Raw genomic sequence first — 57353 nt, forward strand, 5'->3', positions numbered from 1 at the left:
AGCTCCCATCTGTCCGCTCGACTTGCATGTATTAGGCACGCCGCCAGCGTTCGTCCTGAGCCAGGATCAAACTCTCCATGAAGTAATGGAGCGCAGATTAAGTTCGTCACTTCCTGTGACAACATCTGCATGACCTGCATCGTGCAGGCCCCTGACTACGCACATCGCTGTGCGATTTATAAAAAAATGAATTAACAGGTACGTTTTGTCTTGTTTAGTTTTCAAAGATCATTCGTTGCCTCTCAATGAAGCAGCTTTACTAATATAACATTCAGCTTCTTTGTTGTCAACAACTTTTTTTCAAATTGTTTTGAAGCTTCTTGTTTTGTCCGCTGTTCATCAGCGACATTTAATAATATAACATCTGTATTTATTTATTGCAATAGTTTTCACGAAAAAAATTCTATAAAATAAATAAACTATAATCCTCGTCATGTCATCTATCGTGTATTTATCAAATAACTATTTTAAAAGAACATCTACATCAGTAGAATGATCTTGTTGTTTTTTTCTTTTTCTTGTATAGTAGAAACAAATTAAATATTGATGACCACAAGGGGAGCATTAAAGCTGAGAGTGAGCGGTTTCGTTCTGACCCTTTGAACCTGTTAGTTAACGCTGGCGTAGGGATGTGGCAAAGTCAAATGAATTGCAGATCGTAAAGCAGTGCGTGGAACTTTTCTCATCCTTCCGCGTGCTGCTTTTTTGTTGTCCTTTTGGGTTGTCTATCGATGGAAGGGGATTTTTATGAATCAATCTAAGCAACTGGTTCGCCTTATTGAAATTGCAATTATGACTGCGGCTGCTGTTATTTTAGACATCGTCTCAGGAATGTTTCTTAGAATGCCTCAAGGTGGCTCGGTCTCCATCATGATGATTCCGATCTTTTTGATTTCGTTTCGGTGGGGTGTTAAAGCAGGGCTTACTACCGGTCTGCTGACAGGACTAGTTCAGATAGCGATCGGAAACTTATTCGCACAACATCCTATACAGCTTTTCCTAGATTATATTATCGCGTTCACAGCAATTGGAATAAGCGGCTGTTTTGCTTATACTGTCCGCAAAGCAGTTGCAGCAAAAACAAAAGGGAAATTGATTGTTTCAGTTGTCAGCGCAGTTTTTATCGGCAGTTTCCTGCGCTATGCTGCGCATGTCGTTTCAGGGGCTGTGTTTTTCGGCAGCTATGCTCCAAAAGGAACGCCGGTATGGATTTATTCTTTAACTTATAATGCAACTTATATGGTTCCTTCATTCATCATCTGTGCAATTGTCCTTTGTTTGTTATTTATGACAGCACCGCGTTTGCTCAAAACTGACAAAGCTTAACGTGACACCCCCCAGCGGAATCCGCCGGGGGGTGTTTTTTTTACCTGTTAAGAATCGTTTTCAAAGCAGAAAGATCCGGCCAGCCAAAACCAATTTCTTTCAGTCTTTCTCCGACAATTTCAAAGCTGTCCTCCGCTTCTCTTTCAGGCGAATAGGATTGATAAAATGTAATCGAGGGGTTTTGCTCAATTACCCAAACAAACATGCTCGAAAAGCCCTGATGAAGCAAAAACTCTGCTCCTTTTGCTAAGAGTGCCCTGCCTGCACCTTGCCGCTGATACTTTTCTAAAAGGTAAATAGCATATAGCTCGCTGTCATAGCCTTCTTGTTCAGAGCGAATAGGACCAAATGAAGCAAAGCCGAATATAGAATCTTTTTCATCCTGAGCCACAAATAACCCCTTTAACGAACGGCTTTTCCATTTGTCTTCAAATTCCTTGTAGTTCAGACTGTTTAAGTATTCAGCCGGGACAATTCCGCGATATGTTGTCCTCCAACTGTCGACATGCACTTTTGCAATGTCCCTTATATCTTCTAACTTTGCTTCTCGTACAGTTACCATCTGGTTCTATCCTTTCCTTAGTCATTCTTCTCGTGTTTGGACTTCTTTTGCTTCTTTTGCTTCTTTTATTTCATTTGTTAATTCGTTTATGCTTTGTTTTACGTTTCCTTTTCCTGAAAAGTTCTCAATCATTTCTTTCACGTCAATTCCCGATGATGCTTTTAAGCTTTCTTGAAGGCTTGACATTAAGTTTGTCGCATAGCTGGTTACTTTGTTGGCGCCGCTTGATTCACCGCTTCCCCCTGTATCAACAACAGTGATTTTATCAATATTTGAAAGAGGTGCTGCTGCTTGTTTCGCGTATTCCGGAAGCATTTTTACAATCATATCGAAAATCGCAGCCTGGCCGTACTGTTCAAAGGCAGCGGCAATTTTCTCTTTTGCTTCCGCTTCTGCAAGACCTTTTAGACGGATAACTTCAGCTTCTGTTTCCCCTTTCGCTTTTTCAGCTTCTGCTTTTGCAAGTCCGTCAATTCTGACTTTTTCCGCCTCTGCCTTCGCCATTGCTTCTATACTATACTTTTTGGCATCGGCTTCCGCGAGCTGCTTGGCTTTCTCAGCTGCTGCGGACTGCTCGACAGAATAACGGTCTGCATCGGCTTTTTTCTTTACCTCTGAGTCGTATTGGCGTTCACGGCGAAGAATTTCTTTTTCTTCTAGTTCTATTTGTTTTTGGCGTTCGATAATTTTAACCTGCATTTCCTGCTCTGTGACTTGCTTGCGCGCTCTGGCAGTCTCTAAATCATATGCCTGATCGGCATTCGCTTTTGCCGTATCTTGTTCTCTGCGGTATTCAGCCATTTTGAGCTGATTCGTTTTTTCAGCTTCAGCGATTTCCGTCGCCCGTTCAAGTTCTGATTTTTTCGCATCTTTATCTGCTTCTGCCCGCTTAATCCGGGTTTCTTTATCAGCCTCTGCTGTTGCGATATCAGCATCACGTTTTACTTGAGCAATTCTCGGTTTCCCTAATGATTCAAGGTAACCGTTTTTATCACGGACATCTTTAATGGTAAAGGAGACAATCACAAGCCCCATTTTTGCGAGATCCTGTGAAGCGACACGCTGCACCTCTTGAGAGAATTTTTCTCTGTTTTTATAAATTTCTTCGACTGTCATTGAGCCGAGAATGGAACGAAGATGGCCTTCTAAAACCTCACGCGCTTCCTGCTCCCGGTCATCTTTTGATTTCCCTAAAAATTGTTCGGCCGCTGTAGCGATTTCCCCTATAGAACCGCCTATTTTAATAATAGCAGTTCCATCAGCCATTACAGGTACTCCTTGTTCTGTATAGACTTCAGGTGTAGAAACATCAAGTTTGCTTGATAATAGGCTTAGCGGCTCTGCCTGCTGGAAGACGGGAAGGACAAAGGTTCCTCCGCCGCGGACGATTTTAAGACGGTTGCCCCCTTCATCGACATGAACATTTTTATTACCAAGATAGCTCCCCGTTACGATTAACGCTTCGTCAGGCCCTGCCGTACGATACTTTGTGATAAAAACGGCTAACAGTGCAATTAATAAAAAGAATACAACTCCGATGACAATAATGATCGGCATAGTCATTTCACATTCCTCCTTGTTTTAAATACATTCATGCGGAGTAACCGAAAGAACTCCGTTGTTGATATCTACGACCAAAACCGTTGTTCCGTAACTGATCTGCTGATTCTCAAAGCTGACCGCTGACTTCGAGATGGTGCCGCCTATCCCTTCAATGACCACTTCACCAAACCCGTCAACAGGAACAGCTGTAATCACTTTACCGATTCTCCCTCTTAGATCATCTTCTTTATAAGCCAATGATTCCTCTGCGGATGATAATGGTACCAAAATAAAAATGTGAAGCAATATCACCAGGATGAGCGAAAGGATGCAAGAGAAAAGAGCGGTCAACAGGCTGGACAGGGGCAATATGAGCTCGCCTATATACCCGCCTGCTGAAAAACATGTGAAAAACGCGAGCACCAATGTTGGATTAAGAAACGGAATGCCTTCTGACAGTCCTGCAAATACATCTCCGAAAAATAAAAATAATAGCGTAAGACTGCCCGCAATAATAAGCGTATAAAGATAAATCGTTTGTATAGGTACGCCAAACAACTCCAAATTCCTCATCCTTTCTTCATCAATGCATTGGTGAACGGCTGCCGTTACCATTTATACGAGACATAACGAAAAAAGGTTTCGAAATTTTTAGATAAAACACCCTTTTCGAAGTGCTTTATAAATGATAATTGCTTATATATATGGTAATGTCATTTTAGGAGGAGATATGATGAGTATCTTTAATGAAGCAAGATTAGAGACGTGGAACGAAGTAAAAGGACTTTCTGACGAAAAGCTGAATCAAAAGCCTTCTGCTGAAGAATGGAGTATAAGGGAAGTTCTTGATCATTTGAAAAAAATCGATATGGCCGCACAACAAATGCTGAAGGAGCGTGTAAAGGAAGCTCCTGTTAAAGAAGTTGAAGAAAAAACGCTTGAGGTTGCACAGGACAGAAACAATAAGCGGAAAGCTCCGAGTCACCTAGAGCCTGAGCATGAATTTATTTCAGGCAGCCAAATGAAACGCGAGCTTGACGTGGTGAGAGAACAGCTGACAGCGGCAATTGCCTCGCTAAAAGAAGAAGATTTTGAGAGAGTGCTTCCGCATCCTGTGTTTCAGGAGCTGACTGTCAGACAGTGGATCGATTTTATCGGTCACCACGAAAAACGGCATCTCAGCCAGATTAAAGAAATTAAAGAAAAGGTGGGAAGGGCCTGATTATTCAGACCCTTTCTGCTTTTCGTTTGACTTTTCTATGATAGGAATTAACTTCGATTTCATCGCCTGCGTAAACAGCGCCCGGTCTCTCAACAATACAGACAATCCCTCTTATGCCCAATGCGTGGCGGACGAAAGCCGGCGCCAGCTTCGGCTTTTCCGGATAATAAGACTGAATGACTTCACCCGGCTGGATACAAGGATCATTTTCTCCCTCACATAGCAAAGCGGCACCGCTTGGAAAAATGAGCCGGCTCCCCTCTTTTAATGAAGTGAAATCGTGTATTCCGCTGACTGCGATATTTGCCCCGAGCCATTCCGGCAAAATACTCGACACTCCCATTTTTAAAGCCAACTCATCACATTCCTCTATTGAAACAATTGAAATTTGTCTGCGGTTGAAAATTTCGGTCCCCCTTGAAAACATTGGTTCTCTGGCTCCCGCTTTTTTGGTCAGTCCAAAATGCAAGTCACCGGGGATGCCGCCATAATCAATATCGAGCTTGTCCATTCGCTTTGTTACGAAACTTTCTGTATCTGCGATATACAAGCCTTCTGTTTTTGCAGTCATACGCTTCCACATCATTCGGCACCTTCCTTCTTCTTTAACATGTCCATTTATGTTTCATTATCCAAAAAAATCCCGCTCTGTAAAGGAGCGGGACATATGATTATACAGTTTTAGGTGTAAGATTAAAACAGCGCTTGTAGATCCAATTGTATGCTTTTTCATTTAAGTCTCTAGGGTTTCCGAAGGTTTGCGGATCTTTCATCGCTTCTTTTGACAAGCGTTCGATCATATCAGGCGATACTCCCTGCTCTTCTAAAGTCGGTACTTCTAAGTCTCCGACTAGGTCATACATCCAATTGACAGATGCTTTCGCAGCTTCTTCTGTTGTCATATTGCTAGTATCAATACCGAACGCTTTTGCAATACGTGCAAACTTCTCAGGATAGCCCTTCCAGTTGTATTCCATGACAGGACCCATCATCGCAGCCACACATTGACCGTGAGCGACTGGAATAATGCCGCCAAGCGTTTGGCTCATCGCATGAGCCGCGCCCGCTGATTCACTGCCGTAAGAAAGACCTGCAAGCATCGCAGCCTGCGCCATTCCGTATCTTGCTTCCAGATCCTCTCCGTCAGCAAATGCTCTTTTAATGTAATGAGCGGCATATTCAATCGCCATTAAGGCAACTGCATCCGTGATTGGCTGAGCAAATTTCATTGTATAGCACTCAATGGCATGAGCAAGCGCATCAATTCCCGTCATGGCTGTTACATGCGGAGGCATTGAAATATGAAGCTCAGGATCAATGATGGTCAGGTGCGCTGCGATCAGCGGACCGCCCGTGTTGAACTTGAATTCTCTTTCTTCATCCGTAATAACAGCCCATTGGGTTACTTCTGAACCTGTTCCGGCTGTTGTCGGAATTGTTGTCAGCGGAGGGATCCGGTTTTCCAGCGTTTTTTTTCCATCTGCCGCTTCATAATCAAGTACGCTTCCTTCGTGTGTTGCTTCTACTCCAATTGCTTTCGCTGTGTCCATGGAGCTTCCGCCTCCGACTGCCACTAAACCATTACAGTTCTCTTTTTTGTATAGCTCAGACCCTTCATTCACAAGACGGACAGGCGGGTTTGGCTCTACTTTATTAAAGAGCACAACTTCAATGCCCGCTCCTTTTAGTGATTCGATTACAGGGTCAACGACGCCGGCTTTATAAATCCCAGGGTCTGTGACAAGGAGTGCTTTCGAAACGCCCAGCGCAGCTATTTCTTCTCCCGTATGCTTGACGGCTCCGATTCCGTGCTTAATCACAGTCGGAATTTCAAATGTGTGGAATTTGTGCATGCTTTCTACTTTCATATTTAATGTCATTATAATCTCTCCCTTTTATGAATTGAACCAATTAACCGCTGCCGGTTTTGTATTGCGATACACATGTTTGACTTCTGTATATTCTTCAAGGCCTATTTTTCCAAGCTCGCGTCCGAATCCGGACTGCTTATAGCCGCCCCATGGCGCCTGCGCAAAATACGGATGGAAATCGTTAATCCAAACCGTTCCCATTCTCAAGCGGGCTGCTACGCGTTCACACTTTTCAATATCTTTAGACCATACCGCTCCGGCCAAGCCATAGATGGTATCATTCGCAAGCGCGATTACCTCATCTTCCGAGCTGAAGGTTTCGACTGTCAATATAGGACCGAATACCTCTTCCTGAACAATTCTCATATTCGATTTACAGTTTGAGAAAATAGTAGGTTCATAGAAAAAGCCGTTTTGTAGCGCAGGGTCTTCCGGACGTTTGCCGCCTGTCTCGAGCTTCGCGCCTTCTTCTATTCCGATCTCTACATATTTTTCTACCTTTGCCCTGTGCTCTGCAGAAATAAGCGGACCGCTTTCTGTCTCTGCGTCAAAACCATTTCCGAGTTTTATGCGTTTTGCCCGTTTGACAAGCTCTGCTAAAAATTGATCGTAAATAGCATCTTCAACAAGCAAGCGGGAACCGGCGGAGCATACTTGGCCAGCGTGGAAAAATACAGCGTTTAATGCCTGATCGACCGCAACTTCTAAATCTGCGTCCTTGAAAACGATATTTGGATTTTTCCCGCCCAATTCAAGCGCGATTTTTTTGACGTTTCCGCTTGCCGCCCGCATGATTTTTTTGCCTGTTTCGATTCCCCCTGTAAATGAAACCAAATCGACGTCTTCGTTTGCGGCAAGCTCGTCGCCCACTGTTGCTCCCGGTCCAAGGACGAGATTTGCGACACCTTTTGGAACACCCGCTTCTTCCATCAGCTTGAACACTTTGATTGTCGTTAGCGGCGTGATCTCACTCGGCTTCATGACGATCGTATTTCCTGCAGCCAGTGCAGGCGCGATTTTCCAGCTCGCTTGCAGGAGCGGATAATTCCATGGCGTAATCTGGCCGCAAACCCCGATTGGCTCTCTGATGATTTTGCTTTCTGAATCAGGGATCGGAGAAGAAATGATCTCTCCACCATCTTTGTCTGCCAATCCGGCGTAATATTGAAATACATTGGCGATATCGTCCATATCGGCCTTACTTTCTTCGAGTGTTTTTCCCGTATCAAGAGATTCAAGTTCAGCCAGCTCATCAAGATCACGTCTAATTAATTCCGCAATTTTCAGAACAATTTTCCCGCGTTCAAGCCCGGATAGAGATGACCATTCTCCTTTGTCAAAGGCTCTTCGCGCGGCTTCGATCGCCTTGATGGCGTCCTCTCGCCCTCCCTCGCTTACGGTTGCAATTTCTTCTTGATTAAATGGGTTGATAATGTTGCGGATCTGCTCTTTTTCGGCGCTGATCCATTCACCGTCAATGTATAATGTTTGACTCATATAAGCCTCCTTGACGTAAATAAAGTTTGTTAAATAAAAATTTAATGTTTTTAACAACCTTAATCTAACATATGGTTTTTAAACTGTCAAAGCCCCATTTTGATTTTTCTTTTTGACTTTTCTTTATGTTTCGTTAAGATAAAGAACATAAAGAAATAACTTAACGAATTTAATTCTCTAAAGGAAAAGAGGGTCAGTATGGATGAAAATCCAGAATTTGCAGTTATAGAACAGGCTCGGGATCTTGTTATCGACTCCATTGCTGAAACGATGGATCTTTACGGAATTACCCGCAGTGTCGGGATTTTATATGGGACGATGTATATGCGGGATGAGATGACGCTTGACGAAATGCGTGAGGAATTGCAAATGAGCAAGCCAAGCATGAGCACAGGTGTCAAAAAACTTCAGGACTTAAATGTGGTGAAAAAAACTTTTCACCGGGGCATCCGCAAGCATACATTTGTAGCTGAAAAAGATTTTTTCAAATTTTTCACGAATTTCTTTCCGCCTAAATGGGAGCGGGAAGTTCAAGTAAATGTAGCAGCGATTGAGGAAGCCCAGGCTGATTTACAAGAGGTTTTAAACAAGGAAGGCCTCAATGAAGACCTCAAAAATGAAGCGCTGCAGCTTTACGAGCAGCTGGAAAACTCTAGAGCCTACTATGATTGGCTGAAACGGCTTGCTGAATCGGTGCAGAGCGGGGAAATTTTTAAGTTTATACCAATCGAAAGAAAGTAAAGAAGAAAACGCCTGGGAAACCGGGCGTTTTTCTGTTCGTTTGTATGTAATTACTACAAATTTGAAAAATACGGGAAAAACACCCCATTTACTTCCAAAATATTTGATGTTAATTTTATGTAGGTAAAATTTGTATTTGGCCACTCAGTGGAGGTGAAAAGCGGGCAGGCCTATATATTTTATAACTTTTAAGGGGGAATTTTATTATGAAACGTAAATTATTATCTTCTTTGGCAATTGGTGCATTAAGTCTCGGTTTACTCGTTTCTGCACCTACAGCTTCTTTCGCGGCTGAATCTAAATCAACTTCCGCTCATACTGAGTCTACTATGAGAACACAGTCAACAGCTTCATTGTTTGCAACAATCACAGGGACCAGCAAAACGGAATGGTCTTTCTCCGATATCGAATTGACATACCGTCCAAATACGCTTCTCAGCCTTGGCGTTATGGAATTTACATTGCCAAGCGGATTTACTGCAAATACAAAAGACACAATGAACGGGCGTGCGTTGCGTGAAACACAGATCCTTAATAACGGGAAAACAGTAAGGGTTCCTCTGGCACTTGATTTGTTAGGAGCTGGCGAATTCAAATTAAAACTAAATAACAAAACACTTCCTGCCGCTGGTACATATACTTTCCGTGCGGAGAATAAATCATTGAGCATCGGAAATAAATTTTACGCCGAAGCCAGCATTGACGTGGCTAAGCGCAGTACTCCTCCGACTCAGCCATGCGGCTGCAACTAAACATGAAGACCGGTTAACGCCGGTCTTTTTTTGTGTTTTAACCTCCCCTTTTCCCTCTATTTCTAATTATCTTTTTTCTGGTTTAAAATTTAAATTGACAAACTCTAGAAACAGGAGTAAATTCTTGAGTGTTCAATTTCATAAGAGTCTCTTTTACCGCTTAATCAAACACGAACGGGGGAACCAACGATTGGCTGTTTTATTCACAGCCTAGGGGTGAATCTTACTTAGTAAGAGGGGGTACTCTGAATCCCTAATCCGACAGCTAACCTCGTAGGCGTATCCAGAGAGGAGGTCTATTAGCGGCCATTCTTCGAGATGGTCTTTTTTGCTTCAAAAACGTTAATTTTACTAAGGGAGTTATGAACATTGGGAAAAATAAAAAATAAGCAATTTGCCGTGATTGGGCTGGGCCGGTTTGGCGGAAGCATTTGCAAAGAGCTGCACAGAATGGGGCATGAGGTCCTTGCAATTGATATCAACGAAGAAAAGGTAAATGCATACGCTTCTTACGCAACTCATGCGGTGATTGCCAACGCCACCGAAGAAAACGAATTGCTATCGTTAGGAATACGCAATTTTGAATATGTGGTTGTTGCGATCGGAGCGAATATTCAAGCAAGTACCCTGACCACCTTATTATTAAAGGAATTTGACATCCCGAATATTTGGGTCAAAGCTCAAAACCATTATCACCATAAAGTGCTTGAAAAAATAGGCGCTGACCGTATCATTCACCCTGAAAAGGACATGGGCGTCAAGATCGCACAAAGCCTTTCTGATGAGAACGTTTTAAATTACATTGATTTATCTGATGAGTACAGTATTGTCGAGCTGCTGGCAACACGCAAGCTTAATTCAAAATCAATTACTGATCTGAATGTAAGAGTAAAGTACGGCTGTACAATCCTTGCCATTAAACACCATGGAGATATCCGGCTTTCTCCAGCACCCGGAGACATCATTCACGAACAAGATTGCCTGGTGATCATGGGGCACAAAAAGGATATTAGACGTTTTGAAAACGAAGGGATGTAGACAAAGGTGACACTTCAAAAGGATAAAGTGATCAAATGGGTTCGTTTCACACCGCCTCAAGTGCTTGCAATTGGTTTTTTTCTAACCATTATCATCGGGAGTGTGCTGTTAATGCTCCCGATTTCTGCAGCGAAGCCATTATCATGGATCGATGCCCTTTTTACTGCCGCTTCCGCTACAACTGTAACAGGGCTTGCAGTTGTTGATACCGGTACAGAATTTACAATTTTCGGGCAAACTGTCATCATGGGGCTGATTCAGATCGGCGGTCTTGGGTTTATGACTTTTGCTGTTTTGATCGTCATGATATTAGGAAAGAAAATCGGATTAAAAGAACGAATGCTGGTTCAGGAAGCCTTAAACCAGCCGACAATCGGCGGTGTCGTAGGTCTTGTCAAGGTTCTGTTCCTGTTTTCGATCAGTATTGAGCTGATAGCAGCTCTTATCTTATCCATCCGGTTTGTGCCCCAGTATGGCTGGGCATTCGGCTTGTTTGCCAGTCTGTTTCATGCAATATCTGCTTTTAACAATGCCGGATTTTCGTTGTGGCCGGATAACTTGATGAGCTTCGTTGGAGATCCTACAATTAACATCGTGATTACTTTTTTATTTATTACAGGAGGGATCGGATTTACAGTTCTGTTTGACATCATGAAAAACCGGCGATTCAAAGCCTTTTCCTTACATACGAAGCTCATGCTTACAGGTACATTGATTCTGAATGCAGTTGCTATGCTGGTGATTTTCACTTTAGAGTATAGCAACCCCGGCACGCTCGGCCACCTGCATATAGGAGATAAACTGTGGGCTTCCTATTTTCAGGCTGTAACGCCGAGAACCGCGGGCTTCAATTCCCTCGATATTGGGAGTATGAGAGAAGGAACGATTGTATTTACGTTATTATTGATGTTTATCGGAGCAGGCAGCGCTTCAACAGCGAGCGGTATTAAACTGACCACGTTCATCGTGATTTTAATGTCTGTTATCGCTTATTTGCGAGGAAAAAAAGAAACGGTTATTTTCCGCCGCTCCATCAAATACCCGATTATCATAAAAGCTCTAGCTGTCAGCGTCACCAGCTTGTTCATTGTGTTTTTAGGAATTTTCGCCCTGACGATCACAGAACAAGCACCGTTTATCCAAATTGTGTTTGAAACCTTTTCAGCATTCGGAACTGTCGGTCTATCAATGGGATTGACTCCCGAACTCACAGAAGCGGGAAAATGTATCATTATTGTCATCATGTTCATCGGAAGAATTGGTCCTCTGACGTTCGTGTTTTCATTCGCGAAAACAGAGAAATCAAATATTCGTTATCCTGATGGTGAGGTGTTTACGGGGTGATAGCAAAAAATCCGGCGTGCAGGCGCCGGATTTTTTTTATGATTCGATATGAGATTGATTGTGTCTTTTTTCCTGCTCCGCGATGATTTCGTTATCTTCTGCGTTATCACGGGTCACTTTTTGTGTAAGAATCGCACCGACCGCTACAAGTATCATAACGGCAATATAATAGCCTTTTTCATTGAGTTCCAGATTATCAGCATTATAGAGTCCGACACTAAACAAAAATACTCCCGCAAAAAAAGTGAAATAAGCTAATACTGTAAAAGCAACCGTGTTTCTCCGTCTATATTTCTGCATCGTTGTTCCTCCTGAAAACATAGTCAATAAGTGATAACTTCCGTGGAATATTATACCTCAAATTCCCCTGAATGGAACATAGAAATAAAAATACCAGTAAAAACAGCTTAGGTTGATTCCTTTATTTCAACAGCTGAATCGTCAATCCAGCCGATGAGCTTATCATTGATTTGAAATTGGTACCATACGGACTGGCCCTTCTGCTTTTTAGATACTACCTTTATGTCCTTTCCGATGTAAGATTGGGCAGAGGTAAGTCTTATGGACTGCTCATCAGTAGAAGGCTTGGACCATACGTCTTGAACGGCACTGTCTTTAATGGAGCCGATGAAATCCACAGATTTCAAGGATGGATTGACCTCATCGTACGCATCTAAATCATATTTTTCCACAATAGCGCTGAGTTTGTCAGCGTAATCAGGATCTGTAGCATATCCTGCTGTTTGCAAGGCGGTTGCCGCTTCCTTATAATCCCCAGCATCAAGCACCGGTTTATACTTCTTTTTATTCCATGATGTGCCGCGAACAAACAATTGGGCATGGTCATCCATAGATTCAAAAAACGTGCTGTATTTGCGAAACTTTGCGCGAATGGTTTTTCTTTCCCCTTTTTCAAATTCATCCGTTTCCATCGTGACGTGATGGCCTTTATAATTTCCTTTTACACCAAAAAGGTTATTGGCCTGAGCAGCAAGTTCGCTGTTCCCCCAGTCAGATTCGAGAATGGCCTGAGCGATCGTGATGCTGGGGAGGACATGATATTTCTCATACAGAATTTGTGCATGCCCGGACAGGCTGTCAATAAATACTTGCTGTTCATCAATTTCTTCGGGTTCTTTGGATGTTTCAATCGGCTTTGATAAAGTTGTGGCTAAAACAAAAAAGGCTAACGGAATCGATACAATGAAAAATAGTGTAATCAAGAGTCTGCGTTTTTTCAGTTTTTTACGGGCCATGAATACCTTCCTTCGAGTTAAGAGATTACGAATGTAAAAGAATCTACCTTTTAGAATTTTACTTTGACTTCTAATATTTTTCAATTCTTTAGGCAGAAAGTTGGGAAAAGATTGCAAACAAAAAACCTTTTCACTAGAAATGGTTCAGATTGTTGACAAAATCCTTGAAGTCTAGGAAGGACGACATTGGAGCCGACTTCCGCAGAATGTGGTGACAGCGGCGTTTGAACAGAACACTCAGGATAAAAGAAATCATGATAAGGAGGCATCATAGAATCTTGCAGAGCTAGATAGATCGGATGGGCGCCAAATTTTTTCCTCAGCAGCGGACCTGCCGGCAAAAATAATGCAAAGGCCATATTGCCGATTACTATTGGATTCACTGATATGAAGTCCCTCCGACCGTCTTCTGAACAAGGCCTTGAACTGACGACAATGCCATGTTAAACATTAATCTCGGCCCGACAGCTAAAACAGCGAGCAAAGAAATCATCCAACAGTGTTTTGTCTTCATGTTGTCATTCCTTCCTATAAATGCATACGAAACACATCATTTTAAAAAACAAAAGAAGCTAATAGATTTTGCATGCCATTAGCTTTCATTCTAATACTCTCCCTATCATGGGAAATGATATTAATTTAAATATGTGAAAAAGTGATCATATGTTCAAATATTGTTCCTAATCGATTAGGTTTTTCCAATGACAGAAATTTCAAGTATAAAACAAAAGCCTGAACAGCTTTTGCCCGATATCGTAATTTTGAGCCAAAGCGGGCTAAAACTTCACTTATGAGTCCCTGCTTACTCCCTCAGGCGACCATTTTAAAGTTCACCGGAAAATCCTGTCGTGACATGTTCAAAAAAAACAGCGAACGAACCTTTTCCTCAAAAACAAACAAAAAAACCCTTATAGAATAAGGGTTTAAAGGTATGGAGCCAAGGGGGCTCGAACCCCTGACCTCTACACTGCCAGTGTAGCGCTCTCCCAGCTGAGCTATGGCCCCGTATGTAACGTCATATTTATTATAGATGATTTTTTTTTGAAAAACAAGCTGTTCCCTCTTGAAATGACAGAAAAAATAAGGCTCCGGAAGAGCCTTATTTTTAGATTTACATCATGATTAAAAGTAAAATCACACCGAGGATGATTCGGTAGATTGCAAAGGGGACGAGTTTGATTTTGTTAATCAGTTTTAAGAAGAAACGGACGACAAACAGCGCGACAACAAAGGCGCAGATAAAGCCGACGATGAAAAACGGCAACAGATCCGAGCTTAAACTGTCCCAGTGCTTCACAAGGCTCAAAAAGCTTGCTCCCATCATGATCGGCATCGCCATAATAAACGTAAAGTCGGCTGCCGCGCGATGGTTCAATCCAAGAATAACGCCTCCGGAAATGGTTGAACCGGAACGCGAGAAACCCGGCCACAGGGCAAGACATTGGAATAAGCCGACTCCTATCGCCTGCTTATAGGAAATGCGGTCGAGGGTGTCTGTTGCAACTTTCCGTTTATTCACCCAATCAGCAAAAAGCATCAGGACTGCCCCGGCAATTAAACCCACGGCTACAGTTTGAACAGAAAATAAATATTCATCAATGTAATCCTCAAACAAAAAGCCGAGAACAGCTGCAGGCACAAGTCCGACTGCAATTTGTGCAATGCTTAATTTATGTCCCTGCTTCTGGTCGCTGGTAATATTCTTTTTCAGGCCGAGCAAATTCAAAATCCGGTCTTTAAACACGATGGCCACTGCTAAAATAGAACCAAGCTGAATCACCACTTTGAATGAGTTGGCAGCTTCTTCTGACATCAGATTGCTTGATTTAAGCCAGATATCGTCTACTATGATCATATGTCCTGTCGAAGAAACCGGCGCATACTCTGTTAACCCTTCTACGATCCCTAAAATGGCAGCTACAAACAATTCCCATAGAGTCATGATTTGATTCTCCCCATTAGACATTTATTTTTTACATAACGGGAGCTTTCCATAATTGGAAAGCCCGTCTTATATAACTATAAACGAAAATCACACTTTATGCCCTGACGTATTTTCATTTTTTTCTTCGTCGTATAAATGTGACCGCATTTTAAACCAGTCAAATAAATGTGTCGTAATGACTTTAGTAACTGCATAGCCCGGAATGGCAAGAATGATTCCAACCACACCAAACAGCTTACCGGCTGTTAACAGCAGAAAAATAATCGTAATAGGGTGGATGTGAAGGTTTTTCCCCATAATTTGCGGAGAGATCAGCTTCCCTTCGATCAGCTGAACAATTGTCCATACGATCACCAGCTTAAGCAGCATGAGCGGCGATGTCACTATGGCGATGATAATCGCTGGCGTAATGGCAATCGTCGGCCCTAAATACGGAACGATGCTTGTACAAGCCGCAATGATGGCAAGCAATGAAGCATAATCCAGCCCGATAATCAAATAACCGATAAACAGCAAAAACCCGATACAGAAGCTGACAATGATCTGGCCTCTGATATAAGAGCTTAACCGATGATTCATTTCGCTTAAGACTGTGTATGTCTGTTCTTTTAATCGTGTCGGCACAAACTTCAGTATATAGACCGGCAACTTCTTTCCATCTTTTAATAAATAGAAAAGAATAAACGGAACCGTGACAATCGAAATAATAACCTCAGTCAGAGCACCGATAAAATTCCCAACACCGGTGAAAGTACTGTTCACAATCGTAGCCGCCTGATCTGAAATCTTTGTTGCAAGATCAGATATATTGATGTTCATCGTTTGCTGGGCCTGATTGACGAAGTTGCTGCCGATCAGCTGTTTCGTCTGATTTTCAACGACATCCACATATCTCGGGATATTGTCAATCAAACTCATAATTTGTTCTTTTAAAAAGGGGATGATGGACACGATCGTGATCGTGATCAGTCCGATAATCAGTAGATATAACAGGAAAATAGTATAGATTCTTCTTACTCTTCTTCTCTCAAGGAAATCAACGATTGGGTTTAACAGATAAAAAACAATCCCTGTTAAAATAATCGGCAGTGAAATTGTTTTGAGAAGAACTATAATCGGGGTGAAAATAAATGATGTTTTTGTAAAAACGAGAATATTTAAACCAATCAGCAGCAGCACAAGCAAAAATAAAACAAACTTATTGTCCAAGAAGAATTGTTTAAATCTGCCGCTCCATGTTTGCAACATCTCCACTATCGTTCCTCCGTCATACATAGTTTAATTAAATTGTACACTATCGTCCCTATAATGAAAAATAAAAACCGTTAATCGCTGGAAAAACTTCCTTGTTTTCAGCATGTGGTTTGTTCTATCATGTGCTTTTCTCTTTTTTGAGCTATAATTTAGCTATATCATGCAAAAGGAGCGATAAGAATGATACGTTTTGCCATAATAGGAACCAACTGGATTACAGACCGCTTTCTTGAGTCAGCAGTGGAAATAAAAGATGTTCAGCTGACAGCTGTTTACTCGAGATCAGCTGAACGCGCTGCCGAGTTTGCCGCTAAACACGGTGCTGAGCACATTTTCTCAAACCTTCAGGAAATGGCGGCAAGCGATTGCTTTGATGCTGTATACATAGCCAGTCCCAATGCTCTTCACAAGGAGCAGGCCGTTCTCTTTATGAACCATGGCAAGCATGTGCTTTGCGAGAAGCCGTTTGCTTCAAATACGAAAGAAACGGAACAGATGATTTCAGCGGCTCAGGAAAACGGCGTTGTCCTCATGGAAGCGCTGAAGACCACTTTCCTGCCAAACTTCAAAGAGCTGAAGAAACACTTACATAAAATCGGAACCGTCCGCAGATTTACCGCAAGCTACTGCCAGTACTCCTCACGGTATGACGCGTTCAGAAACGGAACCGTCTTGAACGCATTTCAGCCTGAGCTTTCCAACGGGTCATTAATGGATATCGGCGTTTATTGTATTTATCCTGCTGTCGTGCTATTTGGCGAGCCGCAGGACGTGAAGGCGAACGGATATGCTTTATCTTCCGGAGTAGATGGAGAGGGGACCGTCATTCTGTCTTACGACGGGTTCGAAGCCGTTCTGATGCATTCTAAAATCTCTACTTCCTATGCTCCGGCGGAAATTCAGGGTGAAGACGGGACCATTGTAATCGATACAATTCAGCAGCCTGAACGAGTGGAAATCCGCTATCGAGACGGCCGTCTGGAAAACATTTCGATTCATGATCCTAAACCGGCGATGTTCTACGAAATAGAAGAATTTGTCACGCTCATAAAAGAGAACAAACCGGAATCTGAAGACAATACATTTGAACGGTCTTTGATCACCGCCAAAATCATGGAAGAAGCAAGAAAGCAGATGGGGATTGTATACCCTGCTGATCAAGCGTAAAAAAATCCGCCCGCGTGCCAATGCCGCGGCGGATTTTTTATTAGACAATCGAAGAAGACGCCTTCCTTTTTAAAAGCACCTGTTGTTCATAATTTTTTATGTCATGGAGCCATTCCTCTTTTACCGGCACGCCCATTTGCTCACAGTAGGAATCCCAGACGGCCCCGAAAGGATATGTTTTAAATTCCTCCATCAGCGCCAGCCTTTCTGTAAATCGGCCCTCTTCCTGTAATTGTTTTAAATAGTCGTTCGGGAGAAGCAATGCATACAATAAAGCTTTGATCATATTTCTCGTTCCGATGGTCCAGGCGGCAACACGGTTAATGCTGGCATCGAAAAAGTCCAGGCCGATAGCGACCTTCTCGAGAGCCTGATTGCGTACAATTTCAAGCGCGATTTCCCTCAATTCATCATCTAAAATCACAACATGGTCGCTATCCCAGCGAACGGGCCGGGATACGTGCAAGGCGAGTTTGTCTGTGTAAAGCAGCATGGACGAAATCTTGTTTGACACCGTTTCAGTCGGGTGATAATGGCCTGTATCCAGCAAACAAAGCTTTTGATTCGTCAAAGCGTAAGACAAATAAAATTCATGAGAGCCGACAACATATGATTCGGAACCAAGTCCGAACAGCTTGCTTTCGACTGAATCAAGATTGTGTTGTTCACTGATCTCCACTGCGAAGATCCGATCCAGTGATTCTTTTAATCTTATACGCGGTGTCAGCCTGTCACTCGGGATATCCTTATAGCCGTCGGGAATCCAAATATTCGTCAAGCAAGGTGTTCCTAGTTCTTTCCCGAAGTATTCCCCAATACGGCGGCACGCGATGCAATGCCTGATCCAAAATTCTCTGACGTTCGGGTCGGGGTGTGAAAGGGTGAGTCCGTCAGCCGCTTTCTCATGCGAAAACAAGGTCGGATTAAAATCTAAACCGAGACCGAGATCTTTCGCCCATTTCACCCAGTTTTCAAAATGATGCGGCTTCAATTCATCCCGTTCTGCCGCTTCCCCGTTTGTTTCTGCGTATATCGCATGCAGGTTCACGCGGTGCTTTCCCGGAATGAGAGAAAGAGCCTTCTCCAAATCTTTTCTTAATTCTTCAGGGGTTTGCGCTTTTCCGGGATAATTGCCGGTCACGTCAATTCCGCCTGAAAGCTCGCCTTTATTTACTTCAAAGCCTTCAATATCGTCACCCTGCCAGCAGTGGATTGAAATGGGCACTTGCTTTAATTGCCGAAGCGCCTCTTCAACATCAATTCCCCATTTTTCGTATGCCTGTTTTGCATTGTTATAATTGGCTTTTATGGTCATGCGGCTCTCTCCCTTTTTCAGTTATTAATCCAAATAAAAAATTTCCTTAAGGTCTATCGAAACAGGACTGAAATCTGGATTTGTTTTCATGAATGGCGACATCGATTTCCACCATCTCCGGCAAACTTCTGTATCCGCCATCTTTCTCCACTTTTCTTCATCTTCTATTTCTAAATAAGCAAATAACCGGCCTGTTTCCTCGTCTAAAAAAATGGAATAATGGTGCGCTCCGTGAGCTTTGAGTGCTTCTGCCATTTCTGGCCAAATGTCATCATGCCGCTGTTTGTATTCCTCGTACTTGTCTTGGCGGACAAACATGATACTGGCTTTTCTTTTCAAACCTGATCACCTCTTCACCTTTTAGATAGCGCTTTCAAAACAGTTTGCTGAAATGACTGAATGATCGCACTTCTGTCAATGTCTTTAGGTGTAAACACTTTGATCGGTAAGGAATTTCTGACAGCTTGCCGAGCTGCTGTTATGTCTTTGACTTCTTTGGCAGCAATCATTTGCATCAGCAGATTTCCGATGGCGGTTGCCTCTATGGGACCTGCGTATACCGCTTTTCCGCTCATGTTTGCCGTTAATTGATTTAAGAAATCATTCCGGGCTCCGCCGCCGATGATATGGAGCTGCTGAATCGGTTTTTCCGTGATCGTTTCCAGCTCTTTGATGGCTATGGCATAGATGATGGCTAAATTGGTGTAGATGCAGCAGGCAAGTTCACCTGCAGTGCGGGGGATCTTTTGGCGGGTTTCTCTGCAATAATGTTGGATTTCCTCTATCATGCTGTCTGGATTCAGGAAACGTTCATCATTTAAGTTGATAAACTGCTGGAATGGTTCTGTTTTTAGGGCTTCCTCTGCAAGCTGCTGAAAAGAGTAATCCGTTTGTAACTGCTGTTTTACTTCTTGTATCACCCACATGCCGATAATGTTTTTGAGAAAGCGAATGGTGCTGTTTGCGCCGCGTTCATTTGTATAGTTGTTTTTCAAAGCCTGTTGAGTTAATATCGGCGTTTTGTTTTCAACCCCGATTAACGACCATGTTCCGCTGCTGATATACGCCCAGCTATCGCTTACGCCTGGCGCCGCGATGACGGCCGAGGCAGTGTCATGCGTTGTGACTGTTATCACCTTGCAAGCCGGCAGGTCATAATCCGGGAACCAATCATTTCTCAGCATCCCGAGCTCACACCCCGGTTCAGTCAGCGGCGCAAATTGATGCTCGTGAACAGACACGGCTTTGAGCAATTCAAGGTCAAGCTTTCCGGTTGAAACATTGAGAAGCTGTGTTGTCGACGCATTTGTGATTTCTGTCACCGCTTTTCCGGTTAGACAATAGCCTAAATAATCGGGAACCAGCATCATTTTGTCTGTCGTTTTCAGCAGCTCGCGGTCTTCTTCATACAATTGATAAATCGTGTTAAAAGGCTGAAATTGTATTCCTGTTTTTCGATAGATTGTGTCTTTTGACAGGATTTGTTCCATTTTGCCTATCGTGTGATCTGTCCTTCTATCCCGGTAGGACATCACTTCCCGCAAACGATTTCCTTTTTCGTCCAGTAAGACATAATCAACCGCCCATGTGTCAATTCCGACGGTGCATCGTTCATACCCTAGCTCTTTCACCTTTTGAAGCCCTTGCAGGATTTGTTTTAGCAAACGGTCAATATCCCAATAGCAATGTCCGTCTCTTTGAATGAAGCCGTTAGCGAATCTGTGAATCTCTTGTACTTCCAGCTTTCCTTCCTTCAGCTCACCTACCATGACCCTCCCGCTTGACGCGCCTATATCAATGGCAGTATAAATCATTCTTTCACCCTCTCTTCGGAAGGGGAACAGCTGTTACTTTCACCTCTTTGTCTTCAAGCGCTTTTACCGATACCGGATCAAGTCCAGAATCAGTAATAAGGCGGCTGATATCCTGCAGCGAGGCGATATGTGAAAACTCACGGTTCCCCCATTTGCTTGAATCGGCCATCAAAATGGTCTGACCAGACCTTTCGATCATCCGTTTTTTGAGCAGCGCCTGCCACTCGTTTGAGTCACTCATCCCGTTGTTGATATCAAAGCCTTTACAGGACAGAAAGGTTTTATTGACATGATAGGTCTCAAGCGAACGCTCAGCCAACGGCCCGGCAAACGATAATGATTTTTCCAGCAAAATCCCTCCTGTTGAAATGACTGAGATGTTTTCTTTATTGCTGAGTTCAATGGCTGCCTTCATTGAGTTTGTAATGACAGTGAGCTCAATATCCGGGAGTATTTTCGCCATGTACCAGGCGGTAGTGCTTGCATCAAGAATGATTCGGTCTCCGCTGTTTACATATTTGACCGCTTCGTGAGCAATGGCTTTTTTTTCTATGACATTTGTGATTTCCCGTTCAGAAAAATGAACTTCTGATTCCTGCTGCTCAATACTGACCGCTCCTCCGTGGCTCCGGCTCAGTTTATGTTCTTTCTCAAGCTTCTCAAGATCGCGCCGAATGGTTTCTTCTGTGACAGAAAATATGTCACTTAATTCGGATACGCGGATGCTTGAACGCATATTCACTATTTCCACTATTTTTTGCTGCCGTTCAGCTACTAGCATTGGTAACGCCCTTCCTTATATCGTAATCCGTCTTATTGTTTTTCTATCATAGCATACTTCTAACGCGTGAACGCAGCAGGGACGCCGCCGTCTACCGTGATCATGCAGCCCGTGGTTTTTCCGGCTTTAGAAGAAGCGAAGAATGCGATGGCTTCGGCAATGTCCTGCGGGTAAATATTGACGAGCAGAGCTGTGCGTTTCCGATAATGTTCCTCAAGCTGCTCTGGTTCAATCCCATACGCCGCGGCCCGTTCCTCCCGCCAGCTTGACCCCCAGATTGCGGATCCTTGAAGAACCGCATCAGGCAAAACGGAGTTGACCCGAATGCCATATTCTCCGCCTTCTGCTGCGATACACCTTGCCAAATGGGTTTCAAGCGCTTTTACCGAGCTATAGGCAGCGGCGTTTTTGCCCGCATAAACAGAATTTTTTGATCCGACAAACACCATACTTCCGTCTTTTTTTTGCTGTTTCATTTGTTTAAACGCTTCACGTGCCACAAGGAAGTAGCCTGTTCCTAATACATTCATATTAAGATTCCATTCTTTTAAACTTGTTTCGTCAAATGGGCTTGATGTGGCCAGCCCGGCATTATTCACGACGATATCAATTCCGCCGTAAGCAAGAGCCGCTTGTTCAAAGGCTGACCGTACTTCCTCTTCCTTTGTCACATCCATTTTGACAGCCATTGCCCGTCCTTCTCCGTATGCCTCGTTTATTTCCCCGGCAATTTTCTGCGCTCCCTCTATATTAAGGTCAGCGGCAATCACGTGCCCTCCTTCAGCTGCAAAGCGGCGGCATGCTGCACTTCCGATTCCGCCGGCTCCTCCTGTTATCAACGCTACTTTACGGGAAAATTCTGCTTCCGGCGGAGCCAGCGTGAGCTTATATAATTCGAGCGGCCAATATTCGACATGATAGGATTCATTTTCATTCAAAGAAACAAAGTGCCCCAGAGCTGTTGACCCTTTCATAACAGCGATAGCCCTTCGGTATAAAGCACCGCTCACTTTAGACATGGCATAACTTTTCCCCGTATTCACCATTCCGATGCCAGGAATCAATATCACCCGCGGGGCTGATTCGAAGATTTGATCTCCATCCTGCTGATGGCGTGTAAAGTAAGCCTGATAATCTGATGAAAAACGCTCGACTCCTGACTTGATCAGATCCGCCAGCTTATGCACATCTTGAGTTTCCGGATTCCACTCAATGTACAGCGGAACCCGCTTTGTATGAACAAGGTGATCCGGGCATGCCGCACCGATTTGCGAGAGCGCTGGCGCTTGAACACTGTTTACAAATTCTAAGACATCGTCATGATCATCATAGGAAAGGATCATTTTCTTCTCTTCACTTACAGCGCCTCTGATTACAGGCATGATGCCTGCCAAGATTTGTTTTCTTTGATCTTCCGGCAGCGGCTGATATCTTTTGCCTCCGAATATCTCATGTTGATTGACACAGCCATTAATGTACTGCTTGGCTTCTTGGATGATAGATATCGTTTTTTCATAACATTGTTCAGACGTCTCTCCCCAAGTGACTAAGCCGTGTTTCTCCATTAACACAAGCTCAGCGTTGGGATTGTTCGCTACGCCTTCAGCGATCATTTTAGATAAAATAAATCCGGGGCGTACGTATGGCACCCATACAAACCGGTTTCCGTATATGTCTTCAGCGATTTGTTTTCCATTATCAGCGCAGCATATGCTGATAATCGCATCGGGGTGGGTATGGTCAACATGAGTGTATGGCAGAAAAGCGTGTAACAGCGTTTCAATTGAAGGGCGGGGATGTTTGCTGTCTATCATACAATGAGACAAGTAGTCTACCATTTCTTCATCTGACATTTGGTCCCTTTCAATCAGCGGGCGGATGTCATCTAATTTCAAACCGGTAAAGTTATACGCTTTCATTGTGGCCAAATCCGAGCCGCTTCCTTTCACCCACATCACTTCTGTTTCACGGCCTCTGAAATCCTTTTCCGTTGTTTTCATAGACGTATTTCCGCCGCCCCAGTTGCAGACAGTGCGATCGGATCCGATTAGATTGGACCTGTACACCAATTCTTCTACACCTTTCGGCAGCTGTGCAGCATGTTCTGAATCCCATACATGTTTCACCATATTTGATATTCCTCCGTCCCCTTTTATTTGTATCCGTTTTCATTATATATGATCTTTGTTTGCTTTTGAATCATTTTTGTTTATTTTTGTTTTTTAATAAAAAAAGAAAGCAGCTGATGCCGCTTTCTCTTTCCATTATTATCATTCAATTTTAAATTTCTTCGTGATGTCCTGAAGTTCTTCCGCCATGTTTGCCAACGTCTCAGCTGATGAGCTGATTTCTTCCATGGACGCAAGCTGTTCTTCCGCCGAAGCTGCGATGTCTTGAATGCCTGCTGAGCTTTCTTTCGCCACTCCGGAAATGTCTTCAACCGCACTTGACACTTCCTGTGATCCTGCTGACAGCTGTTCAACCGTCGCGTTCAGGTTTTGCAATTCGCCGGAAATTTGGGTTGTCATTTCGTAAATTTGTTTAAAGCTTTCCGCTGTTTGATCAGTAATCTGCAAGCCTTCCTTCACTTCATGATTCACAGATTGGAACATCGACAGCGAAGTGCTGATTTCTCTGACAATCTCTTGAATTAACCCTTCAATTTCCTTGGCGGAGCCTGCTGATTGTACGGCAAGTTTTCTGACCTCTTCCGCAACTACTGAGAAGCCTCTTCCGTATTCACCTGCTCTTGCCGCTTCAATCGCAGCATTTAATGCCAGCAAATTGGTTTGATCAGCAATGCCGTTAATCACATTCAAGATGCTTGTGATGTCTTGCGATTTTGTTTCAAGACCCTTCACAACCGCTTCCGCTTTTTGAACGGATTGGTCGATTGTTTTCATTTGGCCGACTGTATGCTCGACCAGTTTTTCTCCGCTGCCCGCCGCCTCAGAGGACTGTATCGATGACTTCGTAATGGTCGAAGAGGCCTGAGCCACTTTTGAAATCCCGTGGTTCATTTGGGAAAGATGGTCTGAGCTTGTCTCCAGTTTCTCGCTTTGCGCCTCGTTGCCATCTGAGAACTGTTCAATGGCGAGTGTAATATGTTCAGTTGCCTTGCTCGTTTGGGCCGCGCTTGCCGTCAGCTCTTCAGAAGATGATGCCACGTTTTCTACAGACGTTTGAATGACACCAATGACAGAACGCAATGAGGCAGACATTTCGTTAAAGCTTTTGCCAAGCTGCCCAAACTCGTTTTTCGAGTGAATGTCAATGGCTTCTGTCAGATCTCCGCTGCTGATTTTCGCAGATGTTGAGACCAGTTTTCTTAACGGTTTGGTGATGGCACGGATAATAAAGAGAATAAGTATGCCGCCGATCACAATTGATACGCATAGAATAATAACGGCTGTGTTCAGTACCGGACTTGAAGCATCTTGCAATTCACTGACAAAATAGGTGCCCGCAATTTTCCAGCCTGTCAGCTTATTGGTCGTAAACGCCATTTTCTTTTCTTTGCCTTCAAAAGTATATTGAAATGACCCTTTTTCTTTGGAATACACTTCGTTTGTCCAATCGCCGGATCCATTGGTTCCAGGCTTAATCGTTGGGTGGGCGATATATTTTTTGTTTCCTGTTGTGATAAACGCGAAGCCTTCTTTACCGATTTTGATTCTCTGTGAAGCGGATAGCACTTCATCCAGATTTAAATCAAGCGCTATGACCCCTGAACCATCTTTTGTTTGCTTTGAGATGGTAATAACGGTATCCCCTGTCGCTTTGTCAGTATACGGCTCAGAGAAAACAGCCTGTCCTTTTTTTGCAACGGCTTGTTTGTACCAGTCACGCTCTGTCGGATCAAAGCCCTTTGGCACGCCCCCTTCAGGATATTTGTAAAGCTTTTTATTTTCTGAAGCCGCATAGATGGCACCTACATCGGTATTTAATGTTGTATACTGCTCAAATTTCTCATTCAGTGAGGCTTTATTTTTGCCTTGCAATAAATTTTTATCGATCGTCTCACTGTAATAATCAAGTGCTGTTACCTTATGATTCAATTTGTTTTGCAGCGTGCTGTTGAGTTCTTCAACGTTCCCTATTGCACTATTCGCCAGTTCACTGTCTAGTGCGTTCCATGCTGATTGATAACTGAAATATGCTAATACCCCAACCGGCAAGATAAGCACTGCCAGAAACGCAGCGATAAGCGGTTTGCTGATTGATGGCTGTTTGATCCACTGTGTAAATTTTCCCATTCTTGTTGACTCCTCCTTTAAGCTAAAACTAATATCGTCAAACTAGGATAAAAGGTTTAATAAAAAAACTAAAAAAAACACCCAAGCACAGAGACTTGGGTGTTTTGGCTTATTATTCAATTTTGAATCGACTTGTCATATCGCGAAGCTCTTCCGCCATAGACGAAAGGGTTTCTGCTGACGAGCTGATTTCTTCCATCGAAGCAAGCTGCTCTTCGGCTGACGCCGCGATATCTTGGATATGAGCTGAGCTTTCTTTTGAAATCGATGCAATGTGCTCGGACGCTCCCGAGACTTCCTCGGAGCTGGCAGAAAGCTGCTGCACTGTCGCACTCATGTTTTGCAGTTCGCCGGCGATTTGGTTCGTCATTTCAGAAATACGAGTAAAGCTCATTTCTGTTTTATCTGTAATATCCAGACCTGTCTGCACCTCTTGATTGACAGATTGGAACATGCCGAGAGATGTATTGATTTCCTTCACAATTTCGATGATTAATCCTTCAATCTCTTTTGCTGAATCTGCTGACTGAACTGCCAGTTTTCTCACTTCTTCCGCTACAACGGAGAAGCCGCGGCCGTATTCCCCTGCGCGCGCCGCTTCAATCGCTGCGTTTAATGCCAGCAGGTTCGTCTGGTCAGCGATGCCGTTAATCACGCGCAAAATATTGGTGATATCTTTCGATTTCGTTTCCAATCCGCGTACGACTTGTTCGGCTTCTTTAACGGACTTATCAATGACGTTCATTTGGCCGACAGTTTGATGAACAAGTTTGCCGCCTTCGCTTGCGATTTCTGTCGATTGAACAGATGAATCTGTGATGACTTCAGAAGCTTGGGCCATATTTATCAAACCGTCATTCATTTGATAAATGTGCTCTGCTGCCGTTTCAATGTTTTCGTTTTGTTTTTCATTGCCATTAGAAAATTGTTCAATTGCCAATGTAATATGCTCTGTTGCTTTGCTCGTTTGTCCGGCTGAGGCAGTCAGCTCCTCAGAGGAAGCGGCAACGTTATCTACTGAATCCTGGATGGCGTGTATGAGAGAACGAAGTGACGACGCCATATTATTAAAGCTTTTGCCGAGTTCGCCCAATTCATCTTTTGAACGGATATCAATGGTTTCCGTCAAATCTCCCTCGCTGATCCGCTTAGAGGAACCCACAAGCTGTTTCAGAGGCGTTGTAATTGATCGAATGACAAATGTCATGACGATAATCCCTATGATAATAGCTGCAGCCAAGACAATTAAAGCAAGGTGAAGGACGGGCTGGGCTGCCTCATGAATTTCATCCAAATACAAGGTACCCGCGATTTTCCATCCCGTTAACTTGTTTGTGTCAAAGGCCATTTTTTTCTTATCGCCGTCCATGGTGTATTGAAAATCACCTTTATCCGCATTTAGCACTTGATCAAGCCAGTCGCCTTTCAATTCTGTCCCTGAGGTTTCATTAGGATGGGCGACAACCTTTTTGTCCTCTGTCATGATAAATGCGTAGCCTTGTTTGCCAATGTTGACTTTTTTGGTTGTTTTCAGCAGATTTTCAATCGTCATGTTGATTGCGATAACGCCTGAACCATCTTTTGTCTGCTGTGCGATTGTCACAACCATTGTGTTCGTAGAGGCTGTTTTATAAGGATCCGTCACAACAACTTTTCCTTTAGTCGCAACCGCTTTTTTGTACCAGTCACGTTCAACCGGATTATAATCGCTCGGCATCTGCAGATCCGGATAACGGGTAAAGTGACCGTCTTTGTCACTCGTATAAATAGATTCTACATCTTTATTGATTTTGATATACTGTGAGAATTTCTCTTTAATGTTTGCATTGCTTTTTGCATCGTATTTCTTTTTTGTCAGCCATTCGCTGAAGTAAGCGGCGCTGTCTTCTTTTTCTCCGATACTGGTATTGATAATTTCGTTTAACTGCTGTACATTTTCTAATGCGCTCCCCATCATCTGTCTGTCGAGTGAGCTGCTTGCCGTTTGATACGCAATCGCCGCCAATATGACAACCGGTATAATGAGGATCGACAGAAAGGAAACGAGAAGCTTCCGTGTAATTGATCTTTGTTTTATGAGTTGGAGTATTTTTTTCATCATTCATTTCTCCTTTTTTATGCTACCCTTCATATCGGCAGGAATGGGTAAATATATACAGTAAAAAAGAAGAAATTTAACAAAAGTAACTAATCACCCATCATCATATAGTTATTTAGACCTGTTTTCCATCCACCTTAAATCGTTTTGTCAGGTCACGGAGTTCTTCAGACATTCTTTCAAGCGTCTGTGCTGATGAACTGATCTCCTCCATGGATGCCAGCTGTTCCTCGGCTGAAGCGGCGATATCCTGAATGCCGTCTGAGCTTTCTTTAGAAATTGCTGTGATATCATTTGAAGCAGCGGAAATTTCTTGAGCTCCCGCTGACAGCTCCTCAACCGTCGCATTCATGTTTTGCAGTTCGGAAGCCATTTGATTGGTCATGTGCGATATCTGATTGAAGCTTTGTTTTGTTTCCCCCGTCATGACAAGCCCTGTTTCAACTTCTTTGTTTACGGACTGAAGCACGTTCAATGATGTGTGAATTTCTTTTACAATGTCGCTGATCAGCGATTCAATTTCTTTTGCCGAGTCAGCCGACTGTACCGCGAGCTTTCTCACTTCCTCAGCGACGACGGAGAAGCCCAGTCCGTATTCTCCCGCTCTGGCGGCTTCAATGGCGGCATTTAAAGCCAGAAGATTGGTTTGATCCGCAATGCCGTTGATGACACGCAAAATATTCGTGATATCCTTTGATTTGATTTCCAGCCCCTTCACCACTTGTTCCGCTTCTTTTACGGAATGGTCAATCGTATTCATTTGTCCGACTGTTTGCTGTACGAGCGTCTCACCCTTGCTTGATACTTCCGTTGAATCTGCGGATGTTTCTGTCATCACTGCGGCAGCCCGCGCCAGTTCAGCTAATCCGTCGTTCATTTCATTAATTTGTTCGGTTGTCGTCTCGATTCTGTCGCTTTGGCTTTCGCTTCCGTTTGAAAATTGCTCGATGGCCATCGTAATATTTTCAGTTGCCCTGCTAGTCTGGTCGGCGGATGCAGTCAGTTCCTCTGATGATGAAGCAACGTGATCTACCGAGTCTTTGATGCCTTGAATGAGTGAGCGGAGCGAGTAGGCCATATGATTGAAGCTCTGGCTCAGAACGCCAAGTTCATCTTTTGACTTGATTTCAATTGTCTCGGTTAGATCGCCTTTACTTATTTTTTCAGCTGATGCGACAATGTGTCTCAATGGCTTTGTAATGGACCGAATCACAAAATAAATCGCCGTCATTCCAGCTGCGATGGCAATCGCCAGTACGATTGAAGCCATAATCAGAACTCTGCTTGCAGCATCGTGGATCTCGTCCGCATACATCGTGCCGCTGATTTTCCAGCCTGTTGTTTCGCTTGTGGCAAACACCATTTTCTTCTCTTTGCCTTTGTACGTATACTCAAAGTCGCCGCTTTTATTCGTGTAGAGTTTATCAACCCAGTCCCCTTTTAACGCTGTTCCCGCTTTTTCTCCGGAGTAGGCGATGACTTTTTTGTTTTGGCTTAAGATAAAAGCATAGCCTTCTTTTCCAATATTGATTTCTTTCGCTGTTGTGACCAGGTCATCAATTTTCATATCAATGGCAACAACGCCTGATCCATCCTCCGTCTGGCGGGCGATGGTGACGACCATTTTTCCTGATGAAATTGATTCATAAGGTTCAGTGACGATTGTTTTGCCTTTATTGGCTATTGCTTCTTTGTACCAATCTCGTTCCAAAGCATTAAAGTCACTCGGCATGTCTGCGTACGGATAACGAGTGAATTCCCCGTCTTTGCTGCTAGAAAATACCGCAGCGACATTGTCATTCATTTGGATAAATTGTTTAAATTCCTGTTTCAGCTCTGTTTTCTTTTTATCCTTGAACTTATCTGCTGTGGCCCAATCGCTGAAAAACGCAAGGCTTTTTTCAGTCGTGCTGATTTTATCATCAATGATATGATCTAATATTTGAACGTTTTCCTTTGCGCTTTGCGTCATCTGGATATCAAGAGAGGCAACTGCTGATTGATAAGCGCTTACCGAAAGGGCGGTAATAGGAACAATTAAGATCAGCAGGAAAGAAATAATAAGTCTCCTGGCAATTGATGACCTGCGAATCGTAGTGAGTGTTTTTTTCATTTCCTTTTGAACCTTCTTTCAATAATTTACAAATTATATCGGATTAAATTCCTTTATATTACATTGAAAATGAAGGAAAAAGTGAAAAATAGTTCTAAATTCACCGTGTTCACTAGTACTTTTTTATTATTTACCACACAAAAAAACAGCGCCTGAATAAGCGCTGTTTTTCTTCTTTTATTCGATTTTGAATTGCTTTGTCAGATCACGAAGCTCTTCTGCCATCTGCGCTAGAGTGGTCGCTGATGAACTGATTTCTTCCATAGAAGCAAGCTGCTCCTCAGCTGAGGCGGCAATGTCTTGGATGCTTGCCGAGCTTTCTTTCGACACATCGGCAATGCCGCTGACGGCAGTTGAAACATGCTGTGAACGGTCCGACAGCTGTTCGACGGTGGAATTCATCGTCTGCAATTTACCCGCGATTTCGTTTGTCATGCTGAAAATGCTCTGAAAGCTTTCTTTTGTATTGTCTGTGACAACAAGTCCGGACTGCACTTCCTGATTGACCTCTTTAAACATGTGAAGGGAGGTTTCGATTTCTGCTACGATTTCTTGGATCAGCTTTTCGATTTCTTTTGCTGAATCGGCTGATTGAACAGCCAGTTTGCGCACTTCCTCCGCTACGACAGAGAAGCCGCGTCCTGATTCCCCGGCACGCGCCGCTTCAATGGCTGCATTTAATGCCAGCAGGTTTGTTTGGTCAGCGATGCCGTTGATGACTCTCAAAATGCTTGTGATGTCTTTTGATTTTCCTTCTAAGCCTTTGACCACAGCTTCAGCCTGCTGAACCGATTGATTAATCGAGTTCATTTGTCCGACTGTCTGCTGTACAAACTTTTCACCCGTTCCGGCGATTTCTGTTGATTGGATAGACGCCTTTGTAATGTCTGATGATGTTTCTGAGACATGCTGAAGGTCGCCATTCATTAAGTTCAGCTGGTGAGAGCTGGATTCAACCTTTTCGCTTTGCTCCTCGTTTCCGTTTGAGAACTGCTCAATCGCCATTGTGATATGCTCGGTGGCTTTACTTGTCTGTCCGGCAGATGCGGTAAGCTGTTCGGACGATGCGGCCACATTGTTCACCGAGTCTTGAATAGCGCTGATCAGTGAGCGGAGAGATTGTCCCATTTCATTGAAACTTTCCCCAAGCTCTCCAAGCTCATCCTTCGAACGGATGTCGATCGTTTCTGTCAGATCTCCGCTGCTGATCGTTTTTGATGATTGGACGAGACGTTTTAACGGTTTTGTAATCGAACGAACGATAAACAGAATTAAAAACCCGCCTATGGCAATGGAAGCAATCAGCACGATCATGCCTGTGATCAGCACAGATTTTGAGGCATCCTTGATTTCATCCATATACATTGTGCCGGCTATTTTCCACCCAGTCAGTTCATTTGTTGTATAGGTCATCTTTTTATCTTCGTTATTCAGAGTGTACTTGAAATCACCGCTGTTATCGGCGTACATTTTGGCAACCCAATCGCCTGACAGCTTTTCCCCCGCCTTATGGTTCTGATGGGCGACATAGGTTTTGTTTTTCGTGGCAATGAAAACATAACCTTCTTTGCCGACCTTGATTTGTTTCATCTGTTCTAACAATTTGTCAATGGTGATATCCATGGCGACAACGCCAGATCCGTCCTGCAGCTCCTGGGCAATGGTAATAACCATGCTTCCGTCACTCGCTGCCACGTAAGGATCCGTCACGACAATTTCACCGCCGGCCTTCATCGCATCTTGGTACCAAGGGCGCTGTCTTGGATCGTATCCTTCCGGCAATTTTTCATTGGGCGCTTGGATGTAGGTGCCGTTTTCCGCGCCTCCATAAATTCTGGCTACCCCTTCATTGATAGAGATATATTGTGAAAACTTCGCTTTGAGCTCTTCTTGATTAGTCTTTCCTTTAAATACGGAGCTTTTAAGAGATTCACTAAAAAATGTAACTCCTTTCGCTTTTGCTCCCAGGTCATTTGTAACAGTGGTATTAAATGTATCGACACTGTTTTTCGCATTTCCCATAATTTCCTGATCCAGCTTGCCGCTGGCGCTTCGGTAAGAACTGAATTCCAATATAAGAATAGGGATAATAAGAATCGCAATAAATGACACGATTAATTTTCTTGAGATAGACGGTTTTTTCAGCCAATTGATAAAAGTCTTCATGTCCAGTTTCTCCTTCGGGTTTGATACAGTATATATCGGCTGCTTAAAAAAGTTTTAAAATAAAAATGGAAGAAGTTCTTTTTCAGCTGTCTTCTGTTTTTCGCTTTCATTACCCAAGCCCTTTGCATATCTTATAAAAAACAAGGGGGGGCTAAAGATGATTATTGTATCCGGACAATTGCTCCGTCCCCAAGATATTGAAAACTGGCAGATAGATGAGAAGTTGAATCCGCTGTTAAAAGAGATGCTTGAGACGCCCGTCCAGTTTGATTATCATTCAATTGCCGAACTGATGTTTGAGCTGAACCTGCGGATGAATATCGTTGCAGCGGCAAAAACGCTGCACAAAAGCGGAGCGAAGTTCGCCACTTTTTTAAAAACATACGGAAATACAGCGTATTGGAGGGTTTCACCGGAAGGCGCCTTGGAGCTGAAATATAGAATGCCGCCTTCAAAAGCGATTCGGGACATTGCTGAAAACGGTCCGTTTTACGCGTTTGAATGCGCAACCGCAATTGTTGTTATTTATTATTTGGCCTTGATCGATACAATCGGAGAGGAAAAATTTGATGCCAGCTTTGACAGAATTATTTTATATGACTGGCATTATGAGAAATTGCCGATATACACAGAAACAGGCCATCACTATTTCCTTGGAGATTGTCTGTATTTTAAAAACCCTGAATTTGATCCGCAAAAAGCGCAATGGAGAGGCGAAAATGTGATTTTACTGGAAGAAGATAAATTTTTTGCCCATGGCCTTGGAATCTTAAGCGGCCAGCAAATTATCGAGAAGCTGAATTCTTTTCGAAAAAAAGGAGCCGTACAGTCAGCTTATCTTCTGTCTCAGGCGACGAGACTGGATGTTCCGTCTCTTTACCGCATCGTCCGCTAAAAAGCCCCATCGCCTATTTCCAGGACGATGGGGTTTCAAACGCTTTTCGTTTTCGATAAAAAGGGGCTGTGCCTAAATACTGGTTCGCAGCCCACTCCATTTTTTCAAGGTCGTTTCTTGTCACGATTGGATCTAGACTGCTCCATTTGATAAAGCGGACAAAATAGTAGCCTTTGATAGGGGCCATTGTAACTTTTGAGTGAGGCCAGTCTTCAAATACAAACTCAATTTTCCCTCTTTTTTTATAAGAAGATTGAAGAATGTTCATCATCTGTCACCTCTGTTTATCGAGTTACGTTCGGCAAAGCTCGGCTAACAGTGACTTGACATCAGCGGGCCCGTTAAGCATGCCGACAGATTGCCCGGCCCACAGAGACATGTACCCGGAATCTTTTTCTCTGGCTGCTTGTTTTCTCATCGGCTTTGTTAACGTGTTTTGCAATGGATATGGAAGCGTGTTTGCCTCCTCAGCTTGCTGCTCTTTCATCCATTGATTGACTATCCCCCTTGCAGGCTTACCTGAAAACAATGAGGTGAGGCGCGTGTCTGTTCCCTGCGCTCTTTTTAACTCGCGTCTGTATGTTTCTGATGCTTCGCATTCCTCACACATGAGAAATGGCGTCCCAACCTGTACGCCTTGGGCTCCGAGACAATGAGCGGCTTGAACGCCGCGCCGGTCGGCAATTCCGCCTGCCGCGATAACCGGAACGGAAACGGCATCTGCCGCCTGGGGAATCAGCGACATAAGGCCAAGTGCGGCTTCCCCGCTAACCGGCAGAAAGGAACCGCGATGGCCGCCCGCTTCGCTTCCTTGCAGTACGATGATGTCCATTCCGCGTTCTTCAAGCATGATGGCTTCCTGCGGGACAGTAGCCGTACCAATGAGACAGCAGCCATTTTCCTTTAACGCTTGAATGGTTTCATCCGGCGGAATGCCGAACGTAAATGAACAGGCTCTTACATTGTGTTTGAGAATGATGCTTATTTTTTTATGGAAATCCTCCCATTCTTCTTCCTCTGAAGAAAATGGAGGGGCCTGTTCGGCAAACGGAATTCTGTTTTTCCAGGTTTCAACGCTGTCTTCGCCTGGTTCTTTTCTGCTTTCCGGAACAAACACATTCACCTGAAATGCTCCGTCAGTCAGCTGCTGCATGTCAACGATTTGCTTTTCGAGCATGTCGGAACTGAGATATCCGGATGCCAAGCTGCCAAGCGCGCCTTCATTCGACACAGCAGCTGCCAGGACAGGCGTGACAAGCCCGCCTGCCATCGGTGCCTGGACGACAGGTTTTGTCAGTGATAATGATTTCATCCATTCGGTCATGAAAACCCTCCTGTTACCCCATGATTTTGATATAGCATGTTCGATGGCGAGGGCCATCGAATTCGCAGAAATAGATGCCCTGCCACGTTCCAAGAATCAGCCGCCCATTTTCAATAATGACATGCTGTGAGGCTCCGACCGTACTCGATTTCATGTGCGCAGCTGTATTGCCCTCCATATGGCGGTCCAGCTCGTGTTCCCACGGATACACCTCATCAAACCTTCTGAGCATATCTTTTTTGACGTCTGGATCGGCGTTTTCGTTAATTGTAATGCCCGCTGTCGTATGCGGACAATAAACCAGCGCCGCGCCGCTGGTTACACCAGTTTCTTGCAGAAACGCTTCCGCCTCGCGTGTGATCTCAATCATTTCATCTCGTTTGGTCGTTTTGATTTGCAATGTTTTCAGCATTTGTTTCTCCTTTCATTTATCCGCTCTATTTGCTAATTCGTTCTGTGTTCTTTTTTTCCTGTTAAGCGCTCACATAAACGTGATAAAAACAAAAAACTCCAGTCTCTCGCTGGAGTTTAGCGCCATACATATATCCTTGCTTCATATGGCTTTAAAAGTACTGAAGTCATGTGCTTATGCGGCTCTGTTTCAACATTTGACAATACAAGTGCGTCTGATGACAACGGCAACCCGGCGTGCTTGAAAAAGGCCGGCGTTCCTGTCAGGTTGGCCGTAATCAAGGCAGTATCGCTCTCGTTTTTCCGCAGATACGCAAAGATTTGCTGATCTTCCGGTAAAATGAGCTCGTATATCCCGTTGATAAAAACATCGTATGTTCGGCGCAGCTTGATCAAGCTTTTGTAAAAGTGGTATACGGATGTTTGGTCGATTTTTTGCGCCTCGGCATTCAGCCATTTGTAATTTTTATTGATTCCGATCCACGGTTTGGCATCAGAGAATCCGGCGTGTCGATCAGCATTCCATTGCATCGGCGTTCGTGAATTGTCCCGTCCCTTTTTCCAGACCATCTTCATCACGTCCTCGTGTGAAGCGCCTTTCGCCCTTTCTATTTCATACAGGCGCTTCATTGTGACATCATCATAGTCAGCAATAGACGGAAACGCCACGTTCGTCATGCCGAGTTCCTGTCCCTGATAAATAAACGGTGTGCCCTTCATGAGAAAATAAACAGCAGCAAGCGCTTTTGCACTTTCTTTTAGGTACACGCCGTCGTCTCCCCACACAGAAACTGAACGGGGCTGATCGTGATTCTCCATAAACAAAGCATTCCAGCCGATCCCTTCAAGACTGTCCTGCCAGTCTGTTAAAATTCGTTTGAAGGAAACGATATCAATGCTCTCATTGACCTCTACATCCCACAGCCCGAGATGCTCAAATTGAAAAATCATGCTGAAGATGCCGTTTTTTTCTCCAGCCCAATCATCCGCTTCCTTTGCAGAGACACCGTTTGCCTCACCGACTGTCATAATCGGATAGCGGGAAAATGTGTTTTCTTTCAGCTCTGTTAACAAATCCATTATGCCGTCAGCATTCATGTGATAGGGGAAAGAAGGAACGACATCCAGTCCTTTTGGATTCGGCATATCGGGAAGCCCTTCTTTTTTCTTAATATGAGTAATGGCATCGACCCGAAATCCATCAATACCTTTGTCAAGCCACCAATTCACCATGTCATAAACGGCATTTCTCACCTTTTCATTCTCCCAGTTCAAATCAGGCTGTTTTTGATCAAAAAGATGAAGATAATACTGGCTTGTCTTTTGATCATACTCCCAAGCCGGCCCACCGAAAATACTTTCCCAATTATTTGGCGCTTTTCCGTTTTTGCCGTCCTTCCAAATATACCAGTCGCGTTTTTCCGAGTGTATGGATGAACGGGATTCAATGAACCACGGGTGTTCGTCGCTTGTATGGTTCACGACAAGATCCATTATCATCTTCATGCCCAGCTTATGAATGTCATGGAGCAGCTCGTCGAAATCAGCCATGGTGCCGAAATCGCTTAATATGTTTTTATAATCCCTGATATCATAGCCGTTATCCGCATTGGGCGAATCATACAAAGGGCAAATCCAGATGACATCGGCGCCCAGCTCTTTTATGTAGGGAAGTTTGGATCTGATACCTTGAATATCCCCGATTCCGTCGCCATTTGAATCTTTAAAACTGCGGGGATAAATTTGGTACACAACCGCTTCCTTCCACCAAGCCTTTTTCATACAGCCACTCCCTTCCTCAGTGTCCCGGTCTATATATCTTATGTAGACAAAAGGCTTTACAGCATTGCTTTTTCAGAAAACCGCCAGCCATTATAAAAAAAACAGCCGTTCAATCTTCGGCTGCTTTTTATAAAAAGTCAGTTTTTTTAATTTCTACAAAACGGATGTGATGATCTTCTGCATCGCGGATTTTAAATTCGCAGCCCTCCGCGTGTATCACATCCCCTGCTTTCAGCTCCATTTTTTGCGTCAGAAGCCAGCCTGCGATCGTATCAATTTCTTCATTTTCAATGGCAATGTCGAGCAGATCGTTCACTTCGTCTATTAGCGCTTTTCCATCCATCACATAATGGTGCTCGCCTTTTTTCAAAATGTGCGGCGTTTCATCCTGATCATATTCATCGCGGATGTCCCCGACGATTTCCTCGATAATATCCTCGACAGTGACAAGCCCCGCCGTTCCTCCGTATTCGTCTACGAGAATCGCCATGTGAATCCGCTCCTTCTGCATGCGGATCAAAAGCTGCTGAACAGGGATGCTTTCGATGACCCTGATGACGGGCCTCATGATCTGCTTTAACTTTATCGGCTTGCCGAGAAAATAGGCTTTAAACATATCTTTGCTGTTGATGATTCCTAAAATATGATCCTTGTCTTCTTTGATGACAGGGTAGCGTGTATACCGTTCATTAATAATGTGATGAATCGCTTCTTCAAGCGACTGCTCCAGCGAGATGACCGCAATTTCTGTCCGCGGGATCATGATCTCTCTCGCTACCCGGTTGTCGAATTCAAAAATCTTATTCACATAACGAAATTCAGACTGATTGATTTCTCCTTTTTCATAGCTTTCTGAAAGGATCAGCCTCAGTTCCTCCTCGCTGACGACAACCTCATGCTCCTTCACAGAATGAAAGCCAAATAATTTCACAAAAAAACTTGCAGAGCCGTTCAATGCTTTAATAAACGGAAACATGATTTTATAAAACCAGATCAAGGGCTTTGCAATCGATAAGCTGACAGCTTCAGCCTTTTGAATGGAAACCGTTTTCGGGGCAAGCTCCCCCAGCACCACATGCAAAAAAGTGACGATGATAAATGCAATTACAAATGTGACAATGTGGTTAATCGGTTCCGGCATGCCTGTCATCTCAAACAAAGGATGAAGAATGCGTTCAAATGTCGGTTCACCAAGCCAGCCAAGGCCGAGAGCTGTAATGGTAATCCCGAGCTGGCAGGCTGATAAATACTCGTCAAGATTGGAGATAATTTTGTGTGCGGCAAGCGCCCGGCTATCACCGCTTTCGATAAGCTGATTGATTTTTGAACCTCTGATTTTGACGATTGCAAATTCCGCAGCAACGAAAAAAGCCGTAATGCCAATCAAAACCAAAATGGCGACCAATTGTAAAATAAGCAAAAAAAGCCCTTACCATAAATGGTAAGGGGCCACCTCCTTAACGTTAGTTCTCATTACGACCGTTTAAGAAGATCATCACAAAGCGAAGAAGCTCAAACAGGGATACCAGGGCGGCGGCCACATACGTTAAGGCGGCGGCGCTCAGCACTTTATTTACCCCATTCTCTTCATTGTTTCGGATGAATCCTTCTGACACAATAATTTGCTTCGCGCGTGAACTCGCATTGAATTCGACAGGCAGTGTAATCAGCTGGAAAAAGACAGCGGCTGAAAACAGAATGATGCCAAGCCCGATCAGATTCAGGCTGCCGAGAAGCATGCCGCCTAAGAAAAGAAAAGGAGCTACACCTGATGCAAAATTCACGACTGGGAAGATTTTATGTCTCAGCACAAGCGCACCATATGATTCCTGATGCTGCAAGGCATGTCCGACTTCATGGGAAGCAACGGATATGGCGGAAATTGAGCGGCCGTAATAGACCGGCTCAGATAAACGCACCACCCGTCTTGTCGGGTCGTAATGGTCTGTTAAAGTGCCTCTTACCGGTTCGACCGGCACGTCGTAAAGACCGTTTATATCTAAAATCCGTCTTGCCGTTTCTGCCCCTGTACGTCCGCTTGAGGCTTCCACTTTTGAATATTTTTGAAAGTTGCTCTTCACTTTAAATTGTGCCCAAAACGACAATCCCAATGCGGCTATTGTTAAAAATATAAACAGCATTTTTCATCATCCTTTTTCTATGATCAAATCTTTCTTTGTTACGATTATTTTAATGAGTTTTCTTTCTCGTGTACAGAAATGCGCTTCTTCTTCCGGCTCGGGACACACATTCCGATCAGCAGAAAGAACAGTCCTGCTGAAAACAAATAAAAGGCAAAGCCGCCGACATTCTTCTTCAAAAAATGAAGCCAGGAGAAGCCGCCGGAAAAGTGATTATATGAATTCAAATCAAAAATAAACAAAATCACCGCGGATGCCGCCAACTGGGTTCCGATCAAAACCACGATCGTTCTTTGAATGATCGTCATCTTTTTCATCCTTTTTGCTTTAGTTTATGGAGAAACCCGTTTTTATATGTTTTGTTCATTTTTTGAAAAACATCACCTGAAGTGGGACATACTGTTAGAAAAAAGCACGGGTGTGATGGAAGCCATGAAAGTGACGAGTGAGGAAAAGGAACAGCTGAGCACAGCAATCGACCGAATGAATGAAGGGCTGGATGCATTTATCCAGCTTTATAATGACTCGGAAATCGATGAACCACTTATTCAGCTTGAAGATGATACAGCCGATTTGATGAAACAGGCCCGGGATATGTACGGCCAGGAAAAGCTAAATGAGAAATTAAATACGATTATTAAACAGATTTTATCCATCTCATTATCTGAAGAAGGAGAAAAAGAATGAAATCAAATCGGATATTTATTTCGTGGCTCAGGTGGCCGTTATTTATCCGAATCGGGGTTATTATTTTATTTCTGATTCTTTTGTTCGGCCAAATCATTTATATACTTGAGCCGAAACAGTTCACTTCGGTATTTGAAGGTATTTGGTGGGCTGTTGTTACCGTTTCGACAGTCGGCTATGGAGACTATGTGCCGCACACGCCGCTGGGACAGGCAGCCGGAATACTGCTGATTTTGACTGGAGCAAGCTTTGTCACCGCCTATTTCGCCACGTTATCAGCGGCCGCATTCAGCAGACAGCACCGCTACATTGAAGGAAAAGTTGCTTACAAAGGGCGGGGCCACATTATTCTGATTGGATGGAACGAAAAAACTAACCGGCTGCTGAAGGCGCTGCAGCTTGCGAATCCTTCCAAGACGGTAGTGCTGATTGATGAATCTTTGAAAGAAGGCCCGCTTATCGAAAACCTTCATTTCATACGGGGCCATGCTGCAGATGATGAGACACTGAAACGGGCCAATATTACTGAAGCTGAATCCGTCATGATTACAGCCGATCAGTATAAAAGTGAAACTGAAGCAGATATGCTGTCAGTGTTGATTCTTTTATCTGTTAAAGGGCTTAACCCCCTTGCTTACTGCATCGTCGAGATTTTGACTGACCGTTTTGTCACCAATGCGGAGCGGGCAGGCGCTAATCAAATCATCGGAACTTCAGAATTTATCAGCCGAGCGATACTGCAGCATTACCAAGTCAAATTACAGCCGTCTAAGCAGAATGGAATCAATCTGACACTCGATCAACATGTAAAGCTTCTTTCTGTTCCTGATCATCTAAAGGGAGCCGCTTACAAAACGTGTGTCATCTATTTCCTTGATCACAACACTACAATTATCGGCGTACAAAAAGAGGAAGGGCTGGTGATTTCCCCTCCTCTTACATATAAAGTGCTCGAAACAGACCAATTTCTTGCGATCTAATACAGCAGAACATCCTCCAATTCTTTTACAAGAGAGGCGCCGATATCTAAATACGCAGGGTCAATTTCCGCGTCGCGCCTTTCCGGCTCGGAAAATTGATTAAACAGTGATTGAAACGGACCTCCCTCGGCATTGTCGTCAAGACCCGACTGAAACACCTGCCTCAGCATAAATGGCGTGCCGATCCGAACGGCCGCCCCTCGTTCATCGAGACTGCCCTGTACCGCATTGACGGGTATCCTTAAAAACAAATAGCCGTCTTGATCATCAATTTTATAATCAAAGTAGCCGTGATCGTATTCCCAGCCGCCGTTTATTCCATAACCGAGCGGCTTCATGACTTGTTCCAGTTCTTGAAGCAGAAAAGACTGCCCATCTATCGCGGAAGGTATTGTAATCATCAAAATGCCCCTTTTTTCACTTATCTTGTCCTGCCGAACAAGACTTCATTCAAAGGCGAACTACATGGAAATCGTTGTTGTTTCTTTCTTACGGCCAACAGAAAAGAAAGCGCATTCAATTAAAAAGTAAACAGCCATTGCCGCTGCAAGTCCTGCAGCCGATTCCCATGAAAGATAAACAACCGCGGCGTAGAGTCCTAATTTAGTGAACAGGGTATGAGATCGTTTTAATTGCATCTTTCGGTGTACCGCATCGGTAAAAAGGGCAAGCGGCAAACCAATAAGAAGAAAGGCGTGGATGAAAAAGTGTAATAGCGTACCGCCATAGCTTGAAGAAAACGCTGTGTACACGGAATCGAAGGAGATAAGGAGACTTAGAACAGCTGCAGAAAAACCGGCAATGATGAGATGTTTGACCATTTGTTTCATGAACATCAGCACCTTTCTGATTTTATAAAAAGCCGACCGGCACATGCCAGTCAGCTTTCTCACATTACTCTTCCAGACGTTTTTCAAGCTCTGCTTTTTTCTCTTCAAAGCCAGGTTTACCAAGCAACGCAAACATATTGACTTTATACGCTTCTACTCCAGGCTGGTCAAATGGATTGACGCCAAGGAGATAACCGCTCATCGCGCAGGCTTTTTCGAAGAAATATACAAGGTATCCAAAAGTATATGCGTTCAGCTCAGGAATGTTAACGATTAAGTTCGGAACATTTCCGTCTGTATGGGCAAGCATTGTGCCCTGGAACGCTTTCTTGTTAACGAAATCGACCGTTTTTCCAGCTAAATAGTTTAAGCCGTCAAGATCGTTATCCGCTTCTTCGATTGTCAGCTCATGTTTAGGTTTCTCTACATTCAGCACCGTTTCAAATAAATCTCTGCGGCCTTCTTGTACATACTGGCCTAATGAATGAAGGTCTGTTGAATAGTTAGCTGAAGAAGGATAAATGCCCTTCTCATCTTTCCCTTCACTTTCTCCGAACAGCTGCTTCCACCATTCCGCAAAGTATTGAAGCGCCGGCTCGTAGTTGATGAGCATTTCGATTGTTTTGCCCTTATTATAAAGTACATTGCGAACAACCGCATATTGGTATGCAGGGTTTTCTTCCAATTCAGATGCTGCAAAATCTTTGCTCGCATCCAGTGCGCCTTTCATCATGTCGTCAATGTTGACGCCGCTGACAGCAATCGGCAAGAGGCCAACAGCTGTTAATACAGAATAACGGCCGCCGACATCATCAGGAATGACAAATGTTTCAAAGCCTTCTTCGTCAGAAAGCGTTTTTAATGCGCCGCGCTCTTTATCAGTTGTCGCGTAAATCCGCGCTTTCGCTTCTTCTTTGCCGTATTTCTCTTCAAGAAGCTTGCGGAAAATACGGAAAGCGATTGCAGGTTCAGTTGTCGTACCTGATTTAGAAATCACATTTATAGAGAAGTCCACATCTTTAAGAAGATCCATGACATCTCTCATATAAGATGAACTGATGTTATTTCCGATGAAAATAACTTGCGGATTGCCGCGTTTTGCTTTTGGCAAAGTGTTATAAAACGCGTGATTAAGCGCTTCAATCGCAGCCCGCGCCCCAAGGTAAGAACCGCCGATTCCGACAACAAGCAATACATCAGAGTCAGATTTGATTTTTTCCGCGCTTTTTTTGATGCGCGCGAATTCTTCTTTATCATAATGTTCAGGGAGGTCCACCCAGCCTAGAAAATCACTGCCAGCGCCTGTTTTTTCATGAATATTATGGTGTGCTGTTTTTACAAAGTCCCGCAGGTATGTAAGTTCATGTTCGTTGAAGAAAGTCAACGCTTTTGAGTAGTCAAAGCGTACATGCGTCATTGCTTGTCCCTCCATAACGGTATAATGTTTTCATCTTTCACTTTATATGAACTTATCTGTGAAATCAAGTCAAGAAGAAAGGGCGGAATGATTGGATTCCGCCCTCTGGGTTTATAGAGACGCGCGAAGGATGGCGAGCACGTCATCTTTGTTCAGTTTTTGGAAGTTGCCGAAGCCGCCGTGTTCCATTTCTTTGGCTGCGATATCAGCAATCAGCTCAAGTTTTTCTTCTCCGATATTGTAATCGGCAAGACGGGAAGGCGCGCCGAGGCTTATCCAGAATGCAGACAGCTTGTCGATGCCTTCAAGCGCAATTTCTTTATCTGTTTTGCCTTCAGTATCAATGGCAAACATGTTGAGCATAAGGTTTTTAAAGCGGCCGACATTTGTATCAAGCGTGTATCTCATCCAGTTTGGGAACAGAATCGCCAGTCCGCCCGCATGCGGAATATCATACACAGCTGAAACGGCGTGCTCCATTGTATGAGAAGCCCAGTCGCCGAAGTAGCCCATCTGGAGCGTGCCGTTTAAAGCGATTGTCCCTGCATACAAAATCGTTTCACGATGTTCGTAGTTCTCCAGATCTTCAAGAAGCTTAGGCGCTGTTTCGATAACCGTCTGCAGAACCGCAAAGCACATTCTGTCTTGAAGCGGCGTATTTTCAACATTATGGAAGTATTGTTCAAATACGTGGCTCATCATGTCAACCATGCCGTATACGGTTTGATTTTCTGGGACAGTGAACGTATTTTTAGGATCTAATATAGAGAAACGCGGATGAGTCACATTGCTGCCCCATACATATTTCTCGTTTGTTTCCCAGTTTGTAATGACGGAATCAGGGTTCATTTCAGAGCCAGTCGCAGCAAGAGTTAAAACAGTGCCGAATGGCAGCGCATCCTCTGCTGTTGCTTTTTTGCTGAAAATATCCCAAGCGTCGCCGTCGTATTTGACACCGGCAGCAATCGCTTTTGTGCAGTCAATGACACTTCCGCCGCCGACAGCAAGCAGAAAATCAATGTCATGCTCTCTGCATAGGTCTATGCCTTTCTCCACTGTCGCAAGACGCGGATTCGGCTCTACACCTGACAGCTCATGAACAAATGCGCCTTCTTCTGTTAAAATGCCTGTAACTTGATCATACAGGCCGTTGCGTTTAATGCTGCCGCCGCCGTAGACAAGCAGTACATTCTTGCCATATTGTTTTAATTCTTTTCTTAATTGTTCAATCTGACCTTTTCCGAAGATCAGCTTCGTCGGATTATAATAAGTGAAATTTTCCATTGTAAAACCTCCAAATGACGCTGGTAAAAAAAGATTTTCCATTTTAGCATAAATTGATAAAAAGAAAAAGAGAAGCAGACAAACAGCTGCTTCCCCCTTGTTTTATAGAGATGCTTTTAAAATTTCCAGCACATCTTCTTTGTTGAGTGATTTAAACTGGCCGAATGTTCCATTAGCCATAGCCTTGTCAGCGATTGTATCAAGCTGCTCATCATTAATATCGTAATCAGCAAGACGGTTCGGAGCGCCAAGGCTTGTCCAGAACGCAGACAGCTTATCAATACCTTCACGTGCGATTTCTTCATCTGTTTTACCAGCTTCTTCAACATCAAACACACGAACTGCAAGCTGTTTCATGCGGGCAGGGTTCTCAGACAATGTGTGTCTCATCCAGTTCGGGAACAGAATCGCCAGTCCGCCGGCATGCGGAATATCATAAACGGCTGATACCGCATGTTCAATATTATGAGTTGCCCAATCCCCTCTTGCACCCATAGAAAGCATGCCGTTTAACGCAATTGTTCCTGTGTACAGGATTGTCTCACGCAATTCGTAATTTTCGAGATCATTGATCAGTTTAGGCGCAGATTCAATGACTGTGCGCAGAAGTGATTCACACATACGGTCCTGATATGGCGTGTTTGATGCATGATGGAAGTATTGTTCGAATACGTGGCTCATCATGTCAACCATACCGTAGATCGTGTGATCTTTAGGGACTGTGAATGTATTCACCGGATCGAGAATCGAGAATTTAGGGAATACAAGCGGGCTGCCCCAGCCGTATTTTTCTTTTGTTTCCCAGTTTGTAATAACCGAGCCTGAGTTCATTTCAGAACCAGTCGCAGCGAGAGTCAATACGGTTCCGAATGGCAAAGCGTCCTTCGGCTGATATTTTTTCGTGACGATATCCCACGCATCACCATCATACTTCGCTCCTGCAGCAATCGCCTTTGTACAGTCGATGACACTTCCGCCGCCGACAGCCAGCAAGAAATCTATGTTGTGTTCTTTACAAAGGGCAACACCCTTATTAACAGTCGACACACGCGGATTCGGTTCTACGCCCGCTAATTCATGCACGGTCACTCCAGCTTTATTCAGCTGTTCAATCACTTGATCATACAGGCCGCTGCGTTTAATGCTTCCGCCTCCATAGACAAGCAATACGTTTTTCCCGTAAGGTTTGAGTTCCTCCGGCAGTCTTTCCACTTCCCCGCGCCCGAAAATTAATTTGGTCGGATTCCAGTATGTAAAGTTTTGCATGACATCTCCTCCTTAGATTATTAATTATGCAGAATGTCCTTACTGTATGTAAAGCAATCAGCTCTCACCGGGCGGCATATCGTATGGTTTGATATTGCAAGATGCTGGGAAAGAACTCATATAGGCGAGGGCAGAACAGTTTCCCTCAATATGGAGAATGCATGTATAGATTCTCCAATATGTCACAATCTATAACTGTTTTAATAATTCATGGAGGAGGTTGCAAAACATGAGTACGATCCAGAGAATTTGTCTTGTTTTAACCATCATTGGCGCCATTAACTGGGGACTGATCGGATTTTTCCAATTTGACTTAGTAGCGGCCATCTTCGGCGGTCAAGGGTCAGCCCTTTCCCGTATCATTTACGGACTTGTCGGGATCGCCGGATTAATCAACCTCGGTCTGCTGTTTAAGCCAAACGAGCAAACATCTCGTGAAGAGGCAGCAAATCCTGAGATGCGATAGGATAAAAAATCACCGGACATTTCTGCCCGGTGATTTTTTCATGCTTATTTTTTGATAAGGTCTTTGCGGTTGGACATTTCGATCCACTCTTCAAGCTTATCTTTTAAAGTGTTGAAACCTTGTGGTGCAGAAGCTTCTTCGCTTACGTGCGCAGCTTTAGGTTTTCTTGGTTTGCTTTCTTTTTTCTCAGGCGCAGCTTGTGTCGCACGAATTGAAAGGCTGATTTTTCCTTTTTCTTCGTCAACAGCAAGTACTTTTACTTGTACTTCGTCGCCAATTGAAAGGTGCTCATTGATATCTTTTACGAAACCATGAGTGACTTCAGAAATGTGTACTAAACCTTGAGTTTCTTCATCTAATGCAACAAACGCACCATACGCTTGTAATCCTGTAACTTTACCAGTGTAAACACTGCCCACTTCAAATTTTGCTGCCATTCATAACAACTCCTAAGTTAAATTAAATATCTGTTTATACGCAATTTAAAATTATATCACAGATGTTTTATTTCCGCAAAGAAAACTTTTATAAAAAATTAGGTTTAAGCATAGCGAAAAGGGGGTAAACTGCAAATACCAAAGGCTTTCTAGTATTCCCCCCTTTTATTGGATGCGAACAAAAGGTTCGTATCTTTTTTTTATGTCGTTTTGTTCAGGAAGCGCTTCATTCTGACTAACGCTTCTTGAAGCTGCTCGATCGAGGTTGCGTATGAACAGCGAATATAGCCTTCACCACTCGGACCAAACACACTTCCCGGAACAACAGCCACTTTTTCCTGTGTCAGAAGCTCTTCAGCAAACTGCTCCGAGCTCATCCCCGTGCTTTTGATGGATGGAAAAGCATAGAAAGCGCCGCCTGGATGATGACAGCTGAGGCCGATTTCATTGAGCGTTTCCACAAACAAATTCCGTCTTCTCCGATAACTTTTTTTCATTTTTTCTACATCTTCCATGCCGTTCTTCAGGCCTTCCAAGGCGGCAAACTGCGCCATTGCCGGCGCGCACATCATGGCATACTGGTGAATTTTAAGCATTGCATCCCGAATCACAGGTGGCGCTGCTGCAAAACCGAGCCTCCAGCCCGTCATCGCAAACGCTTTTGAAAAGCCCGAGATGACAACCGTCCGTTCCTTCATTTCCGGTAATGCCGCTATGCTTGTGAACTCCTTATCATATGTTAGCTCCGCGTAGATCTCATCGGCTAAGACGATTACGTCATGTTTTTTGGCAAACTCCGCAATTTCATTCAGCTCTTCCTTCGAATAAACAGAACCTGTCGGATTCGATGGCGAGCAGATAAGAATGGCTTTTGTTTTTTCAGTGACAGCCGCTTCAAAATCCGCAGCCGTCGCTTTAAATCCTTTGTCTGCCGTTGTATGGACATGAACCGGAATGCCGCCTGCCAAAGAAACGAGCGCATCGTACGCCACAAAACACGGCTCAGGAATGATGACTTCCTCACCTGGATTCACAATAGCGCGGATCGCAATATCCAAAGCCTGACTCGCCCCTACGGTCACAATGAGCTCATTGTCTGGCGAATAGCCAAGGTCAAACCTGTTGCTCAAATAACGGCTGATTTCCTCACGCAATGAGTATAAACCGGCATTGGCAGTGTATGACGTATATCCTTGTTCAAGAGAAAGAATGCTTGCTTCGCGTACATTCCATGCAGTAACAAAATCAGGTTCGCCGACGCCTAAAGAAATCACGCCTTCCATCGTTGCCGCCAAATCAAAGAATTTGCGGATGCCGGACGGTTTTATTTGTTGTACATAGTCAGATAAATACGAAGTCATTTACGGTGACACCACGATTCTTTTGTCGTCGTCTCCTGCTTCAAACACTTTGCCGTCATGCTTGTATTTTTTCAGGATAAAATGAGTGGTTGTCGATACAACTGAATCAAGGGTTGACAGTTTATCTGAAACAAAACGCGCTACGTCAGACATCGAATGACCGCGAATCACGACAGATAAATCGTACACGCCTGACATCAGGTAAACTGATTCAACCTCTTGGAATCGGTAAATGCGTTCCGCCACTTCATCAAAACCGACTCCCCGCTTCGGCGTTACTTTGACGTCAATCATGGCTGTGACACCTTCATGTCCGTCGACTTTTCGCCAGTCAATCATAGCGGAATAATCGATGATAACCTTTTCTTTTTCCAGTTTGTCAATAATTGCTTTTACTTCATTGACAGGGATGCCCGCCATCTTTGCGATTGTTTCTAAATCGGCGCGGCTGTTTTCGTCTAAAATTTCTAATATTTCTGTTTCTTTTTCTGTCAATTTCATTCAATTCACACCTTTGCAATGTCAAGAAATCTTCATGACATTATATCACGTTTTTTGACGAATGCTAAGAAAAAAACGAGGAGAAACTTCCGCTAGAATTGACAATTTCAGGGCACAATACAGACATCACATGAAAGGGAGTGACACGGATGGAGGCGATTTCACCAATAAGGCGGCTTACAGTCGATGGGGTAAATGTATACTACGAACATTATCAAAATCCGGGCAGGCAAACACTTGTCTGCGTACACGGTTTTTTATCGTCTGCCTTCAGCTTCAGAAAAGTAATCCCTCTGCTTCGGGACAAGTACGACATCATCGCACTTGATTTGCCTCCTTTCGGCCAATCTGAAAAATCAAGAACCTTTATCTATACGTATCAAAATCTCGCTAAGCTTGTCATTAGGATTTTGGAACACTTGCAAGTAAAACAGGCTGCGCTTGTCGGCCATTCTATGGGCGGGCAGATATCGCTGGCTGCTGCGCTGCAAAAGCCGGAGCTTTTTTCAAAGGTTGTACTGCTCTGCAGTTCAGGGTATTTAAAACGTTCACACCCGACGATCATTTTCGGGACCCACCTCCCGTATTTTCATCTTTATATTAAGCGCTGGCTTTCGAAAGAAGGCGTGGTGAAAAATTTATTGAATGTTGTGCATGACAAATCGCTGATTGATGAGGAGATGATTGACGGCTATGGCAGGCCGTTTCAAGACGAGGAGATTTTCAGAGCCATGACAAAGTTTATCCGCCATAGAGAAGGAGACTTAGAATCCGAGCAATTAAAGAAAATGAACAAGCCTGCTCTATTGATTTGGGGCGAGGAGGACCGAATTGTCCCTGTGGAGATTGGTAAACGGCTGCACAGGGATTTGCCTGATTCCGTGCTGTACTCACTTGGCCAGACCGGACATCTGGTGCCTGAGGAACAGCCTGAATTCGTTTCAGAACACATTGCAGCGTTTATCAAATAACAAAAAACCGGATTGATACCGGTTTTTTAAGGCGTGCAGGAGCTGCTGTTTTTAATGAATAAAAGCTGGCCAGCCACTTCCCGGCAGCGTTTGTTCAAAAGAAGCTTCAAATATACCCTGAATGCTTTTCGCCAGCACGTTGGGATCGTCTTCGTCATAGACCGCCTGTACGACATCAACAGCCTCGGTTTCGTAAAACTCTTCTCCATATTTAAACGGGTCCCACTTGGCAATGATCTTGATCATTTCCCTGACCGCTTGACTTTCTTCCATATTGATCACCGCTTATAATAAAATTTGCAGTTTTATTTTATCATAGTTACGCTAAGATGAATAAACAAACATGAGGGGGTAACAGAATGAACTTTGATAAACGAGAAGAACGCCTTGGCACCCAATCGGTCAAATGGGACAAAACAGGCGAATTATTCGGCGTGGAAGACGCACTCCCGATGTGGGTGGCAGATATGGATTTCCGAGCGCCGGAAGCAATAACTGAAGCATTAAAAGAGCGCCTTAGCCACGGGATTTTCGGTTATACGGCTCCAGATCAAAAAACGAAGGATGCTGTGTGCGGATGGATGCAAAGCAGGCACGGCTGGAAGGTAAACCCGGAAAGCATTACATTCAGCCCGGGCGTTGTCACAGCTTTGAGCATCGCGGTACAAGCTTTCACGGAACCTGAAGATCAAGTGGTTGTCCAGCCTCCTGTTTATACGCCCTTTTACCATATGATTGAGAAAAACGGCCGGCATGTTTTACATAATCCGCTGCTCGAAAAAGAAGGCGCATATGAAATAGATTTTGAAGATTTGGAGACGAAGCTTAGTGATCCAAGCGTCAAATTGTTCATTTTATGCAATCCTCATAACCCGTCAGGACGTTCATGGGGACGGGAAGATTTACTGAAGCTCGGCGAATTGTGTATTGAGCACGGCGTCACAATTGTATCAGATGAAATCCATTCCGATTTAATGCTGTACGGTCACAAACATACGCCGTTCGCTTCTCTCTCTGACGATTTCGCCGAGATTTCCGTGACATGTGCTGCGCCAAGCAAAACATTTAATATCGCCGGATTACAGGCGTCGGCCATCATTATTCCGGATCGGCTGAAGCGCGCCAAGTTTTCCGCAAACCTGCAGCGCAACGGTTTAGGCGGGCTGAACGCGTTTGCCGTCACTGCGATCGAAGCCGCTTATTCAAAAGGCGGGCCATGGCTCGATGAATTGATCTCTTACCTTGAGAAAAACATGAACGAAGCAGAAGCCTTTTTGAGCACCGAGCTACCAAAAGTTAAAATGATGAGACCGGATGCATCATACCTGATCTGGCTCGATTTCAGCGCTTACGGCTTGTCCGACGCGGAGCTTCAGCAAAGGATGCTGAAAAAGGGAAAAATCATTTTAGAGCCAGGGACGAAATACGGGCCTGGCGGAGAAGGGTTTATGCGCCTGAACGCGGGATGCTCTCTCGCAACCTTGCAGGACGGCCTGCGCCGCATCAAAGCGGCATTAGCGTAAATATAACTGTTGAACGCCTTTACGTCTTCATTGGTAAAGGTGTTCTTAATAAAGGAATTTTATATTTCCCTTCTAATATTTAGTGTTATAATAGATTCATATTTTATACGAAAGGATTTCACAACGAATGGAAATTCTAAAAGACTACCTCCTGCATATCTGCTTTATTTTGTTTCCTATTCTTCTTTACCAAGTGTTTTGGCTCGGAAAGCCGGCGATCCTTGTACCAAAAATAAACAGCGTATTGGTCACGTTATTCGCGTGCGGCGCCTCCATTTTATGCATTATATTCCCTATTCGGGAAATGGACTACATACAGTACGGCCTTCAGATGATTCCTATCATCATTTGTTTATTTTACATTAGTACTGCTTCCGGACTTACAGTCGCCGTATCTGTCTTATGTTTTGAACTGCTGTTTTATGAACCTTCCGCAATGTTTGTTTTCACTTTGCTGCCTTTTCTTATTCTCATCCCAATTTTATTTCAGAAAAAATGGCCATTCATGTCCAAAACGAGAAAGCTGATGCTGACTTTATTGATCGGCTGCTCGGAGATCTTCTTGGTTTTCGCCTCCAGCTTGATTTTTTCCGCCTTAAATATTTTAAATTTTCAAAATTCAGGAATTTTACTTTATGAGGCGGCTGTCTCAGGGCTGTTCCGCTCCAGCGTTCTTCTTTTAAGCATCTATATTATCGAAAGCATCGCCGAAAATATCGCCCTGCGTTCACAGCTGATCCATTCAGAAAAAATGACGATTGTGAGTGAACTGGCAGCGAGCGTCGCTCATGAAGTCAGAAATCCGCTGACTGTTGTCCGCGGGTTTGTCCAGCTGCTTTTTAATGACGAAACCCTTCAAAACCAATCGAGTGCGGATTACAAAAAGCTTGTACTGTCAGAACTTGACCGGGCGCAAGGCATTATTACAAACTACCTCGATATGGCCAAACAGCAATTGTACGAAAAAGAAGTTTTTGATTTATCAGCGCTTATCAAAGAGACAAGCTCCCTTATGGTATCGTATGCCAATTATAAGTCTGTAACTGTCGAGGCTGAAGCAGAGCCGGGCCTTTTTATATACGGAGACGCAACAAAGCTGAAGCAGGCAGTCATCAACCTGATGAAAAACAGCATTGAAGCGGTTCCCCATGGGAAGGGAATGATTTACGTATCAGCCAAAAGAAGCGGCCATACGATTATGGTAAACATCTCAGATAACGGGGTCGGCATGACAGACCATCAGATGCAAAAACTCGGCGAACCTTATTATTCATTAAAAACAAATGGAACGGGGCTCGGGCTCTCCGTAACCTTTTCAATTATTGAACATCATCACGGGACCATTTCGTTTAACAGCAGTTTCCAAAGAGGCACCACCGTAACAATTAAACTTCCCGCCAACCTTCCTCACTAGCAAATCGAGTGGAACTTTAATAGAATAAAGGCGAGGTGATGAGAAATGAGCACGTTTGAGACAGGCTCTATCGTTAAAGGATTTTATAAAACAGGTGTATACATAGGAGAAATCACCGCTTGCAGGCCGCAACATTATTTAGTGAAAATCAAAGCGGTTCTCACCCATCCCGCTCAAGGAGACCTTCATCATCCAAAACAGGCGGATGTGCCGTTTTTTCATGAGAGAAAAGCGCTCGCATACGGTGAACAGACCAACATCCCCCATCATATGGTGAAGCCTTATGACGGTGAAGTGCCGGATTATAACGAGTCTCTGCGGGAGGCGGCAGCACAGCTGAGAGCCAAATTAAATGAGGATGGTTCAGAGTGGGCAAAGCGCTCCCTGAATAATCTGGATATTTTAGAAAAAGAGTATTTTAACCGGCCGTAACCCAGTCTGACAAAAGATTGGGTTTTTTTACGTTGCGCGCTTGAACAGTTCGGATAAATCGATTCTTTCGCCGATTGTCGGCGGTTTTGGCTTTTCGAGATACTGCTTATCCTGTTCAACAAGCTTAAAAAGCTTATGTGCTGTGAGGGCATCATCAAGCGCTTTATGATGGGTGCCCGTTCCGGCATCTCCATACTCCTCGGCAGCTTTCCACAAACCCGTCAGTGTCCGGTCTCCAAAAAAGTTTTTGTATTCGAGCGATAAATCTCTCATTTCCCCCTTAAAAGGGAATGGAATATGGTTAAACATACAGTTTTGCTTCAGTACCTTCATGTCCATGTTCCCCCACGTAATAATTGTGCTATTTTTCTCAGGGTCCAGCTCGTTTAGTTTACGGATGAAATCCTCGAACCTCATCCCCTCATCTACCTGCTTTTGGCTTATATTTAAAAATGATTTGCAGCGTTTCGTCAGCTTCGGGAATTTTTTCGGTCTGACATAGCTAGAAAACGTCTCAACTACTTCATCATCAACCGACTTTACAATTCCGGCTTCAATGATTTCCGGGAAAAAGTTTTGCGGACTGTACTTCCCTTCAGGCATCGTAAATTCGAAATCAATAATGAGTAAGCTGTTTGTCGTCACCTTTTTACACCTGCCTTTCCTCCGATCAGAAAATACTATCTTTATAGTATATCAATTCACCTTCTCGACCTTTCTTCATTTTCTAAAAATAATGAATTTTCCCAGCCGCTTTGTTTCTTTTAAATCGTGAATCGTTTCTTTATAATTGGTAAGGAACCCGAAATAATAAGAAGGTGATGTTATTTCTAACCGTAAGAAGAACTTCGTCATTGTGTGGCTGGCGAACTCTTTTGTCTCAGCCAGCACAACGATGATCGTTCCTTTTCTCTCCTTATACATTGAGACGCTCAGCACTTTTTCAAACGGCTTTGTGCAAAGATGGAGCGGCTATGTGTTCGGCATTACATTTCTCATGGCGTTTTTGGTATCGCCGTTTTGGGGGCGGTTCGGAGACAAGCACGGATACAAGAAAATCCTTATGGCAACCGGAACAGGCATTGCCCTCAGCATTTTATTCATGGGCTTTGTTACATCGGTGTACCAATTGTTTTTTCTGCGTATGGCGATGGGGCTTGTAACCGGATTCATTCCGACCTCTCTTGCGATGATTTCGGCACAGACTCCGAAGAACTCAGCCGGCAAAACACTCGGCACGCTGCAAATGGGGCAAGTGTCCGGAAGCTTGTTCGGCCCGCTTTTGGGAGGCATGCTTGCTGATCGTTTCGGCTTTACGTATACCTTTTTTATCACATCCTTTGTGATTTTTTCATCTGTTCTTCTCGTGTTATTTGGTGTCAAAGAACAGCCTCTTGCAGAGAAGACAGCCAAACGTAAGACTTACACGAGAAAAGAAGTGTTCTCCTATATTTTTCACCAGCCGGCGCTTTGGGTCATGATGCTGTTAACCATGCTGATTCAAACAGGCAATTTCAGTATCCAGCCGTTGCTCGCTCTATATGTAAATGAGCTGCACGGACCTGTTAATCTGGCCTTTTTCTCCGGCATGGCATTTTCAGCAACGGGACTCGGAAGTTTGCTGCTGGCTAGAAAATGGGGCGATCTGGGCGACCGCTACGGCCACCGCCGCATTTTAATCGGACTTTTACTCGCTGCCTCTTTCTTTTTTATTCCGCAGGCGCTCGCGTCCTCACTCAGCGTGCTCCTTGTGTTCAGATTTTTATTTGGAATGGCGATGGGCGGCTTGCTGCCATGCATTACGGCAGCGATCCGCGTTCAGGCTCCCGGCAGCATTCAAGGGGAAATCCTCGGCTACAATGTCAGCTTTCGCTTTTTAGGAAACGTGCTCGGGCCTCTTATCGGCGGAATCATATCGAGCCATTTTACAATTTCGGCCGTCTTTTATGTCACAGCGTTTCTCTTTTTCGCCGGCGCGTGCATGCTTTGGATGATGCAGAAGTTCCGGAGGGATTCTTATGCCAAAGCAAGCTGATTCTCAGAAAAAACTGAGGGATCTTCTAAATTTAACCTTCTCGTAAACTCAAAAGAATGGTACGATATGGCTAGAATTTAGGAGAAAAGAGAGTGACCATGTTACGAAAAATAGTCGGATGGATTTTGCTCCTTTGCATAATCCCATTGTTTGCATTTACAGTTATCGCTTCCGGAAAAGAAGTAAAACAAATGAAGTCCCTGGATCAGGTGCTTGATAAAAATATTAATCTGAAAGATATCAGCCTCGTTCAGAACAGCTACATGTATGACAGGGACGGCTCCCTTGTCTCGGAAATTGTCAGCGATCATGAAAACCGCGTGCTCGTTCCATTTGACAAGATTCCCGAGGAAGTCAAACAGATTTTCTTAACGTCTGAGGACCGGCATTTTTACGAGCATAAAGGCTTTGACTTTATGGGGATGGTGCGGGCAACCGCTTCTAATGTAAAAGACAAGAAAATTGACCAAGGCGCCAGCACCATCACGCAGCAGCTTTCAAGAAACTTGTATTTGAGCCACGAACGCTCCTTCAGCCGTAAGCTGACTGAGCTCGCGTATTCCTATCAGCTAGAGAAAAAGTATACGAAAAATGAAATACTTGAAGCTTACTTAAATACCATTTATTTCAACAATGGGGTTTACGGCGTCGGTTCAGCGGCTGAATTCTATTTCAGCAAACCGCTGAAATCTCTCACAGTAGGTGAAATGGCTTTTATCTGCTCTATACCTAATAACCCTACATTATATGATCCTCTCAAGCATTTTGACTACACGAAAAGCCGTCAAGAACGTTTGCTTAAAGGGTTAAAAGATGCCGGGGTCATTACGGATAAAGAGCTGAAAAAAGCCGTCAAACAAAAAATCAAACTGGATGTTGAAAAGAGAGAAGACAAATATCCGGACTACGTTTCCTACGTCAGTGATGAATTCACCCAGCTAGTGTCTGAATCAGAAGGCTTTGATAAACGGCTTCAAAAAGCGTCAGGGAAACAAAAAGAAAAGATAGAAAACGAGCTCTCCGCAAAAGTCAGTACACTGATGAAAGACGGCGTAAAAATTTATACCGCACTTGATCCATACATGCAAAATCAAGTGGTGGCACAAATGAATTCCAAACTCCCGTATGCGGACGTCCAGGGCGGAGCGGCTGTGATTAATCACCAGACGCATCAAATCATCGCTCTATCCGGCGGGAAAAACTATCAAAAATATGATTTTAACCGCGCCTACCAGGCATACAGACAGCCGGGTTCATCCATTAAGCCGCTGCTTGATTACGGGCCTTATATTGAACAGACCGGCGCGACAGCAAGCAGCACCATCGATGCCAGCAAGTTTTGCAGCAGAGATTATTGTCCGCAAAACTACAATAACCGCACGTACGGCACAGTAACAATCGATACTGCGTTTAAAAATTCATATAATACACCGGCCATCAGAATGCTGGATCGTGTGGGCATCCAAAAAGCATTCAGTTATGTCGAGCCGTATCATTTCGCCAAACTTGTCGACAGCGACTACCTTCTTCCGGCGGCGCTTGGCGGGTTTACAAACGGCATGACGCCTCTTGAGATGACAAGGGCGTATACGACATTCGGCAACAGCGGAAGCTATACGCCGAGCCATGCGATTACAAAGGTGACAGACTTAAAAGGAAAAACGCTTTATAAATGGAATGAGAAACCGACTCAAATATTCAGCGTTCGCACGAATATGCAGCTGAAGAAACTGATGAATTCTGTTGTGAAAAGCGGGACAGGGAAAAAAGCATATTTTAAAGCGCCTTACATTGGCGGTAAAACGGGAACATCAAATGATTATCACGATATGTGGTTCGTCGGCCTGACAGATACGTACACAATGGGTGTCTGGGTCGGAAAGGATACACCGAGCAGCGTTGAATATCTTCACAGCATCAGTCCTCAGCTTTCCATCTGGAAAGGAACGCTGCAAGCGGCTTATTAAAGGATCGGAGGGGATCTGGCGTGACATTAGAACAAATTCCAAATCGCGTTTTGCTGTTTGACGGCGTGTGCAATTTATGCAATGGCGCCGTGCAATTTATCATTAAACGTGATCCAGACGGATTGATTTCTTTTACATCGCTGCAGTCGGAAACAGGACAGAGCCTGCTGAAAAAAAGCGGGCTCCCGACTGATCAGTTTGACAGCTTTGTCTTTATTGAAGACGGCCAAGTGTACACAAAATCAACTGCAGCCATCAAGGTTCTCAGACATCTGCGGGGCCCATGGCGGCTCTTCGTCCTGTTTTTCGCAGTGCCGAAGCCTGTCAGAGATATGATCTATTCTTTCATTGCCAAAAACCGCTATAAGTGGTTTGGCAAAAAAAATGAATGTATGCTCCCCTCCCCTTCTATTAAAAAAAGATTTTTACCATAAACGAAAAAATGGCTAGCTTACACAGGTAAGCTAGCCATTATGCTATTATAAAGCTTGATAAATATGAACAGAATACCGATAACAAAGGTAAACCAAAACAGCAGTTCCAATAGAATGAATCCGACTAATGACATGAGAGAAAGCGTTGGATAAATCCGGTATACGATAAAAACAAAGTAAACAAGCGTAACGACCACAAACCAGATGACAATCCAGATGACATTTTGCAAGAGCACAAAGGATAAAATCCCGCCGCCTAAATAAACCATGGAACCCATTCTGATTGTTTTCAGGTTGTTCCCTTCCGGATCATTAGCAAAAAACAGCAATGACAGTTCGGTCACGGTATTCGCAATTAATTTCAGAGCGGACAGAACCATAAAATATAAAAGTGCAAAGGCAGCAAATAACGCAAGCCTGATCCCTTTCTCTGAAAAATAGTCGAGCATTCCATCATACATTCCGAAAGAAGACAGCAGCTTCAACGTGTAAAGTGAAGTGGAAATCGATAAAGACGAACTAAAAAGCAGGATCGCAATCAGCGGAAAGTATCCTGTCAAATAAGTATTTTTCATATAAAAAAGTCCCTTTCTATAATCTACCTCATTTATTATGGAGGACTTAAAACGCATTGACAAGATAAATTATTCCATTTTTTCTCCTTTTTACGAATTAAGATCCCAAATCTTCACAAAGCAGCATTTTGAGGGTAAAGTAGTACGCAGGAATCATAAA

At 43.9% G+C, this 57353-nt stretch carries 55 protein-coding genes, 1 tRNA gene, 1 rRNA gene, 2 pseudogenes and 2 riboswitches; of the genes and pseudogenes, 18 read left to right on the plus strand and 41 right to left on the minus strand.

Going from position 1 to position 57353, the window contains the following annotated elements; all coding sequences use genetic code 11:
• Window positions 1-82 (minus strand): 16S ribosomal RNA (locus tag ACY3LV_RS08720); the annotation flags it as partial.
• Window positions 83-545: 463 nt separating this feature from the next.
• Window positions 546-647, plus strand: a riboswitch (TPP riboswitch).
• Window positions 648-747: 100 nt separating this feature from the next.
• Here ACY3LV_RS08720 and thiT point away from each other — a divergent pair.
• A complete protein-coding gene (thiT, locus tag ACY3LV_RS08725; RefSeq protein ID WP_333560698.1) occupies window positions 748-1326 on the plus strand; it encodes an energy-coupled thiamine transporter ThiT in 579 nt (192 codons plus the stop codon).
• A 40-nt stretch (window positions 1327-1366) separates the two neighbouring features.
• Here thiT and ACY3LV_RS08730 read toward each other — a convergent pair whose 3' ends face one another.
• The 3 genes from ACY3LV_RS08730 to ACY3LV_RS08740 are packed head-to-tail and all read right to left on the minus strand — an operon-like array spanning window position 1367 to window position 3994.
• The gene (locus tag ACY3LV_RS08730) at window positions 1367-1888 is read right to left on the minus strand and encodes an N-acetyltransferase family protein (RefSeq protein ID WP_464863635.1); all 522 of its coding nucleotides are present in this window, start codon (window positions 1886-1888) and stop codon (window positions 1367-1369) included.
• 21 nt (window positions 1889-1909) lie between these two features.
• Window positions 1910-3451, minus strand: a complete 1542-nt coding sequence (gene floT / locus ACY3LV_RS08735) for a flotillin lipid rafts scaffold protein FloT (RefSeq protein WP_464863636.1) — start codon at window positions 3449-3451, stop codon at window positions 1910-1912.
• A gap of 18 nt (window positions 3452-3469) precedes the next feature.
• Complete coding sequence (locus ACY3LV_RS08740; RefSeq protein ID WP_464863637.1) at window positions 3470-3994, minus strand: NfeD family protein; 525 nt, start codon at window positions 3992-3994, stop codon at window positions 3470-3472.
• 169 nt (window positions 3995-4163) lie between these two features.
• Between ACY3LV_RS08740 and ACY3LV_RS08745 the strand changes: the two genes are divergently transcribed.
• Window positions 4164-4652 (plus strand): DinB family protein, encoded by a 489-nt coding sequence (locus ACY3LV_RS08745; RefSeq protein ID WP_148963910.1) that lies wholly within the window; start codon window positions 4164-4166, stop codon window positions 4650-4652.
• A gap of 4 nt (window positions 4653-4656) precedes the next feature.
• Here ACY3LV_RS08745 and ACY3LV_RS08750 read toward each other — a convergent pair whose 3' ends face one another.
• The 3 genes from ACY3LV_RS08750 to betB form a co-directional block, all read right to left on the minus strand.
• Window positions 4657-5235 carry an MOSC domain-containing protein gene (locus ACY3LV_RS08750; protein WP_148964107.1) on the minus strand — a complete coding sequence of 193 codons (579 nt, stop codon included), beginning with the start codon at window positions 5233-5235 and terminating at the stop codon, window positions 4657-4659.
• An 88-nt stretch (window positions 5236-5323) separates the two neighbouring features.
• Window positions 5324-6532: a choline dehydrogenase gene (gbsB, locus tag ACY3LV_RS08755; RefSeq protein ID WP_464863638.1), complete on the minus strand. Its 1209-nt coding sequence runs from the start codon at window positions 6530-6532 to the stop codon at window positions 5324-5326.
• Window positions 6533-6547: 15 nt separating this feature from the next.
• Window positions 6548-8020 carry a betaine-aldehyde dehydrogenase gene (gene betB / locus ACY3LV_RS08760; RefSeq protein WP_464863639.1) on the minus strand — a complete coding sequence of 491 codons (1473 nt, stop codon included), beginning with the start codon at window positions 8018-8020 and terminating at the stop codon, window positions 6548-6550.
• A gap of 198 nt (window positions 8021-8218) precedes the next feature.
• Between betB and cudC the strand changes: the two genes are divergently transcribed.
• The 4 genes from cudC to ktrB all read left to right on the plus strand — a co-directional run bounded on the left by cudC (window position 8219) and on the right by ktrB (window position 11895).
• Window positions 8219-8761, plus strand: a complete 543-nt coding sequence (gene cudC, locus ACY3LV_RS08765) for a choline uptake/conversion transcriptional regulator CudC (protein ID WP_148963913.1) — start codon at window positions 8219-8221, stop codon at window positions 8759-8761.
• A 206-nt stretch (window positions 8762-8967) separates the two neighbouring features.
• Window positions 8968-9513, plus strand: a complete 546-nt coding sequence (gene bslA, locus ACY3LV_RS08770; RefSeq protein ID WP_148963914.1) for a biofilm surface layer hydrophobin BslA — start codon at window positions 8968-8970, stop codon at window positions 9511-9513.
• A gap of 147 nt (window positions 9514-9660) precedes the next feature.
• Window positions 9661-9809: riboswitch (cyclic di-AMP (ydaO/yuaA leader) on the plus strand.
• A 73-nt stretch (window positions 9810-9882) separates the two neighbouring features.
• Window positions 9883-10551, plus strand: coding sequence for a potassium uptake protein KtrA (gene ktrA, locus ACY3LV_RS08775; RefSeq protein WP_464863640.1), 669 nt, complete (start codon window positions 9883-9885; stop codon window positions 10549-10551).
• A gap of 6 nt (window positions 10552-10557) precedes the next feature.
• A complete protein-coding gene (gene ktrB / locus ACY3LV_RS08780) occupies window positions 10558-11895 on the plus strand; it encodes a Ktr system potassium transporter KtrB (RefSeq protein WP_464863641.1) in 1338 nt (445 codons plus the stop codon).
• 36 nt (window positions 11896-11931) lie between these two features.
• Here ktrB and ACY3LV_RS08785 read toward each other — a convergent pair whose 3' ends face one another.
• The 6 genes and pseudogenes from ACY3LV_RS08785 to ACY3LV_RS08810 form a co-directional block, all read right to left on the minus strand.
• Entirely contained in the window at window positions 11932-12195 is a 264-nt protein-coding gene (locus ACY3LV_RS08785) for a YiaA/YiaB family inner membrane protein (protein WP_087993356.1), read from the minus strand.
• 107 nt (window positions 12196-12302) lie between these two features.
• On the minus strand, window positions 12303-13151 hold the full coding sequence (locus tag ACY3LV_RS08790) for a glucosaminidase domain-containing protein (RefSeq protein ID WP_464863642.1): 849 nt from the start codon (window positions 13149-13151) through the stop codon (window positions 12303-12305).
• Window positions 13152-13435: 284 nt separating this feature from the next.
• Window positions 13436-13665 (minus strand): annotated as a pseudogene (locus tag ACY3LV_RS08795) (MFS transporter); the annotation flags it as partial.
• 418 nt (window positions 13666-14083) lie between these two features.
• A tRNA-Ala gene (locus tag ACY3LV_RS08800) sits at window positions 14084-14156 on the minus strand.
• A gap of 106 nt (window positions 14157-14262) precedes the next feature.
• Window positions 14263-15093: an undecaprenyl-diphosphate phosphatase gene (locus tag ACY3LV_RS08805; RefSeq protein ID WP_087993358.1), complete on the minus strand. Its 831-nt coding sequence runs from the start codon at window positions 15091-15093 to the stop codon at window positions 14263-14265.
• Window positions 15094-15183: 90 nt separating this feature from the next.
• Window positions 15184-16350 carry an AI-2E family transporter gene (locus tag ACY3LV_RS08810; protein WP_148963917.1) on the minus strand — a complete coding sequence of 389 codons (1167 nt, stop codon included), beginning with the start codon at window positions 16348-16350 and terminating at the stop codon, window positions 15184-15186.
• A 180-nt stretch (window positions 16351-16530) separates the two neighbouring features.
• On the opposite strand from ACY3LV_RS08810, the gene ACY3LV_RS08815 reads away from it, so the two are divergent.
• A complete protein-coding gene (locus ACY3LV_RS08815) occupies window positions 16531-17517 on the plus strand; it encodes a Gfo/Idh/MocA family protein (protein ID WP_464863643.1) in 987 nt (328 codons plus the stop codon).
• Between the two features lie 40 nt (window positions 17518-17557).
• Here ACY3LV_RS08815 and rhaA read toward each other — a convergent pair whose 3' ends face one another.
• From rhaA to mcpB, 9 genes are all read right to left on the minus strand, one after another.
• Window positions 17558-18832, minus strand: coding sequence for an L-rhamnose isomerase (rhaA, locus tag ACY3LV_RS08820; RefSeq protein ID WP_464863644.1), 1275 nt, complete (start codon window positions 18830-18832; stop codon window positions 17558-17560).
• Window positions 18833-18856: 24 nt separating this feature from the next.
• On the minus strand, window positions 18857-19171 hold the full coding sequence (gene rhaM / locus ACY3LV_RS08825) for an L-rhamnose mutarotase (RefSeq protein WP_148963920.1): 315 nt from the start codon (window positions 19169-19171) through the stop codon (window positions 18857-18859).
• A 14-nt stretch (window positions 19172-19185) separates the two neighbouring features.
• Window positions 19186-20646, minus strand: a complete 1461-nt coding sequence (gene rhaB, locus ACY3LV_RS08830) for a rhamnulokinase (RefSeq protein WP_464863645.1) — start codon at window positions 20644-20646, stop codon at window positions 19186-19188.
• Window positions 20647-20650: 4 nt separating this feature from the next.
• Entirely contained in the window at window positions 20651-21427 is a 777-nt protein-coding gene (gene rhaR / locus ACY3LV_RS08835) for a rhamnose catabolism operon transcriptional regulator RhaR (RefSeq protein ID WP_464863646.1), read from the minus strand.
• A 59-nt stretch (window positions 21428-21486) separates the two neighbouring features.
• Window positions 21487-23556 carry a bifunctional aldolase/short-chain dehydrogenase gene (locus ACY3LV_RS08840; RefSeq protein ID WP_464863647.1) on the minus strand — a complete coding sequence of 690 codons (2070 nt, stop codon included), beginning with the start codon at window positions 23554-23556 and terminating at the stop codon, window positions 21487-21489.
• Between the two features lie 141 nt (window positions 23557-23697).
• Complete coding sequence (gene tlpB / locus ACY3LV_RS08845; RefSeq protein ID WP_148963924.1) at window positions 23698-25683, minus strand: methyl-accepting chemotaxis protein TlpB; 1986 nt, start codon at window positions 25681-25683, stop codon at window positions 23698-23700.
• Window positions 25684-25795: 112 nt separating this feature from the next.
• Window positions 25796-27784: a methyl-accepting chemotaxis protein gene (gene mcpA, locus ACY3LV_RS08850; RefSeq protein WP_464863648.1), complete on the minus strand. Its 1989-nt coding sequence runs from the start codon at window positions 27782-27784 to the stop codon at window positions 25796-25798.
• A gap of 112 nt (window positions 27785-27896) precedes the next feature.
• Entirely contained in the window at window positions 27897-29894 is a 1998-nt protein-coding gene (tlpB, locus tag ACY3LV_RS08855; RefSeq protein ID WP_464863649.1) for a methyl-accepting chemotaxis protein TlpB, read from the minus strand.
• Between the two features lie 177 nt (window positions 29895-30071).
• Entirely contained in the window at window positions 30072-32060 is a 1989-nt protein-coding gene (mcpB, locus tag ACY3LV_RS08860; protein WP_464863650.1) for a methyl-accepting chemotaxis protein McpB, read from the minus strand.
• 157 nt (window positions 32061-32217) lie between these two features.
• On the opposite strand from mcpB, the gene ACY3LV_RS08865 reads away from it, so the two are divergent.
• A complete protein-coding gene (locus ACY3LV_RS08865; protein WP_464863651.1) occupies window positions 32218-32955 on the plus strand; it encodes a protein-glutamine gamma-glutamyltransferase in 738 nt (245 codons plus the stop codon).
• Between the two features lie 13 nt (window positions 32956-32968).
• Here the strand turns inward: ACY3LV_RS08865 and ACY3LV_RS08870 are convergent, their stop codons facing one another.
• The 7 genes from ACY3LV_RS08870 to ACY3LV_RS08900 form a co-directional block, all read right to left on the minus strand.
• Window positions 32969-33223: a hypothetical protein gene (locus tag ACY3LV_RS08870; protein WP_148963929.1), complete on the minus strand. Its 255-nt coding sequence runs from the start codon at window positions 33221-33223 to the stop codon at window positions 32969-32971.
• 24 nt (window positions 33224-33247) lie between these two features.
• Entirely contained in the window at window positions 33248-34279 is a 1032-nt protein-coding gene (locus tag ACY3LV_RS08875) for a nitronate monooxygenase (protein WP_464863652.1), read from the minus strand.
• Window positions 34280-34292: 13 nt separating this feature from the next.
• Window positions 34293-34691 carry a secondary thiamine-phosphate synthase enzyme YjbQ gene (locus tag ACY3LV_RS08880; RefSeq protein ID WP_148963931.1) on the minus strand — a complete coding sequence of 133 codons (399 nt, stop codon included), beginning with the start codon at window positions 34689-34691 and terminating at the stop codon, window positions 34293-34295.
• A gap of 116 nt (window positions 34692-34807) precedes the next feature.
• A complete protein-coding gene (locus ACY3LV_RS08885) occupies window positions 34808-36472 on the minus strand; it encodes a glycoside hydrolase family 13 protein (RefSeq protein WP_464863653.1) in 1665 nt (554 codons plus the stop codon).
• Between the two features lie 127 nt (window positions 36473-36599).
• The gene (locus tag ACY3LV_RS08890) at window positions 36600-37892 is read right to left on the minus strand and encodes a hemolysin family protein (protein ID WP_148963933.1); all 1293 of its coding nucleotides are present in this window, start codon (window positions 37890-37892) and stop codon (window positions 36600-36602) included.
• Between the two features lie 43 nt (window positions 37893-37935).
• Complete coding sequence (locus tag ACY3LV_RS08895) at window positions 37936-38613, minus strand: zinc metallopeptidase (RefSeq protein ID WP_148963934.1); 678 nt, start codon at window positions 38611-38613, stop codon at window positions 37936-37938.
• 44 nt (window positions 38614-38657) lie between these two features.
• Window positions 38658-38921 (minus strand): hypothetical protein, encoded by a 264-nt coding sequence (locus tag ACY3LV_RS08900; RefSeq protein WP_087993376.1) that lies wholly within the window; start codon window positions 38919-38921, stop codon window positions 38658-38660.
• A gap of 46 nt (window positions 38922-38967) precedes the next feature.
• On the opposite strand from ACY3LV_RS08900, the gene mstX reads away from it, so the two are divergent.
• Complete coding sequence (gene mstX, locus ACY3LV_RS08905) at window positions 38968-39300, plus strand: biofilm formation protein MstX (RefSeq protein ID WP_087993377.1); 333 nt, start codon at window positions 38968-38970, stop codon at window positions 39298-39300.
• Entirely contained in the window at window positions 39297-40280 is a 984-nt protein-coding gene (locus ACY3LV_RS08910) for a potassium channel family protein (protein WP_333518550.1), read from the plus strand. The genes mstX and ACY3LV_RS08910 overlap by 4 nt, the downstream gene beginning before the upstream one ends.
• On the opposite strand, the gene ACY3LV_RS08915 is transcribed toward ACY3LV_RS08910, so the two are convergent.
• The 5 genes from ACY3LV_RS08915 to ACY3LV_RS08935 form a co-directional block, all read right to left on the minus strand.
• Window positions 40277-40681 carry a YugN-like family protein gene (locus ACY3LV_RS08915; RefSeq protein WP_464863654.1) on the minus strand — a complete coding sequence of 135 codons (405 nt, stop codon included), beginning with the start codon at window positions 40679-40681 and terminating at the stop codon, window positions 40277-40279. The genes ACY3LV_RS08910 and ACY3LV_RS08915 overlap by 4 nt on opposite strands.
• 60 nt (window positions 40682-40741) lie before the next feature.
• The gene (locus tag ACY3LV_RS08920) at window positions 40742-41116 is read right to left on the minus strand and encodes a hypothetical protein (protein WP_464863724.1); all 375 of its coding nucleotides are present in this window, start codon (window positions 41114-41116) and stop codon (window positions 40742-40744) included.
• Between the two features lie 58 nt (window positions 41117-41174).
• The gene (locus ACY3LV_RS08925; protein ID WP_148963938.1) at window positions 41175-42527 is read right to left on the minus strand and encodes a glucose-6-phosphate isomerase; all 1353 of its coding nucleotides are present in this window, start codon (window positions 42525-42527) and stop codon (window positions 41175-41177) included.
• A gap of 111 nt (window positions 42528-42638) precedes the next feature.
• Entirely contained in the window at window positions 42639-43811 is a 1173-nt protein-coding gene (locus ACY3LV_RS08930) for an iron-containing alcohol dehydrogenase (protein WP_333560763.1), read from the minus strand.
• Window positions 43812-43913: 102 nt separating this feature from the next.
• Complete coding sequence (locus ACY3LV_RS08935) at window positions 43914-45077, minus strand: iron-containing alcohol dehydrogenase (RefSeq protein ID WP_333560764.1); 1164 nt, start codon at window positions 45075-45077, stop codon at window positions 43914-43916.
• A 229-nt stretch (window positions 45078-45306) separates the two neighbouring features.
• On the opposite strand from ACY3LV_RS08935, the gene ACY3LV_RS08940 reads away from it, so the two are divergent.
• Window positions 45307-45543 (plus strand): DUF378 domain-containing protein, encoded by a 237-nt coding sequence (locus ACY3LV_RS08940; protein ID WP_010329881.1) that lies wholly within the window; start codon window positions 45307-45309, stop codon window positions 45541-45543.
• A 44-nt stretch (window positions 45544-45587) separates the two neighbouring features.
• Here ACY3LV_RS08940 and yugI read toward each other — a convergent pair whose 3' ends face one another.
• The 3 genes from yugI to ACY3LV_RS08955 all read right to left on the minus strand — a co-directional run bounded on the left by yugI (window position 45588) and on the right by ACY3LV_RS08955 (window position 47842).
• Window positions 45588-45980 carry a S1 domain-containing post-transcriptional regulator GSP13 gene (yugI, locus tag ACY3LV_RS08945; RefSeq protein ID WP_087993383.1) on the minus strand — a complete coding sequence of 131 codons (393 nt, stop codon included), beginning with the start codon at window positions 45978-45980 and terminating at the stop codon, window positions 45588-45590.
• A gap of 200 nt (window positions 45981-46180) precedes the next feature.
• Window positions 46181-47341, minus strand: coding sequence for an aminotransferase (locus tag ACY3LV_RS08950; protein WP_464863655.1), 1161 nt, complete (start codon window positions 47339-47341; stop codon window positions 46181-46183).
• Window positions 47342-47842 (minus strand): Lrp/AsnC family transcriptional regulator, encoded by a 501-nt coding sequence (locus tag ACY3LV_RS08955; RefSeq protein ID WP_148963943.1) that lies wholly within the window; start codon window positions 47840-47842, stop codon window positions 47342-47344.
• 149 nt (window positions 47843-47991) lie between these two features.
• Between ACY3LV_RS08955 and ACY3LV_RS08960 the strand changes: the two genes are divergently transcribed.
• Window positions 47992-48813 carry an alpha/beta fold hydrolase gene (locus ACY3LV_RS08960; RefSeq protein ID WP_148963944.1) on the plus strand — a complete coding sequence of 274 codons (822 nt, stop codon included), beginning with the start codon at window positions 47992-47994 and terminating at the stop codon, window positions 48811-48813.
• Window positions 48814-48839: 26 nt separating this feature from the next.
• Here the strand turns inward: ACY3LV_RS08960 and ACY3LV_RS08965 are convergent.
• Window positions 48840-49086 (minus strand): annotated as a pseudogene (locus tag ACY3LV_RS08965) (DUF1871 family protein).
• Between the two features lie 86 nt (window positions 49087-49172).
• Here ACY3LV_RS08965 and patB point away from each other — a divergent pair.
• The 3 genes from patB (at window position 49173) to kapB (ending at window position 52182) form a co-directional block, all read left to right on the plus strand.
• The gene (gene patB / locus ACY3LV_RS08970) at window positions 49173-50336 is read left to right on the plus strand and encodes a cystathionine beta-lyase PatB (RefSeq protein WP_464863656.1); all 1164 of its coding nucleotides are present in this window, start codon (window positions 49173-49175) and stop codon (window positions 50334-50336) included.
• A gap of 127 nt (window positions 50337-50463) precedes the next feature.
• On the plus strand, window positions 50464-51750 hold the full coding sequence (locus ACY3LV_RS08975; protein WP_464863657.1) for an ATP-binding protein: 1287 nt from the start codon (window positions 50464-50466) through the stop codon (window positions 51748-51750).
• Between the two features lie 45 nt (window positions 51751-51795).
• The gene (gene kapB, locus ACY3LV_RS08980; RefSeq protein WP_148963948.1) at window positions 51796-52182 is read left to right on the plus strand and encodes a kinase-associated lipoprotein KapB; all 387 of its coding nucleotides are present in this window, start codon (window positions 51796-51798) and stop codon (window positions 52180-52182) included.
• 27 nt (window positions 52183-52209) lie between these two features.
• Here the strand turns inward: kapB and kapD are convergent, their stop codons facing one another.
• Both kapD and ACY3LV_RS08990 read right to left on the minus strand, forming a co-directional pair.
• Window positions 52210-52827 (minus strand): 3'-5' exonuclease KapD, encoded by a 618-nt coding sequence (gene kapD, locus ACY3LV_RS08985; RefSeq protein ID WP_333518542.1) that lies wholly within the window; start codon window positions 52825-52827, stop codon window positions 52210-52212.
• Between the two features lie 75 nt (window positions 52828-52902).
• Complete coding sequence (locus ACY3LV_RS08990) at window positions 52903-53106, minus strand: hypothetical protein (RefSeq protein ID WP_464863658.1); 204 nt, start codon at window positions 53104-53106, stop codon at window positions 52903-52905.
• On the opposite strand from ACY3LV_RS08990, the gene ACY3LV_RS08995 reads away from it, so the two are divergent.
• From ACY3LV_RS08995 to ACY3LV_RS09005, 3 genes are all read left to right on the plus strand, one after another.
• Window positions 53009-54217: a multidrug efflux MFS transporter gene (locus ACY3LV_RS08995; RefSeq protein ID WP_464863725.1), complete on the plus strand. Its 1209-nt coding sequence runs from the start codon at window positions 53009-53011 to the stop codon at window positions 54215-54217. The two genes, ACY3LV_RS08990 and ACY3LV_RS08995, sit on opposite strands and share 98 nt — an antisense overlap.
• Before the next feature lie 92 nt (window positions 54218-54309).
• Window positions 54310-56184 carry a transglycosylase domain-containing protein gene (locus ACY3LV_RS09000; RefSeq protein ID WP_333560768.1) on the plus strand — a complete coding sequence of 625 codons (1875 nt, stop codon included), beginning with the start codon at window positions 54310-54312 and terminating at the stop codon, window positions 56182-56184.
• 20 nt (window positions 56185-56204) lie between these two features.
• Entirely contained in the window at window positions 56205-56618 is a 414-nt protein-coding gene (locus tag ACY3LV_RS09005; RefSeq protein ID WP_333560769.1) for a thiol-disulfide oxidoreductase DCC family protein, read from the plus strand.
• A 17-nt stretch (window positions 56619-56635) separates the two neighbouring features.
• Here ACY3LV_RS09005 and ACY3LV_RS09010 read toward each other — a convergent pair whose 3' ends face one another.
• Window positions 56636-57193, minus strand: coding sequence for a YufK family protein (locus ACY3LV_RS09010; RefSeq protein WP_464863659.1), 558 nt, complete (start codon window positions 57191-57193; stop codon window positions 56636-56638).
• Window positions 57194-57353: the final 160 nt, after the last annotated feature.

The organism is Bacillus sp. 11C, from assembly GCF_055486375.1.

Excerpts from the sequence above, each read along its gene's own strand:
- thiT (WP_333560698.1), top strand. The coding sequence starts at position 748 with ATGAATCAATCTAAGCAACTGGTTCGCCTTATTGAAATTGCAATTATG.
- ACY3LV_RS08730 (WP_464863635.1), bottom strand. The coding sequence starts at position 1,888 with ATGGTAACTGTACGAGAAGCAAAGTTAGAAGATATAAGGGACATTGCA.
- floT (WP_464863636.1), bottom strand. The coding sequence starts at position 3,451 with ATGACTATGCCGATCATTATTGTCATCGGAGTTGTATTCTTTTTATTA.
- ACY3LV_RS08745 (WP_148963910.1), top strand. The coding sequence starts at position 4,164 with ATGAGTATCTTTAATGAAGCAAGATTAGAGACGTGGAACGAAGTAAAA.
- ACY3LV_RS08750 (WP_148964107.1), bottom strand. The coding sequence starts at position 5,235 with ATGTGGAAGCGTATGACTGCAAAAACAGAAGGCTTGTATATCGCAGAT.
- gbsB (WP_464863638.1), bottom strand. The coding sequence starts at position 6,532 with ATGACATTAAATATGAAAGTAGAAAGCATGCACAAATTCCACACATTT.
- betB (WP_464863639.1), bottom strand. The coding sequence starts at position 8,020 with ATGAGTCAAACATTATACATTGACGGTGAATGGATCAGCGCCGAAAAA.
- cudC (WP_148963913.1), top strand. The coding sequence starts at position 8,219 with ATGGATGAAAATCCAGAATTTGCAGTTATAGAACAGGCTCGGGATCTT.
- bslA (WP_148963914.1), top strand. The coding sequence starts at position 8,968 with ATGAAACGTAAATTATTATCTTCTTTGGCAATTGGTGCATTAAGTCTC.
- ACY3LV_RS08785 (WP_087993356.1), bottom strand. The coding sequence starts at position 12,195 with ATGCAGAAATATAGACGGAGAAACACGGTTGCTTTTACAGTATTAGCT.
- ACY3LV_RS08790 (WP_464863642.1), bottom strand. The coding sequence starts at position 13,151 with ATGGCCCGTAAAAAACTGAAAAAACGCAGACTCTTGATTACACTATTT.
- ACY3LV_RS08805 (WP_087993358.1), bottom strand. The coding sequence starts at position 15,093 with ATGACTCTATGGGAATTGTTTGTAGCTGCCATTTTAGGGATCGTAGAA.
- ACY3LV_RS08815 (WP_464863643.1), top strand. The coding sequence starts at position 16,531 with ATGATACGTTTTGCCATAATAGGAACCAACTGGATTACAGACCGCTTT.
- rhaA (WP_464863644.1), bottom strand. The coding sequence starts at position 18,832 with ATGACCATAAAAGCCAATTATAACAATGCAAAACAGGCATACGAAAAA.
- rhaB (WP_464863645.1), bottom strand. The coding sequence starts at position 20,646 with ATGATTTATACTGCCATTGATATAGGCGCGTCAAGCGGGAGGGTCATG.
- rhaR (WP_464863646.1), bottom strand. The coding sequence starts at position 21,427 with ATGCTAGTAGCTGAACGGCAGCAAAAAATAGTGGAAATAGTGAATATG.
- ACY3LV_RS08840 (WP_464863647.1), bottom strand. The coding sequence starts at position 23,556 with ATGGTGAAACATGTATGGGATTCAGAACATGCTGCACAGCTGCCGAAA.
- tlpB (WP_148963924.1), bottom strand. The coding sequence starts at position 25,683 with ATGGGAAAATTTACACAGTGGATCAAACAGCCATCAATCAGCAAACCG.
- mcpA (WP_464863648.1), bottom strand. The coding sequence starts at position 27,784 with ATGATGAAAAAAATACTCCAACTCATAAAACAAAGATCAATTACACGG.
- tlpB (WP_464863649.1), bottom strand. The coding sequence starts at position 29,894 with ATGAAAAAAACACTCACTACGATTCGCAGGTCATCAATTGCCAGGAGA.
- mcpB (WP_464863650.1), bottom strand. The coding sequence starts at position 32,060 with ATGAAGACTTTTATCAATTGGCTGAAAAAACCGTCTATCTCAAGAAAA.
- ACY3LV_RS08865 (WP_464863651.1), top strand. The coding sequence starts at position 32,218 with ATGATTATTGTATCCGGACAATTGCTCCGTCCCCAAGATATTGAAAAC.
- ACY3LV_RS08870 (WP_148963929.1), bottom strand. The coding sequence starts at position 33,223 with ATGAACATTCTTCAATCTTCTTATAAAAAAAGAGGGAAAATTGAGTTT.
- ACY3LV_RS08875 (WP_464863652.1), bottom strand. The coding sequence starts at position 34,279 with ATGACCGAATGGATGAAATCATTATCACTGACAAAACCTGTCGTCCAG.
- ACY3LV_RS08880 (WP_148963931.1), bottom strand. The coding sequence starts at position 34,691 with ATGCTGAAAACATTGCAAATCAAAACGACCAAACGAGATGAAATGATT.
- ACY3LV_RS08885 (WP_464863653.1), bottom strand. The coding sequence starts at position 36,472 with ATGAAAAAGGCTTGGTGGAAGGAAGCGGTTGTGTACCAAATTTATCCC.
- ACY3LV_RS08895 (WP_148963934.1), bottom strand. The coding sequence starts at position 38,613 with ATGCTGTTTATATTTTTAACAATAGCCGCATTGGGATTGTCGTTTTGG.
- ACY3LV_RS08900 (WP_087993376.1), bottom strand. The coding sequence starts at position 38,921 with ATGACGATCATTCAAAGAACGATCGTGGTTTTGATCGGAACCCAGTTG.
- mstX (WP_087993377.1), top strand. The coding sequence starts at position 38,968 with ATGTTTTGTTCATTTTTTGAAAAACATCACCTGAAGTGGGACATACTG.
- ACY3LV_RS08910 (WP_333518550.1), top strand. The coding sequence starts at position 39,297 with ATGAAATCAAATCGGATATTTATTTCGTGGCTCAGGTGGCCGTTATTT.
- ACY3LV_RS08915 (WP_464863654.1), bottom strand. The coding sequence starts at position 40,681 with ATGATTACAATACCTTCCGCGATAGATGGGCAGTCTTTTCTGCTTCAA.
- ACY3LV_RS08920 (WP_464863724.1), bottom strand. The coding sequence starts at position 41,116 with ATGTTCATGAAACAAATGGTCAAACATCTCATCATTGCCGGTTTTTCT.
- ACY3LV_RS08925 (WP_148963938.1), bottom strand. The coding sequence starts at position 42,527 with ATGACGCATGTACGCTTTGACTACTCAAAAGCGTTGACTTTCTTCAAC.
- ACY3LV_RS08930 (WP_333560763.1), bottom strand. The coding sequence starts at position 43,811 with ATGGAAAATTTCACTTATTATAATCCGACGAAGCTGATCTTCGGAAAA.
- ACY3LV_RS08935 (WP_333560764.1), bottom strand. The coding sequence starts at position 45,077 with ATGCAAAACTTTACATACTGGAATCCGACCAAATTAATTTTCGGGCGC.
- ACY3LV_RS08940 (WP_010329881.1), top strand. The coding sequence starts at position 45,307 with ATGAGTACGATCCAGAGAATTTGTCTTGTTTTAACCATCATTGGCGCC.
- yugI (WP_087993383.1), bottom strand. The coding sequence starts at position 45,980 with ATGGCAGCAAAATTTGAAGTGGGCAGTGTTTACACTGGTAAAGTTACA.
- ACY3LV_RS08950 (WP_464863655.1), bottom strand. The coding sequence starts at position 47,341 with ATGACTTCGTATTTATCTGACTATGTACAACAAATAAAACCGTCCGGC.
- ACY3LV_RS08955 (WP_148963943.1), bottom strand. The coding sequence starts at position 47,842 with ATGAAATTGACAGAAAAAGAAACAGAAATATTAGAAATTTTAGACGAA.
- ACY3LV_RS08960 (WP_148963944.1), top strand. The coding sequence starts at position 47,992 with ATGGAGGCGATTTCACCAATAAGGCGGCTTACAGTCGATGGGGTAAAT.
- patB (WP_464863656.1), top strand. The coding sequence starts at position 49,173 with ATGAACTTTGATAAACGAGAAGAACGCCTTGGCACCCAATCGGTCAAA.
- ACY3LV_RS08975 (WP_464863657.1), top strand. The coding sequence starts at position 50,464 with ATGGAAATTCTAAAAGACTACCTCCTGCATATCTGCTTTATTTTGTTT.
- kapB (WP_148963948.1), top strand. The coding sequence starts at position 51,796 with ATGAGCACGTTTGAGACAGGCTCTATCGTTAAAGGATTTTATAAAACA.
- ACY3LV_RS08990 (WP_464863658.1), bottom strand. The coding sequence starts at position 53,106 with ATGTATAAGGAGAGAAAAGGAACGATCATCGTTGTGCTGGCTGAGACA.
- ACY3LV_RS09010 (WP_464863659.1), bottom strand. The coding sequence starts at position 57,193 with ATGAAAAATACTTATTTGACAGGATACTTTCCGCTGATTGCGATCCTG.